Source organism: Paeniglutamicibacter sp. ZC-3, assembly GCF_025847175.2.
Taxonomy (GTDB): Bacteria; Actinomycetota; Actinomycetes; order Actinomycetales; family Micrococcaceae; genus Paeniglutamicibacter; species Paeniglutamicibacter sulfureus.
On the sequence record NZ_JAOYTG010000006.1, the window covers coordinates 113395 to 171065 of the forward strand.

The window sequence follows — 57671 nt, forward strand, 5'->3', positions numbered from 1 at the left end:
TCGTCGATCTTGAACGAATGGTCAAACAATCTGCTGATCTCTATGTCAGGTATGCAGAAGGGTGGGACGGATCGCGAACGGGGAAGCAAAGACCACGAGAGCGGGATCGAGATGCTGGCCTTATCAGTCAATCCGCTATCCCCGGAACTTTGCTGGACAAGACCCCTGACGGATTGGTTGGCCCGCCAGCTTTGCCAATTCAAGCTCCTGTTTGGGGAGAACCCGAAGCGCAAGGGATGGATCGCACATGGCAACAACGCAGGACGGGGGCCGGACTGCGATCCGCTTTTCACCCAGGTCGAGTCAGCGGCCAAGCTTTCGGTGCCTTGCTGGAAAATGACCCGAAGAATAGGCGTCCCCAGTAGCTGGAGGGAAACACTCCAGTGACGCTGACACCACAAAAAACCGCAGAAGCAACCCAAGGAGCACACCATGGACTCGATATGGCTAGATCCTCGACCTGGCATTGCAACAGACCTCTTCGTACCCGACGGGCACTACGACGCGGTGGTGGCCGGGGCCGGCCTCACCGGTCTGGTTAGCTCGCTGCTTCTTAGCAGGGCCGGATTGCGCGTGGCAGTGATCGAGTCCCGATTCGTGGGCGCCGGGACCTCCGGGCACACCACGGCGAAGCTGAGTCTGCTTCAAGGCACCACGATGCAGGAAATCCGCAAGAATTTCCCTGCGGAAGTCGCACATGCCTATATGGAAGGGAACAAGGAGGGACAGTCCTGGCTATTGCGGTATCTTGACGAGGTCGGGGTACCGCACCAATCCCGTGATGCCTTCACCTATGCAGTCGATGCCTCGGGCCGCGAACAACTCGAAAAGGAGGCGCAGGCCAGCAGTGAAGCCGGACTGCAAATCGACACCCTGGAGGATCCGGATATCGGGCTGCCGTACGCGATTGCCGGAGCCCTCGTCCTGCGCGACCAGGCCCAGTTCGACCCCGTGGACGTGTTGACGGCCCTATGCAACGACGTCCGCGCCCGCGGAGTCAAGGTCTTTGAGGACACCCGTCTCACCGGCGCGGGCAATTCCGCACCCCTGGAGATCACCACCAATCAAGGATTGCTGTTCGCCGACACGCTGATCATCGCCACCGGCACCCCTGTCTTGGACAGGGGTGGATTCTTCGCCAAACTGGAACCTTCCCGGTCTTACCTGGCTGCCTACACCGGTGCCCCCGACGGCCGGGGCTTTCCGCAAGGCATGTATCTCTCGGTCGGGAAACCAGGTCGTTCCCTGCGCACTGCCACACGCCACGGAAAGCCCGTATTGCTGGTGGGAGGCAATGGCCACCCGGTCGGCGCAGGGTCCCCACGCGCAGCTGCCCGGGACCTGGACCTGTGGGCCAGGGAGCACTTCGCGGTGGCCGAACGCACGCACGCTTGGTCCGCACAGGACTACCGTTCAGTCAATGCCGTGCCGTTCGTCGGTCCGATGCCGCGCGGTGGCGGCCGGATCCACGTCGCCACCGGATATAACAAGTGGGGCATGACCAACGCCGTCGCAGCCGCATTGAGGCTCTCAACCGAAATCCTGGGCGAGGAGACCCCCTGGGGCGCGGTGCTGGCCCATCGCACCTCCGGTGCCGCTGCATTGGCCGAAACCGGCAAATTCAATGCGGGTGTTGCCAAGGGACTGGTGACGGGTTGGGCGCACGCGCTGACCGAGTCCAATTCCCGCGTCGCCGAAAAAGCCCCCGACGCCGACGAGGCAACCGCGCCGGGACGAACAGATGGCAGGGTGGTCCATGACGGCGTCCACCCCGTCGCCGAATCAATCGTGGATGGGCGTACCTGTCGGGTCTCGGCCGTCTGCACCCATTTGGGCGGGATCCTCACCTGGAACGACGAGGAACGTTCTTGGGACTGCCCGCTGCATGGCTCCCGCTTCACTCCCTCGGGCATCTTGATCGAGGGCCCTGCGACCAGCGACCTGAAGCCCGCGGACGACCGGACATAGAAGGAGGGAATGGATGCGCATTCTCTGGTCACCGAATGCCCCGGGTGCTTGACTGGGAACATGAGAGCAATCTGGACCGGATCCATCGCGTTCGGGCTGGTCAATGTGCCGGTCAAGGCCTATGGCGCCACGGAGGACCACGACGTCCAACTCCATCAGGTGCACGACGCCGATGGCGGCCGAATTCGCTATCAGCGCCGCTGCGAGGTCTGCGGCAAGAAGATCGACTACGAGCACATCGACAAGGCCTATGACGACGGTGAGCGGACGGTGGTGCTCAGCGGCTCGGACATGGAAGCCCTTCCAGCGGAGAAGAGCCGGGAGATCGAGGTGGTTCAGTTTGTGCCCAGCGATCAAATTGATCCCATCATGCTCGAACGCAGCTACTACCTCGCCCCCGATTCGAAATCGCCCAAGGCCTACTCGCTGCTGCGCCGCACCCTTGAAGAAACCGAACTGACCGCGGTGGTGAAGTTTGCGCTGCGGCAGAAGACCCGATTGGGTGCCATGCGCGTGCGCGGGGACGTTTTGGTGCTCCAGGGGCTGCTCTGGGGGGACGAGGTCCGCGAGGCTGACTTCCCGGAGGCCCGGAAGGACAGCAAGATCAGTCCGCAGGAGCTGAAGATGTCGGCGGCCCTCGTCCAGCAATTCAGCGCCGATTTCACTCCCGAGGAATTCGAGGACGACTATCAGGCCCAGTTGCGTACGCTGATCGAGGAGAAGCTCAAGCAAGGCGATTCCCTTGACACCGAAAAGACCTTCGGCGCGAAGGACACCGATACGCAGGAGACCGAGTCCGGGGACGTCATTGACTTGATGGAGGCGCTCAAGCGCAGCATTGCCCGGAAGGGCCAGCCCAAGGACAAGGACGAGGGCGGCACGGAGGGGCAAAGCGCTACCGGCAAGAAGGCAACGGGCACAAAAAAGACGCCGGCGAAGAAGAAGGCACCTGCGAAAAAGAAGACCACGACAACCAAGACCGCCGATGCCCCCGCTGCAAAAAGCAAGTCCCGCAAGGGCGCGTAAATGCACGATGGCCTTGAACGCGTGGCGCCCGGTACCGCGGGCATTCGCAGGCAGGTTGCCGGGCGCGGCTTCAGTTACCTGTCGGCCAACGGGCGGCGGATCCGCTCGGAGCGGCTGCTCGAGCGGATCCGGCAACTGGCGATTCCTCCGGCCTGGACGGAGGTCTGGATCGCTTCCTCCCCCAAGGCCCACATCCAGGCAACAGGGGTGGACGCAGCGGGACGCACGCAGTACCTCTACCATGCCCGCTGGCGCGAGGTGCGCGATGACGAAAAATTCATCCGTTCCCTGGCCTTCGCCCAGCGACTCCCGGTTCTCCGCCGCATTGTGACCCGTGACCTCAAGCAGACCCAAGACCCCAGACGACGGGCGCTGGCAGCTGCCGTACGGCTCATGGACCGAGCCGGACTTCGGATCGGCGGCGTTGCCTATGCCCAGGAGAACGGTTCTTTCGGCGCGACCACGCTGCTCAAGCGACACGTTGAAACCGAGAGGCACACCGTACACCTGCATTTCTCCGGCAAATCATCCGGAACCTGGGACGTGACGATCAGCGATCCCCTACTGGCCGACTATTTTTCCTCGCTGCCGCGCACACCCGGCTCGGGGCCGGCGATCTGCCACGCCGTGGCAAACGGTCGCCGGAAGCAATGGACGGCAGTATCGGATACCGAGGTTAACGCTTATCTGGGCGACGTTGCCGGTCATGGGTTCACCGCCAAGGACTTTCGCACATGGCAGGGCACCGTAGTGGCGGCCGTGTCCTTGGGCCGTGCCCAGCGGGCGGGGGCCACGTCGCCCGCAGCCGTCACCGCCGCCATCCAGGAAGCCGCCGACTGGTTGCACAACACCCCCGCCGTCGCCCGGGACTCCTACGTGAACCCTCGGGTGATTGCGCTTTTTGAACGTGGCGTGGTTGCCAATCCCGGTCACCGGCCGGATCGTGCGGTGCTGGACCTCTTGCTCGATGGGCGTGAAGGACACCGTGGGTGAGCCCTGTACCGCTCCAGGTGGTCACCGCTAAACACGAACGCCCGAATCCTTTACGTCATCAGCTATTGCTTTCGCCGTCCTTGGATGAGGTGTGTGCTCAGTCGGCCCTCCCCGGGGCGTGTGACGAACATGGACGCGTGGATGTCGAAATGCTTGTGCTCCGCGACACCTCACCTACATAATCAAAAGGTCTTCAACTGGCGGATTCTTCCGCCAGCCACACGGCGCTTCTCCAGTCCCCGGGAACCCGTTGTCTTTCAGCGAAACTCGAGGATCGGGTTCATGAAGTCCCCCCAATTGCTTGCGGAACCGCAACGTCACGGTTCCTTGCCCGTGCCGGCGGCCGCCATGCGCGTCCCTACGTCGCCAGCCCCGCCAAAAAATGGTTCGGCAGTCATCTGTGAAAGCTGCCAAAGCGATCACTACCTCGTCTTCGAAAAAGTCGTCCCCCTTCCGCATCGGAGTTCCGAACCGGCAAGTTGGGAGATTGAATGCTGGTGCGGCCGGTGCGAGGAATTCCTGGCGGTGCGGACCACCCAACCGCCGCTAACGCCGCATTCCATCCTTAATGCGGCGACGGGACGGGAAGACGGGCGCATCTGACTCCCATTCATTGATCCACCAGCTGGCCAATGCTTGACTTGGGATGAGCGGAAAGAGGCTGGCATGACACCATCGGATGCCGAAGGACGGACTGTCCCTTCGAAACGAGTGCCGAAGCAAGCCGCCCATGATGTGCCGGAAGCATCGACCAGCACGCTGTCCGCGTTCCAGTTGTCCAGCCTGCCTGACGAACGAATTGACCGAAGATAAGAGGCCGCATTGAAGCGGCCAGTGAAAGGAAAGTGCCGTGCATGAGTTGGACCTGATCCGAGCAGCCAGCGAAGACGTGGCGGCCGCTCGGCTCTTGCTGAGACAACGCCAGGAAACCTTGGACGCCATCACGCGCGCGGCGCTTGAACACGGTGTCCCCGCCGCGGAAATCGCCGCAGCCCGAAAAGAGTCCGGCGACATTCCCCACGTCGCGGGACTACCGAGGAAAGTGGCCACGAAAGGCTGAGAGCAACGCGTTCTCGCCTCGCCCTCCGCCCTCCGGGCTTTCATTTTCCGGTCGGGGCCAATGCCCCTCCCGTGAGCCGAGCGAACGCCTCGCGATTGTCAGGCCCTGTCGGTTGCCTGCGCGTGCCCCGCCTCGCGGGCGCAATGGGCACAACAGTAAATACCGGTCTCACTTTCCACGCCGTGGCCCAGGATCCTGCATCCGCAGTGGGCGCATGCAGGTGCCATCATGTGGATGGCACATTCAAAACTGTCGAACGTCCGGGTCTCCCCTCTCCGGGTAAGCGTGAAGGTCTTGTCATAGTCATTGCCGCACATATCGCACGTAGCCATGGTTGCTCCTTTTGCATGGTCTTCTTCGGGGGGTAAACCAATTTTTTTCCGTTCCGGAAGGATGAGGCGAGACAGGTCCCCTACCTTGCATGTCCCGCTCGAAACCTCCTTCCCGGTCCCCCAGGGCATCCCCGGCGGAAGCCGGGAAGTGTCATGCTTCATCGTCCAAGCGCATCCTTTCCGTCTCCGGCGCGCGTTTCACGGTGCCGTGTGCCGGGAACTGGTTTTCGGGGGCATCTCCCGGTGGGTTGCGTTGCCATCGGGCAAGCCATCGAAAGCTTCGAACCCGTTCCTGCCCATGCCGATGAGTACGGCGGCGATGATGACCCAGAACGCTGCCAGAAGAAGTCCTGCGTATCCCCAGCCGATCCAGGTTGCCAGGCCTGCCAGGGCGGCCAATGCCAGGAAGAGGAACGCGAACTGTCCGGCCAGGAGGGCCCCGGCATAGAGCCTCACCCCCTTGCGCACCGTCCGGTAGAGGATCCGGATCTCGCCCTTGACCAGCCCGATCTGCTGGTGGACGATGACATCAAATTTTTCGGTGAATCCCCTGAACCGGTCCTCCAGCGCATGGCGCTGCATCCGGTCCGACCCATGGGTGCGGGGCGAATCCAAGGTGCCTTCGGGCTGGACGTCCGCTGGTTGCCTGCTCATGGTCGGCTGAATCCCGGCCCCGGGCCGTGCAGTCCCGAAGGCTTTCCTCCAACATCGGGCTCGCCTTCGGTGCGCCGAGGCTCGATGCCGCCAATGTTCGCACCTTTCGCCGGCTGCATCGCGGAGTCATTCCATGGACGCTCTACGGACAACGGGTTCCTGCCTGTCCGCCCGTCGTTTGCCTCCCGTACGGACACACCTTCGCTGGCGTTCCGGGTCAGACGGCCGGCAACCAGGCCGGCGCCCAGGGCAATTCCAAGCAATGCCGCCGGGTGTCGCTTCGCAAACCGCTTGGTCTCCTGAACAAGGTCGCCGGGGTCCCGACCGTCCAACCAATCAGCCGCGTTTGCGCTGTACACCGTTGCCCGTTCGACGACGTTCGCGGCCAGACCGTTGGCAGAACCGTCATGCAGCATCCACGCGAATTCGTCGCTGATTTCACGGAGCGTGGTGGCGACCCGGCGTTGCTGGAGGGAGGTCTGGTTCCGGATCTCGCCGCCGAGGGTGGAGATCAACCTGGCCCCCTCATCCCCAAGGGACCGCGCAACATGGTGCCCCGCGGACTCGCTCCCGGAGACGACCGGTCCCGGCGCGTAGTTACCGGCTTCCCCATCTACGGCCGGACCGGAGGGGCCCACTGCCGGAGGGGCGGGTCCGGTCGCCGTCCGCCTGGCGGTATCGGTCCACTGGTTCTTGATTGCCGGCTGCACGGTCGGCCGAACTGCTTGCCGGTCCATCGGGAACTCCGGTGGGTAGGGGGCACTGAAATCATTGACGTTCATGGTCTTCCTCCAATAGGTCCGCGCCTTGGAAGCGATGTCTGCCATGGAAACCCGGCCGCCCATGACCTTTCACAGCGCATGATTCTCCTCGCGCCCCGGTTCGGTTATCTCTGGACTCGATGCGAATTGGTGAATGGCCCGTCGTTGCGTGGCGACGCCGTTGGAGACAGCGGCCCCATGTGGGGTCCTCTACGTATCCCGGCGGCCATCGGCGCTGTCACGATGCGGTCTTCCGGAGCTCTGGGGCTCCCGGGAAAACCCTGTCAATAAGAGCAAAGCAATAGTTCCGCCTCGGCACAAGGGTTTTGACATCGGGGGCAGGGAATCGCTTCACTGGACGGCTTATGACCTGTCGGCGAGGGAAACACTGCGCGTCCCGGAGTCGCCCCCAATGATGCGCAGTCCGGCCGGGAGATGGGGGTACTTGCTAGTGGCCCGAGCGACGATCCCGGGTGAGCCGCCAGGTGCCGATGCCGATGTTCGACAGTGCGTCAACTCCCCAGAGCGCGGCAATGAGCGCCACGGCCCAGAATGGCAGCCAGGGTTGCTGCCAGTCGGTGAGCAGCACCAGTGCCATGGCAACCACCGCCTCGAACACGCCCCACAGGACCTGCGTGCGGGGTCGCCAGGAAAGAATGTTGAAGAACTTGCGGATGCCCTTGGCCTCGCGCGCGTCGGCGCCCATGGCCTTGGCAACGGTTGGGCCCAGTCCGCGGGGCTCGACCAGGCGCGCAGATTCCGGCACCGTGCCATCCTCGACGTAGTCGGCCAGGGCGCGGGGCCGGCCAAAGATCTCCAGCACGGCGCGCAACTTCTCGACCGACCCGCTGCCGCCAAGTGCCTCGTTGAGCTGGGTGATCACGTCCTCGCCGATGCCGTATTCGGAGAGACGGGCAATGGATTCCAGGTCCGGCGCGAGCCATTCGCGGGTGAGGAAGCCGGAAACCTCGGCCGCCTTGGTGCCCGGAACGGGGTCGAGCACCGGCTCGGCAGCGACCGACCAGCCGTGGCCGAAGCCCGGGTAGCCGTGGAGCTTTCGGCTCTGGCCCTCGAACCAGAAGACCATGGAAAAGCGCGGGCCAAGGCGCGAGAGCATGATGGCGGGGAACGTCGACTTCGACAACATGATCTCGGGCATGTAGCCCTGGTGCACCGCCACGTCGCCGTGTTCGGTGGAGAAGTGCTGCCAGGCCGTCTTGGTGGCACCGGCAAAGAACGCCACCTCGGATTCCTTGAACGTGCCCAACAGCACCGATCGCCCTCCGGTCGGGTGCTCGAGCGCGTCGTCGGCGATAGGTTCCCCGGTCTCGGCATCCACACCGTCAAAGTCGGCGTAAAGCGCTCCGGTGCCACGTTTCAGGGCGATGGCGAATCCCTCGATCTGCTGGCCGAAGGAGATCTCCCCCGCTTCATCGGCCATGACGATGAAACCGTCGGGGTTCACCGCCACGACCATCTCGACCACCGAGAGCTTGCCCCAGGAGACGGGTTCGGCCAGCAGGGAAATGCTTTGCCGGGCGCGCAGGGTCTCCTTCAGGCGTCGGTGGGCCTGGACGCCGGAGGGTTCATCGAAGATGAACGCCATGGAGGCGATCAGCCACGCTGGCGCGACGCCTCCATCCGGCTCCCCGGGGCTACTTGCCAAGGAACTTCTCAAACCCCTTCGGCAGGTTCAATTCGGAGGGGTCAAAGTCCTTGGGCCCGGCACCGAAGGCCGCACCCGAGGGAGTCTTGGCCTTGTTGGCCTCCGCCGCCGCCAGCTGCGCGGCCTTGGCCGGATTCCCGAACTTCTGCTTCTTCTTGGCCGAGCCCTTGGAACCCTTCTTGGCGCCTGGACGCCCGCCGGGCATGCCCGGGATGGCCCCGCCGGAGGCCAGCTTCTTCATCATCTTCTGGGCCTCGCCGAAGCGCTCGAGCATCGAGTTGACCTCGGAGACGTGCACGCCCGAGCCCTTGGCAATACGTGCGCGGCGCGAGCCGTTGATGATCTTCGGTGCCACGCGCTCGTGCGGGGTCATGGAGCGGACGATGGCCTCGATCCGGTCGATCTGCGACTCGTCGAACTGCTCGAGCTGCTGGCGGGAGATCTGCGATCCGGGCATCATGCCCAGGATCTTCTTCATCGACCCCATCTTGCGGATCTGGGCCATCTGGGCCAGGAAGTCATCGAGCGTGAAGTCCTCGCGGTCGGCGAACTTCTTCGCCATCCGCTCGGCCTCGCCCTTGTCCCAGTTCTGCTCGGCCTGCTCGATCAGGGTGAGGATGTCGCCCATGTCCAGGATGCGGGACGCCATGCGGTCCGGGTGGAAGATCTCGAAGTCGTCGAGGTTCTCGCCGGTGGAGGCGTACATGACGGGCTTGCCGGTGACCGAGGCCACCGAGAGGGCGGCACCGCCGCGGGCGTCGCCGTCGAGCTTGGTGAGCACCACGCCGGTGACTCCGACGCCGTCGTTGAAAGCCTGCGCGGTGTTGACAGCGTCCTGGCCGATCATCGCGTCAATGACGAAGAGGACCTCGTCCGGATTGACGGCGGCGCGGATGTCAGCTGCCTGCTGCATCATTTCGGCATCGATGCCCAGGCGTCCGGCGGTGTCGACGATGACCACGTCGTGCAGCTTGGTGCGGGCCTCGGCAACGCCGTCGCGCGCCACTGCCACCGGGTCGCCGGTGGCGGACTCGAACTCGGAGGAGACGCCCGGGTGCGGTGCGTAGACCGGCACCCCGGCGCGTTCGCCGTTGACCTGCAGCTGCTTGACGGCATTGGGTCGCTGGAGGTCACACGCCACCAGCAGCGGGGTGTGGCCCTGGGCCTTGAGGTGCTTGGCCAGCTTGCCGGCCAAGGTGGTCTTGCCCGCACCCTGCAGGCCGGCGAGCATGATGACCGTGGGGGCGACCTTGGCCAGGTTCAGCCGGCGGGTCTCCCCGCCCAGGATGTCGACGAGTTCCTCGTTGACGATCTTGACGATCTGCTGGCCCGGGTTCAGCGAGGCCGAAACCTCTTCGCCCAGGGCACGTTCCTTGACATGGGCCACGAAGGCACGGACCACCGTGACGGCGACGTCGGCGTCCAGCAGGGCACGGCGGATCTCACGAACGGTGCCGTCGATATCGGCCTCGGTCAGCCGTCCCTTGCCGCGGAGGTTCTTGAAGGTGGATGTCAGGCGGTCGGAGAGTGAATTGAACACGTGCCGTGCACTTCTTTCGTTGTGGGCGTTAGGCGCGGTCTAACCCGCTGGACTCAACATCCAAGATTACCAATAACATGGGGCTCTTTCTTCAACACATGGCAGTCTTGGAGATGTGAACCCTGATTCAAGCTCCCAGACCGGTACCCACGTAACCACATTATTGATCCTCGGCGCCTCCGGCGACCTCACCGGAAGGCTGTTGCTTCCGGGTCTGGCCCGGCTGGTTGGCTCGGGCCGAGCCCGCGGGCTGAAGCTTGCAGGAGCCGGCGGCCCGGGCTATTCACAGGAGAAATGGCAACAGCGCGTCAACGAGGTCTGCGCGGCGGCGAAGAAACAGGCCACGGCCCCGGGCGGCACCGAACTCGACAAGATTGCCGCCGACACCCGCTTCGCCGAACTCGACGTCACAAAACCCGGCGAGCTGGCCGCCCTGGTCGATTCCCTTGAGGGGCCGGTGGCACTGTACTTCGCGCTTCCCCCCGCGGTGAGCCAGAAGGCCTGCGAGGTCCTGGAACCGGGGGAACTTCCCGAGTCCACGCTGTTGGTCATGGAAAAGCCGTTTGGCTCCAACCAGAAATCCGCGCAGGAACTGAACCGGACGCTGATCCGCCTGGTCCCGGAGGAAAACATCCACCGGGTCGACCACTTCCTGGGCAAGGGCACGGTGTTCAACATCCTGGGCCTGCGCTTCGCCAACCGGCTGCTCGAACCCCTGTTCACCGGTGAGCACGTGGAGAAGATGGAAATCTTCTACGACGAGGAGCTGGCACTGGAAGGCCGGGCCGGGTACTACGACGGCGCCGGGGCGCTGCGTGACATGATCCAGTCGCACCTTTTGCAGATCCTTGGCCTGCTGACCATGAACGCCCCGGCGACGCTGAAGGAACGCGACGTGCGCGACCACCTCGGCTCAGTGCTGCGCGCCACAGCCCTGGCCGGCAACCCCGCCCAAAACACGCGCCGCGCCCGCTACACCGCCGGCACCTCGAAGGGCCGGCCGGTGCCCGACTACGCCAGCGAGGAAGGCGTGGAACCGGCATTGAAGACCGAGACGCTGGCGGAGGTCACGCTGAACATCAACAACTCGCGCTGGGCCGGGGTTCCGTTCATCCTGCGCGCCGGCAAGGCCCTGGGAACCGCGCGCAAGGAAGCCATCATCACCTTCCGCCCGGTCTCCCACCTGCCCACCGGATTCAAGGGCACCGACGAACCCACGAAACTGCGGATCGGATTCGGCCCCGACACGCTGTCCCTGGACCTGGACGTCAACGGCCCCGGCGACCTCTACACCCTGGACCGCGTCACCCTGGCCGCTGAACTCAATTCCCCGGACCTCCTCCCCTACGGTGAAGTCCTCCTCGGCGTGCTCTCCGGCGACCCGACCCTGTCTGTGCGCGGAGACACAGCGGAGGAATGCTGGCGCATTGTCGATCCGATCCTCACCGCGTGGGCCGACGATGCGGTGCCCTTGGCTGAATACGCCGCGGGCGGAAACGGCCCGGCCGACTGGGACACCAATTGCACCAAGCCCGTCAATGGCACGCCCGCAAAGGCCAAGGCCAGGCACTAGCAACGCGATCCCCGCGGGCGACGCTTGGCGCGCCCGTGTGTGCCCCGGGCACGCCGAGGGAATACGGTAGGACGAGGACATTTTTAATCGTTGGACCGTGAGATGGATCCGGCGTCCGTATTCTTCGCGCCCGACACCGGCACGACAGCCCCGACACAAAGGCTAGATTTTGAACGGCAATGCAACGTTTCGGCACCATAATTCGGCCCTCTTGGCCGTCACCAGCGTGCAGGCCCCGGTGGTCATGACCTCCGGGGAATTCGACGAACGTCTGGCCCCCAGCCTCAAGCGCCTGCGCTTGTCGAAAAAGCTGTTGGAACGTGTTGCCGGAGTGATGGAGCGCCGTTGGTGGTCGGAGGGGACCAGCTTCGATGATGCCGCGGTCGAGGCCGGAGGCAAGGCCCTGGCCGAGGCCGGCATCGAGCCGGGCGAGATCGGCCTGCTGATCAACACCTCGGTCACCCGCCGCAACCTGGAACCCTCGGTGGCCTCCAAGATCCACCACGACCTGGGACTGCCGTCCTCGGCCATGAACTTCGACGTGGCCAACGCCTGCCTGGGCTTCGTCAACGGCATGACCTTGGCCGCGAACATGATCGACTCCGGGCAGATCAAGTACGCCCTGGTGGTCGCGGGAGAGGATGCCCAGCCGACCCAGGAAACCACGTTCCGCCGGCTCAATGCAGAGGACTCCACCCGCGAGGACTACTTGCGGGAATTCGCGACCCTCACCCTTGGTTCGGGCGCCGCCGCCGCGGTCATCGGCCCGGCCGACGCGCACCCCGGCGCGCACCGCATCGTTGGCGGGGTGTCCCGTGCGGGAACCGAACACCACAAACTGTGCGTCGGAGGCCCGTCGGGCATGTACACCGACACCAAGGGGCTGCTGGACAACGGCCTGGAACTGGTGGTCGATGCCTGGGACGAGGCCCACCAAGCCGGCTGGAACTGGAAAACCATGGATCGCTACGTCACCCACCAGGTATCCAATTCCTACACCAATGCCATCATCAAGGCCGTCGGCCTGGTCCGCGACCGGGTGCCCATCACGTTCCCCAAGTGGGGCAATGTCGGGCCGGCGTCGCTGCCCATGACCCTCTCCCAGGAAGCCAAGACACTGAAACCCGGTGACCGGGTGCTGTGCATGGGGGTTGGTTCCGGGCTGAATACCGCCATGCTGGAGCTTGCCTGGTGACCGAGCTCTTCCCCGGTGTCGATTCCCGGTACTCCCGCCGCGTCATGGTGCCCTCCACCTCGGACGTGGATGCACCGGGCACCAGCCACCAATGGCACCTGCTGGACAACGCCTCCGAGCTGGCCGACAAGGGCATTACTCCGGTCGGCACGCTATTGTGCGTGCACGGCAATCCCACTTGGTCCTACCTGTGGCGCGGCCTGCTGCAGCACGTGTCCACCCGCGACCTGCCCTGGCGCGTGGTGGCGGTTGACCAGCTGGACATGGGCTTCTCCGTGCGCACCGGCGTGTTCCGCCGGCTAGCCGACCGGGTCAACGACCTCGGCGACCTGTCCAACGCCTTGAAGCTGACCGGGGAGGTGACCACGGTCGGCCACGACTGGGGCGGACTCATTTCCCTGGGCTGGGCCCTGGCACACCCGGACCAACTGGCCAACGTGGTGCTCACCAACACCGCAGTGCACCCGGCCGGCTACGAACTGCCCGCTGCGCTGCGCCTGGCCTCCCACCCCGCCGTCCACGGCTGGGGCACCAAAACCACCGACGCCTTCCTGCGCACCACCCACTCGCTGGCGCAACCGGCCCTGGAACCGGACGTCCGCCAGGCCTTCATGGCCCCCTACGCCAATGCGGGGCGGAGGACCGGAGTGGCGAACTTCGTTGCCGACATCCCCTTCACCAAGGACCACCCCAGCCGCACCACCCTCGACGCCATCGCCGATGGCCTGCGCACGCTGGAGGTTCCCGCCTTGCTGCTCTGGGGACCCAAGGACCCGGTATTCTCCGACCGCTACCTGCGTGACCTGATGGACCGGCTCCCCCACGCCGCGGTGCACCGCTTCGAGGGCGCGGGCCACCTGCTTCCCGAGGACCGCGACATCGCCACCCCGGTCTTTGACTGGCTGGCCCGGGCAACCACCGCGCACACCGCCGGGCGCGCCGGGGCCCTGGCCGCATACCGGCCCATGTTGGCCGAACTCGATGGGCGCACGCAGGACACCGGCACCGCGGTGGTTGACATCAACCCGGCCGGCTCGCTGTCATGGGCGGAACTGGGCAACCGGGTCAACGCGCTGGCCCGCGGCCTGGCGCACATCGGGGTCAAGCCCGGTGACCGGGTCAATCTTCTGGTGCCCCCGGGCATCGAACTGACCTCCCTGATCTATGCCTGCCTGCGTTTGGGCGCGGTGATCGTGGTGGCCGATGCGGGCCTGGGCGCCAAGGGGCTGGGCCGCGCCATCCGCGGGGCCGGCCCCGGCTACCTCATTGGAATCGACCGCGCACTGACCGGGGCGAGGTTCCTGGGCTGGCCCGGAACCCGGATCGCCGCCGGGGACATGCCCGCCGCCAAGCGCACCCTGCTCGGCGTGGCACACACCGTGCCCGAACTGCTTCAGGCGGGCACGACCACCGCCGCCCAACGCCGGGAATTCACCCCGGCGGACCCCGATGCCGATGCGGCGGTGCTCTTCACCTCGGGATCCACCGGCCCCGCCAAGGGCGTGGTGTACACCCACCGCCAGTTGGCGGCCATGCGGGACACCCTGCGCGACACCTATGACCTGAAAGCCGGTTCGGCACTCGTGGCGGGCTTCGCCCCGTTCGCGTTGCTCGGCCCCGCCCTGGGCGCCACCTCGGTGACCCCCGACATGGATGTCACCGCCCCGCGCACGCTCACCGCCACGGCACTGGCAGATGCGGCTGCCGCCGTGGACGCCACCACGGTCTTCGCCTCCCCCGCTGCCCTGGCCAACGTCCTGGAAACCCGGGAAGGCCTCGATGACGCCCAACGCCGGACCCTGGCAGGCATCTCGCTGCTGCTCTCGGCCGGCGCCCCGATCCCCGAGCCACTGCTGGCAAAGGTCCAGGACCTCGTGCCCGGTGCCCGGGTGCACACCCCGTACGGGATGACCGAAGCCCTGCCGGTGACCGACATCGACCTCGAGGGCATCCGGGCTGCCGGTGCCGGCAACGGGGTCTGCGTCGGCACCCCCGTCGCCGGGGCCCGGGTCGCCATCGCCCCGCTGGACGCCAACGGGCGAGTCGGCGACCAGCCGCAGACCGCTGCCGACCTCACCGGGGAAATCCTGGTGCGCGCCCCGCACGTGAAGGACCGCTACGACAGGCTCTGGATCACCGAACAAGTCAGCAGCTCCATCCCGGGTTGGCACCGCACCGGGGACGTGGGACATCTCGATACGGCCGGACGGCTCTGGGTGGAAGGCAGGCTCGGCCACGTGCTGGACACCGCCTCCGGACCGCGGACCCCGGTCGCCGGTGAACAGGCAGCCGAATCGGTCCGGGGCGCCGGACGCGCAGCACTGGTCGGCGTGGGGCCCGCGGGCACCCAGGCCCCCGTCATCGTCATGGAGACGGTGCCGCCGGTGCGCCGCGCGGCACCCGCCCCCGAGGCACTGGCCACAGCCGTGCGCACCGCAGTCGCAGGCACCGGGACCGAGGTGTCCGCGGTGCTGGTGGTCCCGGCGCTGCCCACCGACATTCGGCACAATTCCAAGATCGATCGGGCCGCGCTGGCCTCCTGGGCCACCGACACCCTGGCTGGCGGACGGATCCGCAACCCGTGAGCAACCAGGGGAAGCCGGACCCCGGCCGCCGCGTGCTGGTCACCGGTGCCAGCGGGCTGCTTGGCGGCGCGGTGGCTTCGCTGCTGCGCGCCAAGGGGCACCGGGTGCGCACCTTCCAGCGGCGGGCCAGCGCCGGAGCCACCGACGAGGTGCTGGGCTCGCTGACCGATCCTGCCGCGGTGCGCCGGGCCGTTGACGGCATGGACGCCGTCATCCACCTGGCGGCGAAGGTCTCCTTCACCGGGTCCTGGCACGATTTCACGGCAACCAACATCACCGGGACCAAGACCCTGCTGGAAGCAGCCCGCAGCGCGGGGGCGGCGGACTTCGTGTTCGTCTCCTCCCCCTCGGTCGCCCACTTCGGCGAGCCGCTGGCGGGCGCCGGTGCAGGGATGGCGGACCCGGACCGTGCCCGCGGAAACTATGCCCGTTCCAAGGCGGCGGCAGAGCTCAGCGCACTGGCACTGGATGCGGCCGACTTCCGTGTCACAGCCATCAGGCCGCACGTGGTCTGGGGACCCGGCGACACCCAATTGGTGGAGCGCGTCATCGAACGCGCCAGGTCGGGAAGGCTGCCGCTGCTCGATGGCGGCGCCGCGTTGATCGACACCACCTACATCGACAACGCCGCCGATGCCATCGTGCGCGGGCTTGAACGCATGGAACACGCCCACGGCCGGGCCCTGGTCATCACCAACGGAGAACCGCGCCCGGTGGGCGAATTGATCTCCGGGATCTGCCGCGCCGGCGGCGTGCCCGCACCGCGCCTGAGCGTCCCGGGCTGGCTGGCCCGCGGCGCGGGCTCGCTCATCGAGCGCGGCTGGCTGGCCGCAGGGTCCCGCAACCTGGTGCACGACGAGCCGCCCATGACCAGGTTCCTGGCAGAGCAGCTCTCGACTGCGCATTGGTTCGACCAGCGCGAAACCCGCGAGGTGCTGGATTGGGCACCCCGGGTGGGAATCGACGAGGGCCTGAAGCGCCTCGCCGCGCACTATGGCGGCACCGCCCCCGGGCAGTAGCCAACACGGACCGTCGGGTACTTCAGTTCCGTGGACCGGCGCCCGTCGCCGAGTCCCTGCGTGCCGGCCTCGGGGCATCGGGGGCCGATGCGTTCAGCAGCATCGCGCTGCCGATCCCCCAGGCCGCACCGGCCACCAGGGCGCCGATCGACGTGGGCAGGTGCATCGGCGAGCCGACGCCGGAGGCGCTGTCGAGCTGCCCCAGGGTGCCAGCCAGCATCATTCCGGTGGCAACCACGGCACCGCCGGTGCACACGCCCAGGAGCAGCGGTCCCGCTTCCTGCTTGCCCCGGCTGGGCGGATTCAGTCCCAGCGTCGCCAGCCCGCACAGCACAACAATCGCCGCAACCCCGCCCAACACGGTCTGCGGCAAGCTCCCGGTGGCGTCGGCGGTTCCACCCAGGTTCCAGTGGCTACCTAGTACCTCGGGGAGCCGGCTACCCAACAGCATCAGGCTTCCCACGTGAACAGCCACCAGCACCACGCCAGTTCCCCAGGCCAGTTTCAGCAGCAGCTTCCTGGAATGCAATTTCACGTCGTTGACTCCGATTCGTTCTTTCCGCGGTCGGCCCGATGGCATGTCGAATATCTCATTTGTCCAACACACTACCCTTTTAGGATTCCCGGGTGTGGAACGGGCGATTGTCCTCAGGTCGGCGAAGGCAGCGCTGAGACGGGTTCACGCGCCTGATGCGTCGGCACCCTTGGTGGCGACACAATCCCGGACAACGGCGCGGTTTTGAAGGAAGCCCGAAGGCTCGCGGGTTAGGGTAGCCCCATCACCATTCCGCCCCGAAGGCACCAACGAAGGAGCGCTTTTCCATGCGACATGATTCCGGGACCGACTTCTCAGACTGGCTTCAAGGCCGGCCCGCAGATGCCCGGCACTCAAGCCGACCGGTTCTCATGGTCACGTGGTCAATCCAGGAGGGCTTTGGCGGGATGACGGCCATGTGCCTCAAACGTGCGGGTTTGTTCCACGAACGCGGGATTCCCAGCGCCGTGGTGACCTTCGATGCAAATCCCGACCTTGCGACGATTCGCACAAAGTTGCTGGAAAGCGGCAGGCTCCACCCGGATGTCCCGCTGCTGAATCTCCATGACTTCTATGCCGAGCACTCTCCGGCGCGTCCTCAGGGGCAGGCGCCTCGCCGGGCCCGGGGTTCGGAATGGGTGGAGAGTGCCAGAACCCTCCGTTCACGTGACGGTTCGCTCTTTTACGTGGATTACCGGTTACCGGGCCATGAAGCGGCAGCCGTACGTGAATACCACCGCAGCGACGGCACGATCTACCTGATTGATTCAACGCTGCCCGGGGACGGCGATGCAGCAGCTGACTCTCGCACGTTGGAACTCGTCGCCCCCGATGGCAATGTCATCGCCACCCTCGACAACCCCGGCAAGCTCTACCGCCGTTTCCTCACGGATTTGGTCGACTTGGCACATGCCGATGTCGTGGTGGACAGCAAATACTCGGCCGGGTTCCTCTGGTCGTGGAAGCACCCGGAAGCAGTGAAGGTGGTGAATTTCCACAGCACCCACGTGGCTGCCGGCCAGGACCCGATGACGGGAAAGCTTTCCACGGCCCACCAGAAGATCATCCAGAACCGCGACGCCTGGGACGGAATCACCTTCCTGACCGAGTCCCAGCGGACCGCTTTCGTGCAGCGCTTCGGGGAAACGTCGAACACCTTCGTGATCAGCAATCCGGTGGACGGCCCGCGGACGCTGCCGGCATTTGAAGACCGCAAGCCCCACTCCGTGATCCATGTCGGTCGATTCACCAAGGGCAAGAACATCGGCGAGTTATTGGAAATCGTCAAGAAGGTCGCCACGGCAGGGACCCCGATCCACCTGGATCTGGTGGGTGACGGGGATCAGCGTCCCGTGCTGGAGGCCAAGGTGCACCAGCTCGGTGTCGAGGATCTCGTCACATTCCACGGCCACGTCAATGACGTCGGCCAACGACTTCACCATGCCCGCGTCCTGTTGCTTTGCAGCAAATTCGAGGGCCAGTCCTTGGCTATCCTCGAGGCACAGGCGCACGGTTGCGTGCCGGTGGCCTACGATGTTGATTTCGGCCCCAGGGACGTGATCGAGAACCGACGCAATGGATTCCTGGTTCCCTTTGGAGAGCAAGAGACGGCGGCCCAGGCAGTGACCAGCCTGTTGGCGGATGACTCGCTATGTGAAGCGATGTCCACCCAGGGATTCAATGACTCGGTACATTTCCGAAGCGACGTGATTTTCGAGAAGTGGATGGAAGCCCTCGACACGGCCAGGGCCAACAGGGCCGGCCGTGACGCCTTGACCGCTGCCAACGTGCGGATTGCGGGCATCAAATTCCATCCGGACGGCGACATGGACCTTGAGGTCTATGTCGAGATCGGGGAGGCAAATCTCAGCGGACTCTGCCTGCAAAGCAAACAGCGCGGCATTCCGGACGGGGACGGAGTTGAGATTCAACCCCACCATGGCGACGACAGCGTCTTCCACTTCCGGTTGCCCGCCGACCTTCGGGCACAACAACCCGCCGGAGATGCCTTGGACCTGAATCTAGTTCTTGGCATCGGTTCAATGACCCGAACAATTCGGTTGGGCGCGAGCCCCTCGATGCAGACGACGCCTTACTTCACCGTCTACGGCAACCTCAGCCTCAAGTAGACTGCCCGCCATCCGCCATGTTGAGTCCTTCGAGAACACGAATGCCGTATTCGCTCAGCACATTGCCGCCGTCTAGGGTCCGTTAAGGGCACGATCATGCATTGCACATTTAGGCGTGACAGGGTTTTTGACAGAAGAATTGCAATCATCGCCCGGGTACCGGGCAAGAGCGTCGCTTGGCGCACGAGCACGAAAATCACGAAAGTAGTTGATGTTAGTGAAAGCCTGGCTAGGCCAACAACTCAAAGCCGCAATTAGCTCCACACACGGAGTCAAGACGCGTCGGTGGCTGGGGCTGGGCAGCGCTCCGGTCGCCAACCACGAACTCGACCAAATACCTGTGGCCGCCGATGTGGTGGTTTATTTCAGCGACGTCGTGAACAAGGCCTACCAACTCGAACAGTGGCTGCCCACCTTGGAAAAACTCCACGAAACCCATCGCGTGGTCTTGGTGTTTCGCAAGGTTCCCACGTTGCGGCACTTTCGCAAGCTGACCGGATTGCCGAAAATTTTCGTCCGGCGTCTTGACGATTTGGTCAACTTCTACGAATTCAACAACTTTAAACTTTGCTTGTACGTCAACAACGGTGTGGCGAATTTCCAGTCCTTGAGCGCAGCCAGGCCGGTACATGTCCATATCAACCATGGCGAAAGCGACAAGCTCTCCATGGTCTCCAACCAAGCCAAGGCCTACGACAAGATCTTTGTTGCCGGTCCCGCCGCCATCGAGAGACACCGGACAGTCCTTCTGGACTTCGATCTGGACCGGCTGACCAGCATCGGCAGGCCCCAACTGGATACCCATTTCGTAGCCGAGCTACCAGCGTTCCATGGCCGCACCATCATGTACGCGCCTACATGGGAGGGCGAAAACGACGCAAACAACTACACCTCCATGGATGTCTTCGGTGAGGCCATCATCGAGACGCTGGTCGCGTTGCCGAATACGCGGGTCATCTACAAGCCGCATCCACGAATCACCACTTCCTCGAACCCGGCGATCGCCGGCGCACACGCGCGAATCAGGGAGATCCTCGAAGAGCAGATTGCTGCCGGCGGCCAGCACCTGATAACGGAGAAAGAGAACATCCTGGCTCTCTTCAATGACGTTGACGGATTGATTACGGACGTATCGAGTGTGGGCCTTGACTACCTGTACCTGCACCCGGAAAAGCCGCTGATTCTTACAGACCGGCGAGACGACCTCGAAAAGCTCAACCGCGAAGTACCTGTCAGCCGTGCCTGCCCCGTCATCAGCGAAACAACCCGGGAAGAGATCCTGCCCGGTCTGGAGTCGTTGCTCGAATCCTCCGGTGCCGAACAACGGCTCCAGATGCGGAGCTACTATTTCGGCGATCGGGAGCGAGGATCCTCGACAATTTCGTTCATCGAAGCCATCGGCAAGCTCATCAATGACCGCGCAGTGGCGATGCGTGGCTACGAGTTCCATGGACAACCCGTAGACTCCGGGGAAGTCGGCTAAGCGAAACAAGCTCCGGAATATCCGCCAGCCGCGCGGAGGCGCTTGACCGGCGCATCAATGACGCATCGGAGAAAGGGCGAGAATGGCCATCACGACGGCTCGGAGATCCCTGCATCGCAGGCTGGCCAAGTTGACTTCAAGGATCAGCGTCAGGCTCGGCCAGCTGCGGATCCGGGGGTCCGACTCCGGGCCCAGCCCCAGTGCGCACACTGCGCGAGTCGCGGTCATCGTCCCCGTGTTCAATTCGATGCCGTACCTGAGGGAGCTGTTGGAGTCCTTGGCGGCGCAAGACTTGGCACCGGATATGTTTGAGGTGATCGCCGTGGACGACGGTTCCACTGACGGCGGCGGCAAGCTGTTGGATTCCTATGTGACACGGCTGCCCAATATGCGTGTCATCCACCAGCGCAACAGCGGCTGGCCAGGAAAACCACGCAACGTCGGGATCGACGCAGGCCGGTCCGACTACGTATTCTTCTGCGACTCCGACGACATGTTGGGTCCGGAAGCGCTGCGCAGGATGGTTGATTTCGCCGATGCCCACCAGGTTGATGTGTTGGCACCCAAGTTGGTCGGCATCGGCGGGCGCAACGTCGCGAACAGTCTTTTTACTTCCACACTCATCGATGCGCCTCTGCGAACGATCCTTGGCACCCTCTCCCCGCAGAAAATGATCCGGCGCAGCCTCCTTGAGGAGCACGGAATTCGGTTCCCCGAAGGCAAGATCAGACTCGAAGACGGCATGATGCTCACTCGGTGCTACTTGGCCTCCAGCCGCAATTCAATCCTCGCCGACTATGACTACTACTTCATCCGCACCCGATTGAACGGCAGCAACATCAGTAGCGGACGGGCCAACCCCGAACGCTATACCTCGTCGGTGTCGAAAATTGCCAGGATCATCAAGGAAATGCACCCTGATCCCTCATTCGCGGATCAATTGGTGCTGGATCTCTACCGGCGCAAGGCGCTTCGCTTCTACGACCCCGTGCGCTACCCGGCCATGTCGCCCCGGCGGCGGAAGCGCTGGGTCAAGGCACATGCACCATTCATCCGGGACAATATTCCCGAAACCCTCGAAACGGATTTGGGATTCCCCTTCCTGCAGCGATCCCGCCTGGTTCGAAGTCAAGATGCGGCCGGGTTGCTGCGGCTCGCCGCGACCGAACAACAATTGAATGCGAATTGCCGGGCAGCCCCGTCTGACCCGGACCCGCTTGGACTTCGATTTAGGCTGGCGCCCGATGCGGACTTCGAATCTGTCACTTTGGTGATCAAGGGCCGGGGAACCGAAATCATCCATTCCCATCTCCTCCGGCACGATGGCCATGAATACGTCCTGGACGATCCGGTCCATAAGCTTGAAAGCCTGGAGCACTTCGTGGCGGACCTTTTTGTGCGATTGGAAATCGACGGGCTTCAGGGTCCTGTGCGTCGCGTTGCCGCGCCGGACACCGGCCTGCCCCTTGAACTGGGTGGCACTCGCTTATACGCAACGGTCAACGGAAATCTCAGCATCGATCGGCGCCGCTGACCTCAGGCGCCGACTTCCGAATCTCCGCCGAACCATTGGGCCCCATACCGGCGTTCTCTGGGCGGGTCGTCGCTTGATGGCGCCGGGGCAAGTCTGCCTTCGTTCGTTCCACTCCCATGAGGAACGAACAGAACCGTCCGCAACGGGCCGCCCTGGGATACAGGTGGCGACAAGGAGTGCTCCCGCGCAGTCCTCATATCCAGCGGGGGTGGCATCGCTTGAGTCAGAGGTCACCCGGCGAAAGACGACCCATGCGGCGAGCTTCCCACGGGGAAAGTGCCGGGCTTTGTAGACTGACCACCAAGCAGCCTGCCCCCAACCCCAAGGACCACCCATGCCGGAATTCCGGTTGCCACTGTCTCGTTTGTTCACACTAACTCTCGCGGCATCGCTGGTCGCACCCCTTGCGCTGGCCGGCACGGCCGCCGCGGCACCCGTTGTCGACACTACACTCGGAGCTGCCACCAGCGATTCTGTGCAACAGCCACCCCCGGGCTCCGGTGCCGCCGCCCTATTGGACTCGGCCCTCAAGCCTGCCACGAAAACCCCCGCTCTCACGGAAGTCGATACCGGCGCGGCCACCATCGCCGCCAAGGAAATCCGTACCGAGCTCAAGTCCGGCGGCAAGCTCACGGCAACTGAACGCATCGAGTTGTCCGATCAGGCGCTCACGGCCGTGGGAATCGAGGCGCTGGATGCCCAGCTCGGACAGGGCCAGCGACGCATCGAGGAATCCGGAGACGCCAAGGCCCCGACGCTGGAGGAACTTGAGTTCCTGGCAAGCGCGACCCAGGAGCTGGCCGAATTGTCCCCCGAACCGTCGAAGGACGACGCAGCAGTGCCCGTCCCGTCCGAGGAGACGAGCCCCCCGGCCACTGGAACGGCACCCGAGGCCGGAAGTTCCTTCAACGTCGATGGCGCCGCACGGGCCACCAACGCCACCGCAGCATTTGAGGCTACATTGGCCGGAATCGCCGTCCCCACCTCGCTGGCGGATCTGCGCACCTGGCGTCCCCCGGGTGTACTTGGCGTTGATGTGTCCCATTGGCAGGGCGATGTCGACTGGTCCTATGCCTGGGGCCAGGGTGCCCGTTTCGCCTATATCAAGGCCACGCAGTCCGGTGCTTCCGGCTTATTCACAGACCCCAATTTTTCGCAGAACTACGCGGGTTCATACGAGCAGGGGATCATCCGCGGTGCGTACCACTTCGCCGTACCCTCGTATTCCTCCGGAGCCAGTCAGGCCAAGGAATTCCTAGCTAACGGCGGGGGTTGGTCCGCGGACGGCAAGACGCTTCCACCGCTGCTGGACATCGAATGGAACCCGTACGAGGGCAACGACTGCTATGACATGACGCCCAGTCAGATGACCACCTGGATCAAGGACTTCGGCAACACCGTAAAGGCTGCCACCGGGCGCCTGCCGATGATCTACACCGCACGGTCTTGGTGGGATGACTGCACGGGCGACTCCACCGCCTTCAAGGGGTGGCCGCTGCACGTCACGATCTACCCCACCGCCGAGATCCCGAAGAACCCGCGGGAGTTGCCCGAGGGTTGGACGACGTTCAACATCTGGCAGTACGCCTCCAACGCCGACTTAATCGGCTCGGACCAGAACGTGGACGCGAATGTATGGAATGGTGACCTGACCTCGCTCCGTGACTTCGCGCGCAACACGCGCTCCACCCCGTACCGGATGATCACCGACTATCTGGGCTACATGATTCCCGACTATATGGGCAACGCCGATGTGTGGGCCACCCGTCTGGCTCCGGTCCGGCTCTCCGGGGCCAACCGGTACGAGACCCCCGTGGCCATTTCAAAGCGCACTTTCCCATCCACCGCAGCGACAGTTGTCGTCGCCTCGGGCGAGAACTTCCCCGATGCCCTGGCCGGCTCCCCGCTGGCCACCTTGAAGAACGCGCCACTGTTGCTGACGCGGAAGGATGTGCTGCCGGCGGCCGTGGCCACCGAGCTGCAGCGACTTCGCCCCAAGAACATCCTGGTGCTCGGAGGCCCGATCGCCGTGAGTGATGCAACCGTCGCGAAGCTCAAGGCCTATGCGCCGGTCACCAGGGTCTATGGCAGCAACCGCTATGACACGAGCGCGAAGATCTCCGGGAACTGGAGCTCCGCCTCGACCGCTTTCGTGGTCACCGGTCAGGGATTTGAGGATGCCCTGTCCATGGCAGCCGTCGCGGCCGGGCGCAAGTCCCCCATGCTGCTCACCCGGCAATCCTTCATCCCGACGAGCACCCTGAACGAGCTCAAGCGCCTGAATCCGAGCCGGGTGTACCTGGCCGGAGGCCCCGTTGCCATCTCCGCCGCCGCAGAGTCGCAACTACGCAAGGCGGTGCCAAATGCAACGGTGGTGCGCTATGGGGGCAGCAACCGCTATGACACCAGCGCGATGATCGCCAAGGCATTCTGGTCCGGCGGCTCGCAGCGCCAGTTCATCGCCACCGGCTCGGACTTCCCCGACGGGCTGACCGGGGCCGTTGCAGCAGGTTACAACGGGGCGCCGTTGCTGTTGGCGCGGAAGTCGTGCCTGCCCGCCTCGGTGTCCGACGCCCTGGTATCCATGAAGGGCTGGACCAATATCCTGCTCGGCGGACCGGTGGCGCTTGACTCAACGGTCGCCTACCGGACAAACGGCCAGCCCAACGTCTGCTGATAGCCAACGGGAACCACGCACCGCTTCCTCCGGCCGAAAGCCACATGCGGTCTTGGATGTCGATCGGCTCGAGGTTCTGATCCCGCCCGACATCCGCAAAAAGCCCCAACCACGTGTGGTTGGGGCTTTTCGGTGGGCATCGATCCCGCTGATGGATTTTTTAGACGGCTGCCATGCCGCGTTCTCCGGTACGGACCCGGATCACTTCCTCGACGTTCGTGACCCAGATCTTCCCGTCTCCGGCGCTGCCGGTGTTTGCGGTGGAGATCAGGACGTCCAGGATGTCGTCACAGGTGCTCTCCTCCACCAGGACTTCAAGGCGCACCTTGGGCAACAGGTCGACCGTGTATTCGGCTCCGCGATAGACCTGGGTGTGTCCGCGCTGCCGGCCGTAGCCGCTGGCTTGGCTGATGGTCATGCCCTGGACTCCGTAGTTTTCCAGTGCTTGACGGATCTCGTCGGTCTTTTCGGGTCGGATGATGGCTGTCACGAGTTTCATGCGCTGACCTCTTCCTTGGCTCGGGCCGCATCCTTTTCGGCTGCGGAGGACTTCAGGTGTGCCGAGGTGGCCGGGTGGGGAACGAAGGTTCCACCGGTGCCCAGGCCGCCGAACTCATAGCCGGTTTCGGCGTGCTGCATCAGGTCGATGCCGGCGATTTCCTCTTCGGTGCTGATGCGGAAGCCCATGATCCTGTGGATGGCCAGGCCGATGATGGTTGTCATGACGGCGGTGAAGACCATGACCACGACACAGGCAACGACTTGGGCCCAGAGCTGAGCGAATCCGCCGCCGTAGAACAGGCCGCCGCCGATCCCGTCGACGGGAAGTGCGATGAAGCCCAGGGCTAGGGTGCCGATGATCCCGGATACCAGGTGCACGCCGACGACGTCCAGGGAGTCGTCGTAGCCCCAGCGGTACTTCAAGCCGACTGCCAGGGCGGAGGCTACTCCGGCGATGAGACCCAGGCCAATGGCCGCAACGGGGCTGATGTTGGCGCATGCCGGGGTGATGGCCACCAGGCCTGCAACGATGCCCGATGCTGCACCCAGGGAGGTGCTGTGTCCGTCGCGGAAGCGTTCAACCAGGATCCAGCCCAGCAGGGCGGCGGAGGGCGCGGCGAGGGTGTTGACCCAAATCAAGCCGGCCTCTTCGGCGGTGCTTGCTGCGCCGCCGTTGAATCCGAACCAGCCGAACCAGAGCAGCGCGGCACCGAGCATGACGAAGGGGATGTTGTGCGGGCGCTGGCTCGGGTCCTTCCCGAAGCCGCGGCGCTTGCCGAGGATGAGCGCGAGGATCAGGCCTGCGACACCGGCGTTGATGTGGACTACGGTGCCACCCGCGAAGTCAATGGCCTCACCGACCACGGAGCCAATGGCTCCCTCGGCTCCCAGGATTCCGCCACCCCAGATCCAGAAGGCGATGGGAGCGTAGACGAGGGTCACCCAGACCGGGACGAAGACCAACCAAGCGCTGAATTTGGCTCGGTCCGCCACGGCCCCGGAAATCAGGGCGACGGTGATGATCGCAAAGGTCGCTCCGTAACCGGCGGCGATGAAGCCATCGGTGCCGAGCATTGATCCCATCCCGAAACCGTCTGCCGGGTTTCCAAACAAGCCGCCCACGTTTGCTCCGCCACCTGCCATGGAGTTGCCCCAGAGTACCCACACCACGGTCACGAGGGCGATGGCAGAGAAGCTCATCATCATCATGTTCAGCACGCTTTTGGCCCGGGTCATTCCACCGTAGAAGAATGCCAGTGCCGGGGTCATCAGCAGGACGAGTGCGGCGCACACCATCATCCATACCTGAGTCGTTGTTAGCTCCATGTCTAACGCCTCCCTGAATCGCTTGCGAGTCTTTCTCGCCTGATTCAAGAATTCCCTGCCGGTGTTACGTCCGGCACGGCCAGGCGTTTCGTGGTGGTTACCGATTCCCCCGGGAGGTAAAAGGCCAGTGTCGCACTCATTTCGGCGATGTTTCCGAAACCTTGTCCGCATGGCAAAGGCGGCCACGGAAGAAAAATCCGTGGCCGCCTTTGAGGCAGTTAGCTGGTCAAGAACCCCGCTGCCGGGTCAGTCAAGCAGTGCGTCGACGAATGCCGCAGCATCGAATGGCGCCAAGTCGTCGGGGCCCTCGCCCAGGCCGACCAACTTCACCGGGACACCGAGCTGGCGCTGGATGGCAACAACGATGCCGCCCTTGGCGGTGCCATCCAGCTTCGTCAGGACGATGCCGGTGACATTGACAACCTCGGAGAAGACCTTGGCCTGGTTCAGGCCGTTCTGGCCGGTGGTGGCGTCGAGAACCAGGAGAACTTCGTCGACGGTGGCCTTCTTCTCGATCACGCGCTTGATCTTCCCAAGTTCGTCCATCAGGCCGACCTTGTTCTGCAGGCGGCCCGCGGTGTCGATCATGACGATGTCGACTTCCTGCTCGATGCCGGCCTTCACTGCCTCGAAGGCGACGGAAGCCGGGTCGGCGCCATCGACATCGGACTTGACCGTGGGGACACCTACGCGGTCTCCCCAGGTTGCAAGCTGTTCGGCGGCGGCGGCACGGAAGGTGTCGGCGGCACCAAGGATGACGTCCTTGTTCTCGGCAACCAGCACGCGTGCCATCTTGCCGATCGTGGTGGTCTTGCCAACGCCGTTGACGCCAACGACCATGATCACATTTGGACGGTCAGCATGGCGAACCGGGATGAAGCTGCGGTCCATGCTCGGGTCGACCAGCTTGATGAGTTCTTCACGCAACATGTCGTGGACGCGCTGGGGATCCCGGCTTCCTTCCACCTTGACGCGCTCGCGCAGGGCATCAACCAATTCGAGGGTGGGTTCGGTCCCCAAGTCGGCCAGGAGCAGGGTCTCTTCGATTTCGTCCCAGACGTCTTCGTCAATCTTGTCCTGGCTCAACAGGGCCAGCAGGCCCTTGCCCAGGACGTTGTTTGACTTGGACAGGCGAGCCCGGAGGCGTGCCAGCCGTCCCTGGACGGGCTCGGGTACATCGACGGGGACGACGACCTTGCCGACGGTTTCGTCGACAACATCCGTTGTCGGGGCTTCCGCGGCTTCAGTCGGGGCCACCACTTCGGGGGCTTCGGTGGACGGCGCGTCCGTGGTGAGCGTGGGCGCTGGGTCGTTGGCGTCTCGCGGACCGGTGTACGTTCCCTTGGGCGCCTTGCGGCCCCGGACAAGGAAGAAGGCAGCACCGATACCGATGACGGCAACCACTGCAACGAGGACAATCATCAAGTTAAGTTGTTCTGACACCGTCCAAGCTTCTCACAGACTAAACTTGTCTTACTTATGTCTAAGAATGCCTCGACCCCCAACTTCCCGGAAAAGCCGGTTAATGCCGGTTCCGAAAAGTTGCCGTCGGTTCCCCGTGAAATCCGCGTGCTTGTCGCGGCCGCCTTTGTCGTCGCCCTCGGATTCGGCCTCATTGCACCGATCCTGCCCCAATTCGCAACGAGCTTTAATGTCGGCGTTGCCGCAGCCAGCGTCATTGTCAGCATTTTTGCCTTTGCCCGATTGATCTTTGCCCCAGTCAGCGGAAAGTTGACCGATTGGCTCGGCGAACCGACCGTGTACGTCACCGGTGTCCTCATCGTTGCCGCCTCGACCATTCTCTGTGGCTTTGCCCAGTCCTACACCCAGCTGCTCATTTTCCGCGGGCTGGGTGGACTGGGCTCGACCATGTTCACGGTCTCGGCGATGGCGTTGATTGCCCGCATGTCGCCGCCGCAAATACGCGGACGCATCGCCGGGCTGTATTCTGGCTCGTTCCTGCTCGGCAACGTGGCAGGTCCGGTGCTCGGTTCCCTTGCCGCCGGCATGGGGTTCCGGATTCCCTTCTTCATCTACGGCGGGGCGCTAGTGGTGGCGGCCTCCATCGTCTATTTCTCTCTGTCCCACTCGCGCCGCGCTACCGTGAAGACGGCTGCGGAAAAGGCGGCTCCGGCTGTGGACCGTATACCCCTTTCCGAGGCCTGGGGTGCGGCGTCCTTCAAGGCCGCTTTGGTTTCCGGCTTCACCAATGGCTGGATGGCCTTCGGCGTGCGGATGTCCTTGATTCCGCTCTTTGCCGTTGCGGCCTTCGCCTCGCAGGGCACTCTGCTCGCCGGCCTGGCGCTGGCGATCTTCGCCGTGGGCAACGGTGCGGCCCTCACTGTGGCGGGTCGGCTCACCGACACCTACGGCCGTCGCCTGCCGATCCTGGTCGGGCTGACCGTTGCCTCGCTGGCCACTGCCGCGATCGGCTGGGTCGACACCATTCCCCTCTTCATCGCCTTGTCGGTCATCGGAGGCCTCGGGACCGGATTGATGGGTCCGGCCCAGCAGGCAGCGATCGCCGACGTGGTCGGCCAAGGCCGCAACGGCGGAAAGGTCATGGCCACCTTCCAGATGGCAACCGACTTCGGCTCCATCATCGGTCCGATCCTGGCCGGTTTGATCGCCGACCGGGCAGGCTTCGGGTGGGCATTCACCGTCAGTGGCGCCCTGGGTCTGATGGGGGTCATCGCGTGGTTGCCGGTGAAGGAAAAGCGTCCGGCTGCTGCCACCGATTCCTCGAGGTCGACAAGCGAGCCCGGCCCTTTCCGGGATGGGCTCGACGACAGGCAATAGCGCTGCCAGCCCACATCGGAAGGGAAGCTCCCCGAACCCCAGGGGGCGACGAGCAGCGGGAACGCTGCCTTAGGCGCTTTGTGCATCCTCGCGTTCGATGCGCTGACTGATCACCATGGAAACGCCGTCTCCACGCATGGTGACGCCGTAGAGCGCGTCTGCCACTTCCATGGTGCGCTTTTGGTGCGTGATCACGATGAGTTGGCTGGATTCGCGCAGCTCCTCGAAGATGGTGATCAGGCGACCCAGGTTGGTGTCGTCCAGCGCGGCTTCCACTTCATCCATGACGTAAAAAGGTGACGGACGAGCCTTGAAGATCGCCACCAACAGTGCGACGGCCGTCAACGACCGCTCGCCACCGGAGAGCAAGGAAAGCCGCTTGATCTTCTTCCCGGCGGGACGGGCTTCGACTTCAATGCCAGTGGTCAGCATGTTCTCCGGATCCGTGAGGACCAAGCGCCCTTCACCCCCGGGGAACAATCTCCCAAAGACCCGCTCGAACTGTGCCGCGGTGTCGTTGTAGGCCTCCGTGAAGGCACGCTCCACGCGCTCGTCGACGTCCTTGATGATATCGAGCAGGTCCTTGCGGCTCTTCCGCAGGTCCTCCAGTTGCGAGGTCAGGAACTTGTGCCTCTCCTCAAGCGCAGCGAACTCTTCCAACGCCAGCGGATTAACCCTGCCCAACGCAGCAAGATCCCGTTCGGCCCTTTTCAGCCTTTTTTCCTGCTCGATCCGGTCAAACGGGATTCCTTCGGGTATGGCGTTGCCCTCGTCATCTACTTCAGCGCGCAAGGCAGCCCATTTGTCGTCCTCGGCAGCGGGCTGCGGAACCGGCAGGTGCGGACCGAAGTTCTCAATGAGGTGCTCGCTGGTCAATCCGAGTTCCTCGATGGACCGGTTTTCCAGCGTCTCGATGCGCATGCGCTGTTCCGCCCGTGCCATCTCGTCGCGGTGGACCGAATTCGTCAGCTCCGCCAACTCATGGCCCAGCTTGTCGACGCGTCCGCGCACGAGGGAAAGTTCGGCTTCCAGTTCCTCGCGCCGGGCCTGGAATTCTTCCCGCTCCCTGTCGGCCAGCTCGATCGATATGTCCATGAACGAAACGACGCGTTCGACCTTGGCCGAGACCTCGCGGGCAGCGGCGGCCTGCCTGCGGCGGATCTCGGCCCGGCGTTGCGCCTCGGCACGTGCCCGGCGTTCGGTTTCCGCCGCGCGTTTCAGGGACTCGACCCGACCGCGCAGCCCGTTGGCACGCTCCTCCGCGCTGCGCAGGGCCAGACGGGCATCCAGTTCCTTTTGCCGCGCTCTTGAGGCGGCAGCCGCCAGTTCATCGCGCTGGTCGGTCTCGGGTTCATCGTCCTGCGGCGACTCCTGGGCCATGTCCAGGCGCTCGATGAGTTCGGCGAGCCTCTCCTGCTCGACTTCCAGCTTTTCCTGGGCAACGGCAATCTGCTGTTCGAGGCGCTCGCGATCGTCCTGGCCCTGCCGGAGCAGGGATCCCAGGTGCTCCATCCGCTGGGCTACGGCAGAGATCCTCGCATCTGAATCGTGCAAACGGCTCAATGCCGTGTCTGCGGCCTCCTCGGCGGCCATGAGCCCGGCGGTGAGGTCAGCTGCCTCCAGGCGCAAGGAGCCAAGGCGTTCCTCAATCAGAGCCAGTTCGGCTTCGGTTTCGGCGATGGCCGCATTCTGTTCTATCAGCGAAGGGGCGGCAGTGGTGCCGCCACTGGCAGAACCCGCAGTGAGAATGTCTCCGGCCAGTGTCACTGCCCGGGTACCTGCATCCTGTGACAACAAATGCTTCGCCTCGGCAAGGTCCGTGGCGACCACCGTGGTTCCCAACAGGTGTGCCAACGTGCCTCGCAATGCTTCGGGTGCACTGATGACGTCCAATACATGCTTCCCCGAAGACGCAGGCGATGTGCCGTGGGCAGAGGCGTCGAGATTTCCACTGACCAGATGGACACGTCCTCCCTCTGATGCGCGCAGCCCGCCCAGGATCTCCAGGGCGTGGTCCAGTTCCTGGACGGCAATGGCTTCGGCAATCGGGCCCAAGGCGGCCGCAACGGCAATCTCATAGCCCGTCTCGACTTCCAGGTGTTCCGACAGCCGACCCAGCAGGCCTTCATGTCCGCCGGCCAGGATGTCTTCCGAGGCATCCTTGCGGACGGCACCTTCGCGCAGTGCCTCAAGCCTTCCGCGCAGGGAACCCAATTGCGTGGCAAGTTCTTGTTCAGTCCGGCGTTGGGTATCCATCTGGGCTACCAGCGCCTCGTGGCGGTCGGCAGCATGTTCGTAGGCCGTATCGAGGTCTTCCTCTCCGTCCTGGACGGATGCCGCCTGTTGCTCGAGGGCGGCAAACTCGTTGACGGTACCCTCGCGACGCGCTGACCAGCCCTGAAGCGAATCGCGCAACCTGCCCAATTCACCTTCTGCCGCTTCGACCTTGCTGCGGGAGGCGCCCACTTGCCCGGCGAGCCGCGCAAGCCCTTCCCTACGGTCCGCTGCCACCCGCAATTCGCTGGTCAGGCGCTGTTGTTCGGCATGTGCTGCTTCCTCGGCCTGCGATTTGGCCTCGAGGGCTTCCTCCAGCAGGTCCTGGCGCATCTCGAGGTTTTCCTCGAGTGCCTCCAGCTCTTCGCGCAGTCGCTCGGCCTGTGCTTCGAGCCGGTCTGGATCACGGCTCGGGTCGACTTCAATGCCGTCGGTTCCGAGCAGGCGGGAGCGTTCCGCTGACAGGGCACCCAGGGACCTGAAGCGTTCCCGCGTGGAGGTCAAGCCAAACCAGAGGTCCCGCGCCTTATTGAGGGCGGGGGTGGCGTGGGCGGCCGCGACTTCAAGCTTGGTGAGCTCAGCCCGGGCTTCTTCGAGCCGGGCCTGGACCACTTGCCGGGCTGCCCGCTGTGACTCTTCGTCGGCGATGTCCTTTTCCAGTGTGCCGCGTAAGGTCACCAGGTCATCGGCCAGGAGCCTGGACTTGGCATCACGCACGTCGAACTGGACGCTCTGGGCGCGACGGGCGATCTTGGCCTGTTTGCCAAGGGGTGTGAGCTGGCGGCGGATCTCGCTGGTGAGGTCTTCGAGCCGGTTCAGGTTGCCCTGCATGGCGTCAAGTTTCCGTACGGTCTTTTCCTTGCGCCGACGGTGCTTGAGCACACCGGCGGCTTCCTCGATGAAGCCCCTGCGGTCCTCGGGCGTGGCATGCAGGATTCGGTCAAGCTGTCCTTGGCCGACGATCACGTGCATTTCCCGTCCCAGGCCGGAGTCCGAGAGGAGTTCCTGGATATCCAGTAGCCTGCAGGAATTGCCGTTGATGGCGTATTCGGAGCCGCCCGCCCTGAACAGGGTCCTGGAAATGGTGACTTCGGCGTATTCAATGGGCAGCGCACCGTCGCTGTTGTCGATCGTCAGGGAGACGTGGGCGCGGCCCAGCGGCGCGCGGCCGGAGGTGCCGGCGAAGATGACATCCTCCATCTTGCCGCCACGCAGGGTCTTGGCGCCCTGCTCCCCCATGACCCAGGCAAGTGCATCGACAACGTTTGACTTGCCCGAACCATTGGGGCCGACCACGGCGGTGACACCCGGTTCGAATTCAAAGGTCGTTGCCGAGGCAAACGACTTGAATCCGCGAACGGTCAGTGTTTTCAAATGCACGTGGGAGCGTCCTGGCTAATTGGTGGCTAAAGTGGTCGGAGGGCTGCCTTCCATACTATCGAGTCAGGTTGGCTCAAGAGCGTAGGTCAAGCCCGGCATACAGGTATTTTCATCAAGAATGCTAGGAGAAGACCCTTTGAAGAGTCTTTCGGCCATTGATTCATGGCCTTCGACACAGGCGGCTTCGGCAGTGGTTGCCGCTGACGGCGCAGTCCTGGGATCACACGGCGATGTTGGGCACCGCTTTGCACTTGCCTCGGTCACCAAGTTGCTCAGTGCCTACGCATTTCTGGTCGCGGTGGAGGAGGGAGCTTTTGAGCTCGACACGCCTGCCGGCCCCGAAGGCTCCACCGTCAAGCATCTCCTGGCCCACAGCTCCGGTTACGATTTTGCCGAACGCAAGGTGCGCTTTGCCCCTGGTGACCGGCGCCTGTATTCGAATGCCGGCTTTGAAGTCTTGGCCGAGACGTTGGAAAAAGCCACCGACATGAGATTCACCGACTACCTTCGCGAAGCCGTCCTGCAACCGCTCGGCATGGACTCCACGTCCCTGGACGGCAGCGCCGCAGCGGACGGCGTCTCGACCCTGGGCGATCTCATGACCTTCGCGGCCGAATTGCAGGACCCGACACTGTTGGACGTGCAAACCCACTCCCAGGCAACCCACGTAGTTTTCCCGGAGCTTCCCGGGATCCTCCCGGGCTACGGACGGCAAAAGAACAACACCTGGGGACTGGGCTTTGAAATCCGGTCGGAGAAGTCCCCGCACTGGACCGGCACGCTGAACTCGCCGGAAACCTACGGACACTTTGGTCAGGCTGGAACGTTCCTTTGGGTCGACCCGGTACTGGGTGCGGCCTGTGTGACTTTGACCGACAAACCCTTTGGCCCATGGGCGGTCGAGGCATGGACGCCGTTCAACGACGAAGTAGTCAGAGAAGTCATGGGCAGCTGAAGGGTCGACAGTCGAACGGCTCCCCCGGCGACTTAACGGGCGGTTTCGTGAATGCGATGAAGCGTATCCACGAAACCGCCAGCTGAGGACTCACCAGTGTTTTCGGTCTATTTCCGGAGGTCCAAGCTCAGGCTGCCGTGGACCGTGGCGTAAACGCGGATGCCCGGCAGTGGCGGCGGGAGGGCGACTCCTGCCGGACAAGTTGTCCGTGCCGGGGCTCCTTCCTGACCGGCGGCATCGCGGGCGACCGTCCAGACATCGATGATCTCTTTCCCAAAAGCCTTCAAGTCGTCAGCGCTGATCGAAACGGTGTGCAGGTTCCTACCGGAATCCACTGCCGACCCATCAACCTCTACGTCGAACGTTTTTTGCTTGGTCCCTGTACGGTTTTTCAGCACCAGGTCGGCACTGCTCAACGGCGCTAGGCTGGAGAGCCGGAAACTAACACCATCGCCACTGGCTCTTGCTTCAACGGTCTCCATCGGACCATTGACGGACTCTCGCTTTTTGACGGTTGCCAAGATCGCGTCGAGGTCTTGCTGGTGGATAAGCGCTGTCAGTTCCCTGTCCGCGTCGTCGAGTTTCTGCTGTGACTCCGCCGGAAGAAAACGATCGATGAAAGCCGCATGGGATACGACCCACTGCTTTTGCACGCGGGGAGCCATCGCGAGGAACCTGGCAGGCTCATAGAACCGCAGTCCCTTTCGCTTGAACAGGTCGAGCACGAGCAAGTCCGCGAGGTCCCTATCCTGGACGCCATCAAGCAAATTCTTCGAAATCTCGGTGAGTGAACGAACGTAGCCTGCGGGTTCGATCGGTGCACTACTGATATTCGTTCCGACTGTCCGGGTCCGAATGAAGTAGTAGTCATAGTCGGCAAGAATTGAAGTCTTGCGAGCCTTGAGATAGCAGGCAGACATGACGATTCCGTCTTCCAAACGAACTTTCTCTTCATGAAACCTGATGTTGTTCTCCAGCAACAGCGACCGTCGAACGAGTTTTTGGGGCGACAGGGAGCGCAAGATTGTGCGTAGGGGTACGTCTTCGACGGTCTTCGTGAACAGCGAAGCCTGCACTCGTCGCCCACCTACACCAATCATTTTGGGAACGACAACATCCGAGGAATGTGCCCGGGCAAAGTCCACCATTCGACGCAATGCTTCCGGTCCAAGGTGGTCATCCGCATCGCAGAAAAAGACGAATTCGGATCGACTGGCCTCGATGCCCACGTTTCGTGGCTTGCCTGGCCAGCCGCTGTTCTCCTGGTGTATTACTCGGAAGTTCGCATTCCTGGCTGCATACACGTCAAGAATCTCGCCGCTGAAGTCGGTGGATCCATCGTCCACGGCGATCACGTCAAAGTCGGTTGAAGCCAAGTCTTGCGCTTCGAGGGAGTTCAGGAGTTCCGTCAGATACGGCATCGCGTTGTAAACCGGGATGATGACCGACACCGAGCGCGGGGAGGACGCGCCGTTATCGAAATCCCCTGGCTTCTGGGCAGCAGAAAATGACATAGGTGACGAACTCTCCGAAACTGGACCGACTCCCGCCAGCAAACCATCCGTGCTTTTCTTTTTACCTATTCCCAATTTTGACCGCAGTCCCATCGGGACCCCCTTAGTTTTCAATAAGTCCCAAACATTGCCCGCCTCACAGATGAACACTGCAAAGGGAAAGTTCATAGCAAATATATTTTTCGTCTACGTGACGTTACCATCGCGTCAGCACCGATCATTCAAGCCCTGAATTCCGGCCGGTCCAAACAGCCGGGCATCAGGCGGTAACTCGCCGTCCAGACGTCGCTACACAGCGACCAACTGGCTGCCCGAAGGCGGCGAGGACGTCGGCTACACGCGCTTGAGTGACAAGCTGCCATGCTGGGTCCGGTAGATGCGCCACCCAGCTACGGTCGCCGTATCCAGGTCACCAAATTCAACGCGTTTTCGCGCTGCGTTTCCGTTCGTGGTGGCAAAGACGTCCAAGATTGTTCCCGGCGCGCTATCAGCCAGGGGCAATACCCATACTCCAGCCTGGATGGCGGCGGCGGAGACAACTTTGTTTGAATCCCGCGGCACTAGTATCAGCCCCAGATCGTCGGGCATCGCCCCATTTGGGAGGAATTCGAGGTCCCTGGTTCCTGCGGGCCGAACTTGCGAGACGATGGGGCCAATCGTCTTACCCACGATTCGGTTGGGACGGGGATCAGTGTTGAGGATCTCCATCCATCGCGTGACGAAATTTTCCTTGGTGAATCGCATCAAGGTTTTCCTGCACTCCAAGGCCATGTCGTTGCGCTTGCCGGGATTCTTCATCAAAGCGAGCACCTGTTCCGCCATCGCCCGATTTTCGCCGAAAGGCATAAGAAAGCCATTCCGATCATCATCGATGACATCCCGCGGACCGTAATTGGCGTCATAGGCGGCAACCGGCACCCCGTGGGCCATGCTTTCGAGAAGTATCAGGGGGAACCCTTCAGAAGCGGAAGTCAACAGCGTCACGAGCGCCGTGGCATAGATTTCCGATGGATTGTTCGTAAAAGGCATGAATTTGACACTGTCTTTGATGTCCAATTCATCGATTAGCTCCGCCAAGGTGTCTTCCTCGGCATCCTTGTAGCCAAAACCGAAGACCTCAAGGCGAGCCCGGGGTTCCGCGGCAGCAATATGGGCAAAGACCCGCATCGCCTCGTCGAGACGTTTCTTTGGGTGGATCCTGGCGACGAGGACGATACGGTAGGGGTCAATTTCGGTCGCGCGGTTGGATTCCTCAGGCGCAACCTGACCAATGACCTGCATGATTTCTTCATGCCCGAATTCCTCCGCCATGTCCTTTTTCTGGGCGTCCGTCAGCAACACCAGCCGGTCCCACGCATCAAGGTTTCGCCCAGCCCGCGCCCAGTTGGGGCTGGTTCCAGAGCCGGATGCATACGGCGGTTGCAGATGGTTGCTATGGGCAGTCATGATCTTGAGAAGGTTGGCGTGGCGAATCCCCCCGACAATGTCATCCACATTTTCCCTCGGCAAATTCGGGAGATTCTCCCGGAACTCCGAGACAATGGCCGGCGCCGCATCCTTTTCAAGTTTCCGCTCGAAAGCAAATTTGTAGAGTTCTCCCATGGTCGCGAATGAACGCGGGTTTTCACCATGGAGGAAGGAGGCGCCCCATTTGGGATCACCGGGTGTCTGCCAAATTGTCAGAAAGCACGTGGAGTCGTGACCGAAGAATCGTTGAACGGTGGGAGTGTGACTGCCCTGCTGGTACGTCAGGCGGCGTGCAAGGCAACCGAGCTCGTCCATCTCGTCACGCCGAAATCGGAACCTGGCCTCGTCAAAGTACTCGACAACTTCTATCCGGCCACCCGTGTCAAAACGCACGTATTTTTCGTAGATGCCGTCGCGGAAATACCTGTATTCCCGACCCGACCTGCCCGTGGGGAACACGGTGATGCCGGGCCCCTCATCGAGGATGTAGGGGGTGCGTTTATCCGATGTGGACGCGTCCAATGTATACAGGATGCTGTAAGCGGTCACTGCAGGATGCAAATGCCCTTCACGTTTGAGATCCTCGACATCCAACTGGAGCCGGGGTTGTCCTGCCAAAACCGCAATCCTGACTTCCGGAATTGTTCCTTGGGCAGAGAGGGCGTTGGCGCGTTCACGAACCGCCTTGACGAGGCCTCCACGTTTGAGCGCAAGGGTGTTTACCAAGAAGTGCGGCGTACGAGTCATGTGATCAATCCTACCCAACGCCAACTGAGCATTCTCCTAGTCAGCCGGGTCCGCCAGTGGGACTCGTGTGTAGCCAGTGCGAACGCGGTCGCAGCCTCTCGCGGATCCAGACCAAGCAGGGGGAAATCTGGAATGGCATCCACGGGGTTAAAGGGGGTTTCAGCGGGGCTTACGCTGGCACCTGGGACAACTGTAGGAGGAGCGTCCCATGAAGGGATCACGCCTGATCACCGACAGCACGCCCTCTTCGGCACAACGCTGGCAGTCCCGGCCTTCGCGGCCATAGGCGTTCAGTGACCTGTCAAAGTAGCCGGAAGCGCCGTTGACATTGACATAAAGCGCATCGAAACTCGTTCCGCCGGCATCCAGCGCACGACCCATGACGTCCACGAGTGCCGTGTGGAGGCGTACGACGTCGGGACGGCGGATCGTGGCGGTGGAGCGCAGACCGTGCAGCTTGGCGGTCCAAAGTGCTTCGTCCGCGTAGATGTTCCCGACACCGGAAATGACCTGCTGGTCGAGGATTGCACGCTTGATTTGCGTATTCTTCTTGCGCAGGGCTTGGTAGAGGGCCTCGGGGGTCGAAGCGGGATCAAGGACATCTCGGGCTATGTGGGCCGCGGCCTCTGGAATCCACGGCGCCTCGGAACCTTGGCCTCCGGGAAATTGGTCACCGGTGGGCACAAGGGGCGAGAGAAACATGCCGCCAAAGATTCTTTGGTCAATGAACCGCAGTTGGTTTGGCTTGTTGGCCTCTGGCGACAGTTCAAGGCGCACCTTCAGGTGCTTCTCATCCGGCGCGGCGGGCTCCTCCACCAACAGCTGTCCGCTCATGCCCAGGTGGGCCACCAACGCGCTGGGCCTTGGCAATCCGTCGAGCAGCAGCCACAGGAATTTTCCGCGACGCACGGCCGCGCCAATGCTGGTTCTGGTTAGGCTCGCGGTGAAATCAGCAGGCCCTCCGAGATGTCGGCGAACGGATCGTGGATCTACGACCTGGACCGATTCGACGGTCCGGCCAACGACCCAGTCCTCCAGACCTCGCCGAACAACCTCGACTTCCGGAAGTTCAGGCATTGCTTAGTTGGCCTTGGCCGAGTCGTTCTGCGGAGCGACCAATTTCCAGGTCACTGCCGCTGATTCCTGCTCGGCTTCCTTCTTGGAAGGACCGGTTCCCTGTCCGTACGGAGTGCCGCCAATATGGAGCACGGCGATGTAGGTACGTGCGTGGTCGGGGCCGGAGCCGGTGACACGGTACTCGATGGCACCGAGCTTCTTGGCTGCGGCGATTTCCTGGATAGCGGTTTTCCAGTCGGTCCCGGCGCCCAGCACGTCCACGTCCTGCAACAACGGCAGGATCAGACGCATGACCATTTGCCTGGCCACTTCAATCCCGTGGTTCAGGAAGGTCGCACCGATGAGGGATTCCATTGTGTCGGCAAGAATGGATGACTTGTCCTTGCCATTGGTCAGGATTTCACCTTGACCCAAAAGAATGAATTCCCCTACGCCAAGGGAACGGGCGATGCCGGCCAGGGCACGGGTACTGACAACGGCGGAACGTCGCTTGGCCAGGTCGCCTTCGGGCAGGTCCGGGTAATTCTTGTAGAGGTGGTCGGTGACGGCATAGCCGAGCACGGAGTCTCCCAGGAATTCCAGACGTTCATTGGTGGGGATGCCACCATGCTCGTAGGCGTAGGAACGGTGTGTGAGGGCAAGACGAAGCGTCTCGGGGTCAATAGTGACCCCGAGACGCTTCAAAAGCTCTTCTGTTGAAGGCATCAGACAGACTTACGCGTCTGCGACCTTGCGACCCTTGTATTCAAGGAACAGCTCGGTGCCTGCGGAATCCGTAACAACCTTTGCCTGGTGCGGCAGGCTGTAGGTGACGCGGCCATTTTCCATGGTCTTCACCAGGGTAGGCGCGGTTGCCTTCCACTGGGCGCGACGGGCGCGAGTGTTTGAGCGGGACATCTTCCTCTTCGGGACAGCCACGGCTACTTCTCTTCTCTCTCGACTGAATGTGTACTCTGTGTCGCGTCCTCTGCGACGATGTCGGTCAGCCCGGCAAGCGCTGCCCAACGAGGATCCAAGACCTCATGGTGATGCTCAGGATCCTCATTCAGGCTTTTTCCACATTCGGAGCAAAGCCCTGCACAGTCTTCCCGGCATACCGGTTGGAACGGCAGTGCGGTCACCACTGCATTCCGGAGCACCGGTTCGAGATCAATACGATCATCTACAACCTGGTACTGGTCGAGCTCCTCTTCTTCGGTGAACTCGTGTAAGCCCTCGTAGTAGAAAAGTTCTTGAATGTCGGCATCGAAGTCGTACGCCATGGCTTCCAAGCACCGTCCGCATTCACCGCTGATTTCAACAGTGGCGGTTCCGGAGACCAGAATGCCCTCGTGCACGGCTTCGAATCGCAGATCCAGATCAACTTCCGATCCTTCACGGACTCCGATGAGTGCCACACCGATTTCAGCTGGTGCGGCGACCACCTCATCAAGGGTCGTCATGTTTCCGGGGCTTCGCCCAAGATCCTTGGTTAAGAAAACCAGGGGCGAACTGCGATCGATGTCGTGTGACGACGAACGATCTGAACGCTTTTCGCTAATGATGACTCCTGTAGAACATAGACCGACATTACATCCTAGCGCGGTTTGCGACGGGAGCCAAAACCATTGAGGAACGCGCGTTGCGTCACAGGCTGGCCCGTGCCGAATATTTCATCGACAACCCTGCCGGCAGATTCTCCGTCGTCATGGGGAGCAAACCTGAAGATGAATTCGTCGCTGGGACCGGTCTGCCCCAGTTCTCCGTCCAGTGCACTCCCGAGTGCCGCCCACAGCTGGTCCTCATCGGTGACGATCGGCCCCGGGAGTTCCTTTTCGTAGTCCATGTAGAAGCCGCGCAGGTTGTCGCGGTAATTCTCAAGGTCGTACGCGAAGAAGAGGATTGGCCTGCGCAGGAGGGCGAAATCAAAGAAGACCGAGGAGTAGTCGGTTATCAGGACATCGCTGGCAAGGTAAAGGTCCTGGATCTCGGGGTAGGCCGAAGCGTTGATGACCCTCCCCCGGAGCTCCTCGGGAATCCGCAGCCCTGAACTGACCAAGACGTGCATGCGCAGCAGCAGCACAGTGTCTTCCCCAAACCGCTCGTTGAACGCCTCGAGGTCGAAAGGAAGCTCAAAGGTAAACCGGCCCTTGCCGTTGCTGGCATCATCCCTGAACGTTGGCGCGTAAAGGACGACCTTGTGGCCTTCGGGGATGCCCAGGGTGGCCTTGATCTCTTGCGCCCTCACGGTTGACTCGGGCCGCAGCAAGGGGTCGTTTCGCGGGTAGCCAAGTTCCAGGATCGGTCCCTTGTAGGCGAAGGCACTTCTCATCGCCTCCGTTGCGTATGGACTTGGCGACAGAAGGTGGGTCCACTGGCCAATGGCACGGGTCACACGGTCCAGATATCCTTCATCTCGGCCGTGGATGTCTTCAATGTCATTGAGCATGCGCTTCAACGGTGTTCCGTGCCAGGTCTGGAGGTAGACGCCATTTTTGCGCCGGGTCATGTAGAACGGCAGGTTCTGGTTCACCACCCAGAACTTCGCGCGCGCTAAATACCAGAAGTAGGCCGGCGAAAGCCGCTTGACGGCGGTGGTGTTCGGGTCTGTGAACTTGTGCGGACCATCGTAGATCCATACCTTCTTGCGTGAATCCCCGCGCCGCAGCAATTCCTCATAGATGTAACGCGGCGAATCCGCATACTGTTTCCCGAGGCCGGATTCGAAAACGACCAACTCCCGGTCCATGGGCAGACGACTCGCAACTGCCTGCATGCGCTTCATGAGCGGGAAGTAGCGGCCACTGTGGCGGAACCGATTCAGGGCACGTTCCGGCAACTCATTCTGACCCAACTTTTTAAGGTCGATCTTGGGCTGGCGCATGTCCCGGATTGCCTGGAAGACGCGTGACGAGTGTGAGCGGTCGCGAGCCACGATGAACCTGGAGGCACGGTCGCGGTACGTGGATTCAATTTTCATGCCTCGCTTCACCGTCGCATCGAGTGAAGCGATCAATGATTCGCGGGTAAAGGCTATTCGTCCTGGCAGTTCGCGGTCCAGGTCGAGATGGGAGCCAGGTTTTCCCAGGAAGCGATCACGGTCGAACTGGAAATAGTGGACGGGTTTGTCCAAGAAGCTGAAGTCAAAGCCGACGCTTGAATAATCGGTGATCATGGCAGCGCTCTGCTTCATCAGGAATTGGACGTCAACCTCGCCCTGTCCGACGACCCGCACCGGTACACCGGCAAAGTACGAACGGAGATGCTGCATGTTTGGGTGCAGGCAAAAAATCAGATCCAGTTGGTTGTCGCCAACCAGCTTGGCCAGCGCCGGATCATGAAGGAAGTCGTTCCATTGCTGGAAGTAGTCGGAGTCGACAAATCCTTCGTCGTTTTGGAGCCAGTCGCGCCAGGTTGGAATGATGAGGACTTGCCGTGGTTCCACCGGAACATCGTCGTCAAACAAGGCGTCGAATCGGGGCAGGCCTGTCACAACCACTTCGCCGGGATCGTAGCCGAAGTCCTTGACGATATAGGACTTTTCACGGTCGGATGAAACGCAGAAGAGGTCCGTCTCAAATCCAGCGGATTTCTTCCCGTAGTTCGGGACCATCCACTTGGTTCCCATGACGCCGTGCTGGAGGAAGACCTTCCCGGCACGGGACTTGGCAAGGAATGCCGGATGTCTGGTCGGATAGAGGTAATCGGGGTGATGCGAGCCGATGATCCTTTCGGCAGCAAGCGCCAACTCGAAGTGCTCCTTCGACTGGTACCCGACAACGTTCCCGAGTGGACGCACGTTCTCGTATTCCGGTGACGCAAGATCCACGACGTAATAGGCGTCGACCTCGGGATGGTTTTGACGGACGTACCGGAAGAAGTGGAAGCCATTGTCCTGGGCCTTGTACGGCAGTTCCCCAATCAGCCAGATTGGTTTCCGGCCACGTCTTCCCAGACGGTGTTTGGAGGGATTGAAGTCCCTGAGGGCCTTGAAGGAATCCTCGTCGACAACCTCAAGCAGCAGGGACGTGGCCTTGCGCTTGAAGGTGTAGTAGGGATTAATGATCAACGTCTTGCCGTTGCGGGTAATGTCTCCCGCCCGCGTGGTGGCCCGAATGGCGTACGGGGTCCTGGCCACGCGCACTCGCTTCGACTCCGCAACACCTTCGAATTCGACGTCGAGGTAGAGGTCGAAATTGTCCGTGGTCGCGATTTCGTCCCAGTCGACGCCCCAAAAATCGATTTCGGCATCCCAGGCGTATCGGCCGAATCCATAGCGCTGACGGGTCTGTTCCTGCAGCAGCTTCAGATCCACCTTGCCGCTGAATTCCTGGCCGCTTCGTCGCCCGAGGACCAGGAGGCGTGCGGAAGCCAGCCGTGAACTCTTGCTATAGGCAATCCCGGAGAGCCGCAGGTTGCCCGCAACAACCGAAATTGCGTCGGTACGCAGCGTGAGGCTGTGTTGGATCTCGCGGTTCAGTGCAATGGCCAGCTCGCCGCGCTTGTTGATGTAGGGGCGTGCGAACCCGGCGGCCGATTCATGATCCGCGAGTGCTTCCAGGTCCGTACGTCCGGCTCGCCCGACGACGCGATGGAAACGAAGCGGAGCCCCAACGTCGACAGAGCCCGATGCCACCGCATCATTGAGCTCGGCGCGAGTCAGCGTCCCTTCGGTGGCAGCGAGCTCGATGGCGGCAACTCCTAGCGGGAGTTCGCCAACTTCACCCGCATATTCCATACAGACACGCACGGTGCCCTCCAGCGCGTCTGTCGCGTCGTCGGATCCCCCCACGACGGCCGGCGCAACCGCGTTCCACTGCTCGCCCAGCAGGGCGAGGTCGATGACACCGGTCGAAGCATGGGCGTCGGCATCGAGCTGGTCCACGGAGTCAAGCGCGATGCTTGCGATGACGTTCTTTCCATGCAGGACGCTCAATGCCAACGGCGCGTGGCCTGTCACTGCACGGATCCGTAGGAATCGTCCGTCTTGGCCGACGTGGAGGGAGGCCGCTCCCGTGAGCGTCCGGGTCTTCCTGTTGGCATCCCTGCGGTGCAGTCTTTTGCCGTACAGGTCCTGGACCATGCCCGCCACGTTCGTGGGTTTTTGCTTCACAAAGCAACCTTTCAATCAGGAAAATTCTCTGGGGTGGGAGCTCGCGCTGGTCTCCGACCGGCGATTTGTCAGCGGCGGCCAAGAACCGGCAGTGCGCCCTGTGCGTCATGGTGCGGGCATGGACCCGGACAGTCTTCAACCATGGGGAACCGCCGGCGGCATGTGGTTTTCGGAGGTTTCAAAGGAGGATGGCCAAGGGAACACATGCCGCAGGAAGTCCTGGACGGTAAAGGTGCGATCCACGCGTTCGTGCCGGCGGGTACTGACTTCGTTCAGGCAAAACATCTGCGGTCGCTTCTGCAGGAATAGACGCGACAATTTGAGGTGGACCTGCTCCGAGGAAAGATCAATGTAGCGGTAGTCGATCTCGCCGGGGAAAGCCACGCCCATGGCACAGCCGTAGTAGTGCGCCAGCGAGGAGGGTATCGAAAGATCGCTCTCGCTTCGAAACCTTGCCCTGGCGGTCCGTCGGGTCTCCTCGGGATGCTTCTGGGCGATCGTACTCAAAGTGGTCCTAAGTTGGGCGTGGGCCACATGTTTGAACTTGTGGGCCGCCGATTTCCCAAAAGTTGCTTGCAGGAGTCGATTGTTGTTCAGGGCAGCGACATTCACCGGGAGGTTCTGGGTCTCTTCGAGGTCGAAGCGCCCGTCGGATAGAGCGAACTTCGGGTATCCGGTCGGCGTGTAGAAAACGTGCTGCCCCAGCAAACGTCCAAAGAACACGTCGTCATTGACGTAGAGGAAACGCTCGGCCAGGTCCGGGATCCTGTGAAGCTGGGATTCGATGGCGTGGGAATTAAAGGTCGGGAGCATGTCACGGTCCTCGAAGATCTCCTCGTGGTCAATCAACGAGATCTTCGGATGGGCCTCGTTGAGCCATCCCGGTCGCTGCCCCGCAGTCACCACGTAGATGTGGTTGATCCAGGGAAGGAACGCCTCGGCCGAGCGCAGGGAGTATCTCAGTTCGTCATGGGAGGTGTACCGCGCCGGATCGTCTGCGGTTGGCAGAAGATGGCCGGTAATCTTCGCCTGGGTTTCACTCCGCCGCCGTTGCCAGGCTTCGTCGGCCCCGTCAACCCACGTGTAGACGAGATCGATGGGTTCGGAAACTTCCAGGACGCTGCTCAGGGCAGGAGCCTTGCCACCAGGTACCACCAGCAGTCGTACACCGATCGCTTCGACCAAGTCACCGCGGCGACCCGTCTGGGACTTTGTCGCGCAGCTCCAGCCGAACATTGCCCCCGGGTCCAACGCATCCTCGGCCATTGGCACGAGCGAAAAGCCTCGGGCCCTCAACTCGGAACATAGTTTCGGTGCTTCACGAGAGTCTACGTAGACCAACGCCAGGTCCCCTTGCCATTGCACACGGTATGCGGAACCCGGGGAGGAGCTTTCGAACGCTTCGGCCTGCAACCGCCGTAGGTCGGCAATCGAAGAAGCCGAAGCAGGTGTCTTGTTGTCCATGATCTCGACGGCGCGGCGCCAATAGCCGGGGGGAATCATGGCACCGACACGGCCTTTCCAACCGGATTCAAGACTCATATGTACATCCTTCGAGGTATCACGTTCAACGCCCACTGGTAGGTTTAGCGCCCAACCAGTCTATTCATTTTCCTTGGCTGGTTCCGACATCCGCTCGTCCGCGCCCTGTCGGGCCCACATAGGATGGTTTCGTGACTACCTTCGATGCCCTGTTGCGGCAGTCCCAACTCATGTCCAAAAAAATCCACGCCATGGCGGTGGAAAAGAGCGTCCGCGGCACTTTGCGCGATTCCGAGCCTTCGCCCGCCGAGGCCGTTGATTTTGTGGTCTTCTTTGCTGACGGGCCTGGTCAAACCTACCAACTGGAACAATGGACGGCACCCTTCGAAGCCCTCCAGGATCGCGGATACGGTGTGTGCCTGGTGGTCATGAACGCGCTCAGCGCACGCCTTTTGGCCCAGCGGACACGACTTCCGATTTATCTATCGCGTTCAATGGAACGCATCGAGGCAGCGCTGGCCTCCTGGGGTACTTCCGGTATTTTCTATGTGAACAATTCCCAGGTCAATTTCACGATGTTGCGGATCAGTGGTCCGGCCCATGTGCACCTGAGCCACGGCGAAAGCGAAAAATCGTCGATGGTCTCCAACCAGCTCAAGGCCTACGACTATGCCTTCATTGCCGGCCAAGCCGCACAGTCCCGAATCATGGAGAGCATCCCCCGCCTTGATCCTTCCGCCTTGGTCCAGATCGGCAGGCCCCAGCTTGACATCGCCGTGCCGGGAGCCGCTGCACGACCTCCCGGTTCACGCACCAGGGTGCTATACGCACCGACGTGGGAGGGAGATGGCAAGAACATGGCCTACACGTCCGTGATCTCGGTTGGAGCCAAACTGGTCGAGGCATTGCTGGCCGATGATCGCTTCACCGTGGTGTTTCGTCCGCATCCCAAGACCGGTAGCTGGTCCGCGAAGGCACGACACGAACTCGCGCACATTCAAAGGGCCATCGGGACGGCCGCCACCAAGGAACCGCATGCCGGTCACCGCGTGGAGGTGTCGGGCGATTCATCACGCAGCATCGTCGACGCAGACGTTGTGCTTTGTGACATCTCGGCAATGGCAATGGATGCCATCGGATTGGACAGGCCGTTGCTGCTGCTCCACAGCGCCGACACCAGGATGATCCGCGAGCTGGCCCCGGAGCAATCGCTGTCCCTGGAACAGGCTGGAACGCTCTTGCAGGGACAAGCAGAAGATCTGCTCGAAACCATCGCGAACCTGGGCAAGTCCCGGCCATCCGGCCAACAGCGCTCGCTGCGGGCAAAGGTCTTTGGCGATCCCGCGTTGGGCAGTGCGACGGAGCGGTTCATCGCCGCTGCGATCGCGGTCACCGGTCCCGAGGGCCGGGGCTAGTTCCAGACAGGCCGCAATCGCGAAGGGGCATGCATTGATGGTGTCCGGATTGCCAAACAAAACACCAAGAACGCTGCCGGCAACGGACGGGACCCGACTGCGGCGCCAGGGCTAGGAAATCTCTTGCAGGGCCTTCTCCAAGTCCTTTTCCAGGAAGGGAGTCAGGGTCTCTGCGTAGGTTGCGGTGATGTGCGATGCGTCGAAGTACACGACGACACCGCCGATGACAGCCGGGCAAGTACCGTCCTGGCAAAAGTATCGCGTGGGATCGATGACTGCGACGTTGTCGTGCGTGCCCTCCGCCGCCACATCCGCCAGCGGATCCATCCACGTCCATTTGCCGGTACTCCCCGAACACTCTTTGTTGGCGTCTTTCGCCGTGGCCACGCAATCGGGAATGTTTGGCAGCGTGGCGCCGGGGAACGGAGTGTCGCGGATGACGACGATGGGGGTCTCGGACTCGGTCCATCGCTCCAGGTACTTCTCGTACCCGGCGCGCGCAGGGGCCTCGGTCGTTGCAAAGGAGTGGTCCACGACCGGGACAGACTGCCGTTCGGACGTGATGATGAGATCAAATTGGCCGTGAGCGGTCTGGTCAATGACCCAGTTGCCGTAGTCGAAACAGCCCTGGGACTTAATCTCCGCGTCAAACTTCAACTTGGCATCCGTGGGATTGCATCTGGATACAAGGAAGGTAGTGATGGTCCAGTCTTTTTCTGCAGCCATCTTTTCGAGTGCCGGAAGCCAATGCCCTGCATGCGAATTGCCGACCAGGGCGACCTTTTTCTTGCCGCTGCCATAAGTGCACGTGGGCTTCTTCTCATATGGTTCGCTGGACCAACATCCATCGGCATAGGCAGCGGATTTGTCGTCCTTCGCGAGGGCTGGAGACAGGATCAGCTCCTGGTCTGCCTCGTATTGGCAGGCGCCACTTTTGTCGGTTAGCGCCGACGCGCCGAAGCACGGAACAAATCCCTGGACGGCGGCCTGGAGCGAAACGGTGGCGACCTCCTGCCGCTTTTGGGCATCCACGGCGACACCGGAAGCCAACAACGCCACGGAAGCCGTTGCGACCACCAAGAATCGGACCGGGGTCACGAGCGGTGAGACATCGAGCGTCCTGCGGAATGCGTCTTCGACATATTTCTTGGTAATCATCGACAGCAGGATGGTCGCAGCGGCAGCTGCCGCCAGGTCCAATGCGCCCAGCTTGCCGGAAACAAACGGCAGCAGCACAATAATCGGCCAGTGCCAGAGATAGATCGAGTACGAGTGATCCCCGAGGAAGAGGAAGGGCCGTGAACCGAGCAATGGGGTTGGCGAGAAACGTGAGGTGGCTGCAACCCAGATCACCAATGCCGTCCCCACGACCGGCAGTGCCGCCTGGTAGCCGGGGAAAGGCGTGGCCGAATCGTAGGCGACTCCGGCGCTGATGATCCCGGCAATGCCGGCCCATGCGAGCACGGCACCGGCGGGCGAGGAACTGAAACGCGACTTGGGCGCGGGGACCAGTGCCACCACGGCACCCAAGGCAAGCTCCCATGCCCTAGTAAAGGTGGAGAAGTATGCAACTGCCGGTTCGACGGAGGTGAGGTAAATGGAGTAGGCGCAGGAAAGTGCGACGATCAGTGACACGCCGACAAGCACAAATCGCTTTGCCAGCAGTCTCTTCTTGACGGCAAACGACCAAAGTGCAGCGATTACCAGGGGCCACAAGAGGTAAAACTGTTCCTCGACCGCCAGCGACCAATAATGTTGGACGGCAGTCGGAGCGTTGTCCTCGGCCAGGTAGTCCACACTGGTGGCCAGTAGGAACCAGTTCTGCGAGTAGAACGCAGACGCGATGGCCTGGAACGTATTGTCCCGCCAAAACGATTCCGGTGTCAGTACCCGTACCGCAATGACGGTGGTGAACAGGACCAGCATTGAGGCCGGAATGAGTCGTTTGATCCGACGGAGCCAGAAGGTGCCAAATTCCTTGGCTTTGCGGGGTGGATGCTTTATCAGGTGCGAGGTAATCAGGTAGCCGGAAATCACGAAGAATACATCGACGCCGACGAAGCCACCGGTGATACTCTGCGGCAGAAGGTGGTAGATGACGACGAGTCCAACGGCAATGGCGCGCAGGCCTTGAATATCGGGCCTGAATTGTGTTCGCGTAGTCGTGTTGCTCATGGTCTCTCGTTGGCTGATTCTGGATGCATTCGTGTGCTGCGCGGCACCGGCCTGGCGAATCGGTCGACACGACCAACTCACCACATGGCAAGCCGCCGCGAGGTGCGGTCCCGATGCCAGAAGCATAATGCTCGTCTGGACCGGTTACCACATGACCGACGACCCTGGAGAGGGGAATCGGGCCGCCGCTCATTGGATTGCCGGCAACGGGCTTCAGGGAACCAAGCGGGCGGACGCAGGAAACGTTTTGTGCTCTGGTCGGTGCGGGAGCTGAGGTTTAGCTCAGTTCCTTGACGATCTGACTCAAGCTGTCGAGGGTGTCCTTTAGCTTGGCGACATGGCGTTCGTCGAAGGCGCTCAGCACCCGCTTCAATTCCGTGGTGGAGATGCCCGAGGTGCGGGGAAGATATACGACCTCGACTTTGTCGCCCAAGTCGTCGAACTTGCCCTTCCAATCCTCTCCGATGCCGAAGACATCGACATCGTACTTGGCAATGTCCAAACGCTTCTGCTCCCAGTTGTCTTCCGGGATGGCCTCGTCGACGTACTGGATTGCCCTGACGATCTCGATCCGCTGATCGAAGGGAACGATCGGCTTCTTGCCCTTGATGGCATTGAATTCATCGGTGGATACTCCGACGATCAATCGGTCGCCTTTTTCCTTAAGACGCTTGAGGATGTTCAGATGTCCGATGTGGAAAAGATCAAACGTGCCATAGGTCAGGACTGTTTTTGCCATGTTCAACTCCATTTACTGCTTGGTTGCGTGCAAGGACGCAGTGATCGAAAGTCTTAGATTATGGGTGGTCGGCCCGCCAGGAGCATCCGTAGATGGGTCGACCATTTGAGTTTGGGCCGGGGTGTTGAATACCAAGGAATCTCTCGCCACCCGGCAAGCCAACCGCTGAAATATTGCCGCACCGCATCGGGATCCTTGCGCAGGCGGGTTGCTTCCACCAAGGCCCAACTGGACACGTACATCCAACTAAAGGGCCAGCGCAGGTTCCGTTTGGCGAGCCATACCCGGTTTCGCGCATTCAGTCGGTAAAACTCTTCATGACGTCGTTGATCGACAACCGGGTGGCCGATCCTCATATCACCGGCGTACCAGACGTGATGCCCGGTGTCCCAAACACGCCAGGCAAGTTCAATTCCCTCGTGTGCGTACCAGAAACCGCCGGCCCAGCCGCCGGTCTCGTCAAAGATGTGTCGGGGCATCAGCAGGCAGGTTTCGCCCACATGAAAAACGCGGCTGGATTCGACGGCCGTGCGTTTGTTGAGGCGCGGGATCCACCGGGTGGGGTCGTCATCGCGTGTCGGGTCGGTGATCCGCGGCTGGAGGAGACCCATCCGGGGGTGGCTGTCGAACCTGGATATCGCCTCTTCGAGGAAGTCTGTGTCCAGGAACCAGGAATCATCGTCCAGGAAGCAGAGGAACTCCCCCTTGACCAACGGGACCCCGGCATTGCGTCCGGCCGGGATACCGAGGTTGTGTTCAAGAAAATGGCCACGCACGCTGGCCGGAAGCCCGACAGGATCCCAACCGTTGCCCACCACGACCACGTCAAGTTCGACTTCTCGTTGGGCCAAGAGACTCGTCAAGGCACGGTTCAGTTCCTCAGGTCGGTTGCCCATGGTCAGCACGACGACGCCGACCGTCGGAAGGTTCCCCTCTGGAATGCTCAAGGGATCACCGCAACCGGGATGAAGCCATGGTGGAAACAAAGTGCCCGATATTCACCAGGACAACTGCCGGCAACAAGATCCAAAGCATCCATTTCTCGGCAATGCCGGGGATGCCAACGATGGCAGAGACAATCGACAGGACCAGGATAACGAGGCTAAGTTCCACTGCATGAAGCATCTTGTGAAAGGGCAGGAAGCGGGCTGCGGAACGCAGTTTCCCGACAAAGCTGGTCTGCGAGACCGCACGAGCCTCAGCCGTATCCGGGAGCTTTCCCAGTCCGGCCATCCCACGGGCGGCATGCACCATGAGGCTCTGGGAACGGTTCAATACAAGGAGAACCGACAGCACTGCAGAGATGAAAAGTGTCGGCCACGCCTGGGCGGCATCGGCCCCCTGGGTCTGGAGCTCAAGGAACACGCGATAGCCCAAGGCGATGGGAATCAAGGCCTCGGTGGTGTGGTGTCCCACCATGTCAATGAAGATCCCGCGTGGCGACTGGGTGCCGCGCCAGCGTGCCACTTCCCCGTCGCTGCAATCGAAGTAGAGCTGGACCTGTGACAGGACAACCGCCAATAGCGGGCCCCACACACCAGGGATCAGCAGGGCTGCCGACATGAGCCAGCCCGCAAGGATCATGAGTCCGGTGACGCCGTTGGCGCTAATGCGCGTGCGCACCAGCACCGCGGTCAGGTAGATCGAGATGTGCCGCAGGTAGAGTTCCGCGGTCCAGTGTTCGGCGTTTCGCCGTGCCCGGACCTCCGGGGGCTGGCATACCGCACGCAGCTGTTCGAGCGTCGGGTTGCTCGGCCGAATGGTTTCATTCATGATTGTACCCTCCCCCTGTCCAGGGTTCCCTGGGCACCGCGTACACGGCCCTTGACAAAGCCAACGGCCCACGGGAAGTGGATGGATGGAAAAACACCGAGCATCAAAAGCTTCTCCTTGAAGGTCGTGGTGCGCTTGCCGGTCAATGTCGCAAAGACGACAAGTCCGGCATACCCCACCGGAGCGAGCTTCAACAGGTTCAAGGCGATCCGCACGGCGCCTGGCGCCTCGGAAGTCAGCCAGGGATCGATCACCCAGGCAATTGCGCCCAGGCTAGATCCGACCAGCATCAGCGGCGGCAGATCGTGGCGCATCGACTTGCCATCGGGATATCGCCGAGACAATTCGCCGCGCCAGACTCCCGAAGCATAGGACTGTGCAGAGAGAGCCTTGTAGGTATCTCGGGGGTAGTACGCGGTCTCGAGTTCCGGGTCGAACCACACCTTGTAGCCGGCCTGGCGGATTCGCAGGCAGAGTTCCCAGTCCTGGGCGCGGTGCAGCGACTCGTCGTAGTAGCCGACCTCGTCAAAGACCTGGCGGCGAAATATGCCCAAGTAGGCAGACTCGGCAGGGCCTTCCGGCGCACCGCTGTGGTAGGCGGCGCCACCCAGGCCCCAAGGGGAATGGTAGGCAGCGGCAATGGCACGCTGGAGGGGGTTCTTCCCGCGGGCATCCATGAGTCCACCGACATCGTGTGCATCGACGCGGAACATGGTCTCCACGCCGCGGGCGGTGTAGGTGGGCGCCAATTCGCTGTGGGCATCCACACGAACCACGATCGGATATTGCGAGGCCCTAATGGCAAGGTTCAGCCCGATCGGCGTGCGTCCCTGGGGATTGTGGACCAGCTTGACCCTGTCGTCCTCCATGGCAAGCTCGGCCGCAACTTCGTCGGTGGCGTCGGTGCTCGGCCCAAGGGCCAAGACAATTTCCTTGTCCCCGGCGTAGTCCTGGCCAAGGACACTGGCCACTGCGTCACGGAGATATCCGGCCTCGTTGAGCACGGGCATGACATAGGAAACACCCAGGGTCTGCGCAGCAGTCACTTCTTTTTGGCCTTGTACGCATCGACAACCGTCTTCGCGTCCCCGTCCATCATCAGGACGCCCTTCTCAATCCAGATCACCCGGTTGCAGGTTTCCAGGATTGATCCCATCGAGTGGGAGACGTGAAAGATGGTGCCGGCGTTTTCACGGATCTCGCGGATTTTTGCCTCACTGCGCTTGCGGAACCGCGCATCGCCGACGGCCAAGGCTTCGTCGACAATCAGGATGTCATGTTGCTTCGAAGCGGCGATGGCAAATTTAAGGCGCGCAGCCATGCCGGAGCTGTAGGTACGCATCGGAAGGTCGATGAACTCCTCCAACTCAGCGAACTTGGTGATGTCTTCCCGCATGGCGTTGATTTCCTGGCGGTTGTATCCAAGTGCCAGGCCGCCAAGCATAATGTTCTTTTCACCCGAAAGGTCCGGAATCAGCGCGGCTCCGACACCCAGCATATTCGGGCGGGACGACGCGAAGACGGAACCCGCCGCAGGGCTGGTCAGGCCCGTGATCGTGCGCATCAGCGTCGACTTACCAGAACCATTCGAACCGATCACGCCAATCGACTCGTTCTCATAGGCGACGAACGAGACGCCCTTGACTGCGTGTACTTCCCGAATGCCGCGCGTCGAGGTCTGCAGCAGCCGCTTGGCCCCAGCTGCACCAACCGACTTGCCACTGGAATACACCTGGTACTTGACGTGGAGATTATCCACGATCACCACAGGCGTCCGCGTCTCGTCCAGCTTGACCGACGTGTTTGCCGATCTGCTGTCAGGTTCAATTTCGAAGACCGGCTGAGGTTGAAACTTGCCGTGATTTCGCGGATTGATCAGATCATCAAAATTAGTCAACTCGACCATAACGCTCCTCCGCAGCCCAGAAATAGATGGTGCCGCCAATCAGGGCAGCAAGGGCCCAGACAGATAAAACAACCCAGTAGAACGACGGGTATTCCACGCCGTTCATGATCGAACCGCGGGCAATCTGCAACGCCTGGTAGATCGGGTGAAAGTCGAACATGAGGACCAGTACGGGAAAGGCGTTCAGAATACGGTCAACACCAAACAAGACGCCGGAGGTGTAAAACAGGATTCTGGTGATCAACGGCAGAATCTGAGTAAAGTCCCGAATGTGAACCGTCAATCGGGCGCACACCAAGGCCATGCCCGTATTGAACATCGTGAAAAGCACCAGCAACGGAAGCACCATGAGCCAGCTCCACTTTGGCGTGGTGCCAAGGATCATGCAGTAAACGAACATGACTCCGAGCATCGGCACCAACGTGAGGAACTGCTGCACCACGGCAGCGATGGGGAGGGTGATGCGCGGGAATGCCAAGGATTGAACCAAAGCGGCGCTTCCGGTGATGGATTTAGCGCCAGAGTTCACCGACCCCGTGAAGAACTCGAAAAGGAACACACCGATGACGACGAATACCGGGAAGTCCTGAGGCTTGTTTCCACCCTGCAGGATTCCGAAGATGAAACCGTACATCAGGGCATTCATGGTCGGCTTGATAACAACCCACAGCATGCCCAGGCGGTTTCGTTGGTTGGTCGCTTGCAGCCGGCTTCTGGCCAGTTCAAACGCAAAATCGCGCCTGGCCCACGCCTGTTTCAGATAGCTCACCAGGTCCGGACGAGCACCGACCCTGTGCAGGCCGTACTGCGCCGCATATTCGGCAGCTGTCATAATTCTCGTTACCTCGTTGATCACGGTTTACTCGCCTGCTGTCGCTGACGAACCTTATGAAGTCTAGTAGATACGCATCCCCATGAGCGGTTTGCATCCGGCGACAGGGCGATGTGTGATCTATGTATCAGTTGCTACTGGTCCAAATTTGCACTGTCCAGGTAGGTCTTAAGATCGTCCGTGCGAAGTGACTGACCGATATCGAGGATGGCCTGTTCGTCCCGCAGAACGATGGATTGCCCGTCCGGCGAGGTGCCAAGCCCTGCGGTCGGCAATGTGAACATCTCTATGTTCGATGGGCGGAGGTCCTTCAGCTGCAACCCAATGCCAGCGGCGGTGGCCGCATCCAGTCCATCGTCAAGCGCGAGGTATGGCGAAACCTTGTCAATAACCTCGAAGATCGTTGCCGGGTTGGTCAAAGTGTCCTTGGACAGCATCTCGTTCATAACAGCTTTGATGAACTTCTGCTGGTTGCGTACTCGCTGATAATCGCCGTCAACAAACGGCTTGCGTTCACGAACGAACCGCAACGCCCGATCTCCTTCGAGTTCGAGGTTGCCGACGGGAAACTCATACTTCTTGCTATCGGTCGACGTGAACTCGATGTCGTTTTTTACTGTGACACCGCCAAGTGCCGTCGTCAGCTCCTTGAATCCGTCGAAGTCCACCATGGCCACGTGGTCGATCTTGGTATCAAACATCCCTTCAACGGTTTGGACGACCAATGGCACACCGCCCAGCGACATGGCGGCATTGACCTTCTGCGTGCCATGGCCGGGAATATCCGTGTAGAGGTCTCGCATGATCGACATCACGTAGACGCCTTTCCGGTCCTCCGGGATGTGCATCATCATTATCGAGTCTGAACGCTGGTCGGTTCCGCCGGCCTGAAGCAGGTTGGTCGTCTCCGTGTCGTCCGCCCCATGATCGACACCTAGCAACAGGAAGTTCAAGGATCCATCATCGGGGTTCTTGACCGGACGAACCTGTTCCTCAGGAAAGGCTTGGCCAATTTCCCGGGTCTTCGTATTGAACGTCTGGGCGAGATTGGCAACGTATGTACTGGCGACAATCGCTGCCACAAGAACCAGCGCTATCGTGCCCAGTAGCACAACGAGGCTCTTTCGCTTCTTGGGCCGAGCTAGGCGACGAGGTATGTATTCGCCTGGGAATTTCTTTACTTTAGTCAATCAACGTCTCCATAAGACCAGAACGAGAAGTCTCGGACGACTCGAGGCAATGTTACGGTCGACAACTTTCGCACAAACTAAAGCAAGGCTAATCAGTCACCCTGTGAAGACGCTGAATCAGCCTTGCCATATAAAAATCCTAGCGCGTTGAAACGAAGTCCTTAAGCCACGGCAGGAGGTCCGGACCGAGGTCCGCGCGTTCGCAAGCCAAAGATATAACGGCTTGGATGTAACTTAGCTTGTCACCGGTGTCGTAGCGCCGCCCACGGAAAACAACGGCGTGGACGCCGCTGCCCGGGCCATCGGCCGCAGCCAACGTTTCAAGGGCATCGGTCAACTGGATTTCATCGCCGCGACCGGGCTTGGTTTCTTCGAGTACGTCGAAGACCCTCGGGTGCAGGACGTAACGGCCAATAACTGCCAAGTTCGAAGGTGCATCTTCGACGGCAGGTTTTTCCACCAGCCCGTTGACCTTGACGTAGTTTTCGCCGTCAACGGTAGAGACATCGGCGCAGCCATACGCACTGATCTGCTCCGGTTCAACTTCCATCAAGGCAATGACCGAGCCACCGGTCTTTTCCTGGACGTCGATCATGATCGAAAGCAATTCATCCCGCTCATCGATCAGGTCGTCACCGAGCAAAACGGCGAATGCCTCGTTGCCAACGTGCTGCTTCGCGCAAAGGACGGCGTGTCCGAGGCCCTTGGGATCGCGCTGGCGAATGTAGTGGATTTCGCCAAGATCTGTGGCTTCCTGGACCCGACGCAGTTTTTCGCTGTCTCCCTTGGCTTCGAGAGTGGCTTCCATGGACGGCACGCGGTCAAAGTGGTCTTCCAGCGCACGCTTGCTGCGGCCCGTGATCATCAAGACATCCGTAAGCCCGGCCTTCGATGCCTCGGCCACTACGTATTGGATGGCGGGCTGGTCGACAACCGGCAGCATTTCCTTGGGCATCGCCTTTGTCGCTGGCAGGAATCGGGTTCCCAGACCAGCGGCAGGGATAACGGCTTTAATTACGCGCCTACTTTGAGTCATGTTTTGACTTTACGTCATGGAATGCACAAATCCCGAACCCGATTACTGCTCCTGCGAGGCGTTTCTTAATCTTTTGAGTACGGTTCGCGGCAGGTAGTCAGCCACATCTCCACCGAGGGACTGGACTTCCTTTAGCAGGGAAGAAGAAAGGTGCGTATAGCGGTTATCCGCCGCGAGGAACACGGTTTCAACCCCTGTGAGATGGCGGTTCATCACAGCCATCGGGGTTTCGTACTGGTAGTCGACCGTGGAACGCAGACCCTTAACGATGGCGTCTGCGCCATGCAGTTTGCAGAAATCGGCCAACAGGCCGACGCCCATGGGTTCGACGCTGACGCCTCGTAGTCCCCCAATGGTTTCCCTGACCATTTCCAGTCGTTCGTCCGGCTCAAATCTATATTTTTTGGCGTAGTTCGTTGACACAGCCACAATGACTTCGTCAAAGAGGTTGCTGGCACGGGCAATGATCTCGACATGACCATTATGGATGGGGTCAAAGGACCCGGGGCAGACGGCTCGACGCATACTCTGCAATCTATCAAGTGAGCTTCAGGTCGACCTCTTCGTTCGCCTTGATGACTCATCGTGTCTTTTTCGTTTCGTTGGCCATCGAATCACCGACTCACGGGATAATGGACCATGTCTTCAATTGATGTTCCATGGCAGCGCATGGCTGCCGGTGCCAATTTACTGTCCGCCAATGGTGATCTCGGCGTCACCATCTTCGAGGAAATCACCACACTTGCCGTGAAGCACCGGGCGATCAACCTTGGGCAGGGCTTCCCGGACACCGACGGCCCGAAATTCTTCAAGGACGTGGCCGCCCAGGGAATCTCCGGCGACCTCAATCAGTATGCGCCTGGCGCGGGAATCCTTCCGTTGCGAAGGGGCATCGCGGATCACCAGAAGCGTTTCTATGGCCTGGACGTAAATCCGGAGAATGAAGTGGTTGTGACCACCGGTGCCACCGAGGCCATCGCCGCGGCCATCCTCGCGTTCATCGGAACCGGGGACGAAGTCATCACCTTCGAACCCTTCTATGACTCCTACGGGGCAAACATCGCGTTGGCCGGCGGCATCCACCGCACCGTGGCCTTGAATGCGCCGGATTTCCAGCCGGATGTCAACGAACTACGTGCAGCGTTCAATGAGCGTACGCGCATGGTCGTGCTCAACAACCCGCACAACCCGACGGGCAGCGTCTTCGGCAAGGATGTCCTGGCGGAAATCGTTTCGCTGGCGGCCAAGCACGATTGCATCA

Annotated in this window: 44 protein-coding genes (1 of these 44 running past the window's edge); 17 read left to right on the forward strand and 27 right to left on the reverse strand. The window is 61.8% G+C overall.

Annotated features, from left to right (window positions below; all coding sequences use genetic code 11):
- Positions 1 to 51: 51 nt before the first annotated feature.
- The 5 genes from OIU93_RS08985 (at position 52) to OIU93_RS09005 (ending at position 5047) form a co-directional block, all read left to right on the forward strand.
- Entirely contained in the window at positions 52 to 387 is a 336-nt protein-coding gene (locus OIU93_RS08985) for a DUF6098 family protein (RefSeq protein WP_372342898.1), read from the forward strand.
- Between the two features lie 45 nt (positions 388 to 432).
- Positions 433 to 1968 carry an FAD-dependent oxidoreductase gene (locus OIU93_RS08990; protein WP_264269745.1) on the forward strand — a complete coding sequence of 512 codons (1536 nt, stop codon included), beginning with the start codon at positions 433 to 435 and terminating at the stop codon, positions 1966 to 1968.
- A 60-nt stretch (positions 1969 to 2028) separates the two neighbouring features.
- Complete coding sequence (locus OIU93_RS08995) at positions 2029 to 2994, forward strand: Ku protein (protein WP_264269746.1); 966 nt, start codon at positions 2029 to 2031, stop codon at positions 2992 to 2994.
- Entirely contained in the window at positions 2995 to 3987 is a 993-nt protein-coding gene (locus OIU93_RS09000) for a DNA topoisomerase IB (protein WP_264269747.1), read from the forward strand.
- A gap of 850 nt (positions 3988 to 4837) precedes the next feature.
- Complete coding sequence (locus tag OIU93_RS09005; RefSeq protein WP_264269748.1) at positions 4838 to 5047, forward strand: hypothetical protein; 210 nt, start codon at positions 4838 to 4840, stop codon at positions 5045 to 5047.
- A gap of 530 nt (positions 5048 to 5577) precedes the next feature.
- Here the strand turns inward: OIU93_RS09005 and OIU93_RS09010 are convergent.
- The 4 genes from OIU93_RS09010 to ffh all read right to left on the reverse strand — a co-directional run bounded on the left by OIU93_RS09010 (position 5578) and on the right by ffh (position 10000).
- The gene (locus OIU93_RS09010; RefSeq protein WP_264269750.1) at positions 5578 to 6033 is read right to left on the reverse strand and encodes a phage holin family protein; all 456 of its coding nucleotides are present in this window, start codon (positions 6031 to 6033) and stop codon (positions 5578 to 5580) included.
- Positions 6030 to 6548 (reverse strand): hypothetical protein, encoded by a 519-nt coding sequence (locus OIU93_RS09015; RefSeq protein WP_264269751.1) that lies wholly within the window; start codon positions 6546 to 6548, stop codon positions 6030 to 6032. The genes OIU93_RS09010 and OIU93_RS09015 overlap by 4 nt, the downstream gene beginning before the upstream one ends.
- A 694-nt stretch (positions 6549 to 7242) precedes the next feature.
- A complete protein-coding gene (locus OIU93_RS09020) occupies positions 7243 to 8460 on the reverse strand; it encodes a hypothetical protein (protein WP_264269752.1) in 1218 nt (405 codons plus the stop codon).
- The gene (gene ffh, locus OIU93_RS09025; RefSeq protein ID WP_264269753.1) at positions 8450 to 10000 is read right to left on the reverse strand and encodes a signal recognition particle protein; all 1551 of its coding nucleotides are present in this window, start codon (positions 9998 to 10000) and stop codon (positions 8450 to 8452) included. Before ffh ends, OIU93_RS09020 begins: the two co-directional genes overlap by 11 nt.
- 115 nt (positions 10001 to 10115) lie before the next feature.
- Here ffh and OIU93_RS09030 point away from each other — a divergent pair, with 115 nt between their 5' ends.
- The 4 genes from OIU93_RS09030 to OIU93_RS09045 all read left to right on the forward strand — a co-directional run bounded on the left by OIU93_RS09030 (position 10116) and on the right by OIU93_RS09045 (position 16372).
- On the forward strand, positions 10116 to 11573 hold the full coding sequence (locus OIU93_RS09030; RefSeq protein WP_264269754.1) for a glucose-6-phosphate dehydrogenase: 1458 nt from the start codon (positions 10116 to 10118) through the stop codon (positions 11571 to 11573).
- A gap of 169 nt (positions 11574 to 11742) precedes the next feature.
- Positions 11743 to 12768 carry a 3-oxoacyl-ACP synthase III gene (locus OIU93_RS09035; protein WP_264269755.1) on the forward strand — a complete coding sequence of 342 codons (1026 nt, stop codon included), beginning with the start codon at positions 11743 to 11745 and terminating at the stop codon, positions 12766 to 12768.
- A complete protein-coding gene (locus OIU93_RS09040) occupies positions 12765 to 15353 on the forward strand; it encodes an alpha/beta fold hydrolase (protein ID WP_372342896.1) in 2589 nt (862 codons plus the stop codon). Before OIU93_RS09035 ends, OIU93_RS09040 begins: the two co-directional genes overlap by 4 nt.
- On the forward strand, positions 15350 to 16372 hold the full coding sequence (locus OIU93_RS09045) for an NAD(P)-dependent oxidoreductase (RefSeq protein WP_264269756.1): 1023 nt from the start codon (positions 15350 to 15352) through the stop codon (positions 16370 to 16372). The genes OIU93_RS09040 and OIU93_RS09045 overlap by 4 nt, the downstream gene beginning before the upstream one ends.
- 22 nt (positions 16373 to 16394) lie before the next feature.
- Here OIU93_RS09045 and OIU93_RS09050 read toward each other — a convergent pair whose 3' ends face one another.
- Positions 16395 to 16907 (reverse strand): hypothetical protein, encoded by a 513-nt coding sequence (locus OIU93_RS09050; protein ID WP_264269757.1) that lies wholly within the window; start codon positions 16905 to 16907, stop codon positions 16395 to 16397.
- 287 nt (positions 16908 to 17194) lie between these two features.
- On the opposite strand from OIU93_RS09050, the gene OIU93_RS09055 reads away from it, so the two are divergent.
- From OIU93_RS09055 to OIU93_RS09070, 4 genes are all read left to right on the forward strand, one after another.
- Complete coding sequence (locus tag OIU93_RS09055; protein ID WP_264269758.1) at positions 17195 to 19036, forward strand: glycosyltransferase; 1842 nt, start codon at positions 17195 to 17197, stop codon at positions 19034 to 19036.
- Between the two features lie 211 nt (positions 19037 to 19247).
- Positions 19248 to 20519, forward strand: coding sequence for a CDP-glycerol glycerophosphotransferase family protein (locus OIU93_RS09060; RefSeq protein ID WP_264269759.1), 1272 nt, complete (start codon positions 19248 to 19250; stop codon positions 20517 to 20519).
- Between the two features lie 82 nt (positions 20520 to 20601).
- A complete protein-coding gene (locus OIU93_RS09065) occupies positions 20602 to 22053 on the forward strand; it encodes a glycosyltransferase family A protein (protein WP_264269760.1) in 1452 nt (483 codons plus the stop codon).
- 364 nt (positions 22054 to 22417) lie between these two features.
- On the forward strand, positions 22418 to 24730 hold the full coding sequence (locus tag OIU93_RS09070; protein WP_264269761.1) for a cell wall-binding repeat-containing protein: 2313 nt from the start codon (positions 22418 to 22420) through the stop codon (positions 24728 to 24730).
- 160 nt (positions 24731 to 24890) lie between these two features.
- Here the strand turns inward: OIU93_RS09070 and OIU93_RS09075 are convergent, their stop codons facing one another.
- The 3 genes from OIU93_RS09075 to ftsY form a co-directional block, all read right to left on the reverse strand.
- Positions 24891 to 25229: a P-II family nitrogen regulator gene (locus tag OIU93_RS09075; protein WP_264269762.1), complete on the reverse strand. Its 339-nt coding sequence runs from the start codon at positions 25227 to 25229 to the stop codon at positions 24891 to 24893.
- A complete protein-coding gene (locus OIU93_RS09080) occupies positions 25226 to 26557 on the reverse strand; it encodes an ammonium transporter (protein ID WP_264269763.1) in 1332 nt (443 codons plus the stop codon). Before OIU93_RS09080 ends, OIU93_RS09075 begins: the two co-directional genes overlap by 4 nt.
- A gap of 246 nt (positions 26558 to 26803) precedes the next feature.
- Entirely contained in the window at positions 26804 to 28000 is a 1197-nt protein-coding gene (ftsY, locus tag OIU93_RS09085) for a signal recognition particle-docking protein FtsY (RefSeq protein ID WP_264269764.1), read from the reverse strand.
- Between the two features lie 36 nt (positions 28001 to 28036).
- Between ftsY and OIU93_RS09090 the strand changes: the two genes are divergently transcribed.
- A complete protein-coding gene (locus OIU93_RS09090) occupies positions 28037 to 29356 on the forward strand; it encodes an MFS transporter (RefSeq protein ID WP_264269765.1) in 1320 nt (439 codons plus the stop codon).
- A gap of 69 nt (positions 29357 to 29425) precedes the next feature.
- Here the strand turns inward: OIU93_RS09090 and smc are convergent, their stop codons facing one another.
- Positions 29426 to 33010 carry a chromosome segregation protein SMC gene (smc, locus tag OIU93_RS09095; RefSeq protein WP_264269766.1) on the reverse strand — a complete coding sequence of 1195 codons (3585 nt, stop codon included), beginning with the start codon at positions 33008 to 33010 and terminating at the stop codon, positions 29426 to 29428.
- Positions 33011 to 33146: 136 nt separating this feature from the next.
- Here smc and OIU93_RS09100 point away from each other — a divergent pair, with 136 nt between their 5' ends.
- A complete protein-coding gene (locus OIU93_RS09100) occupies positions 33147 to 33965 on the forward strand; it encodes a serine hydrolase (RefSeq protein WP_264269767.1) in 819 nt (272 codons plus the stop codon).
- Positions 33966 to 34072: 107 nt separating this feature from the next.
- Here the strand turns inward: OIU93_RS09100 and OIU93_RS09105 are convergent, their stop codons facing one another.
- The 8 genes from OIU93_RS09105 to OIU93_RS09140 form a co-directional block, all read right to left on the reverse strand.
- Positions 34073 to 35647, reverse strand: a complete 1575-nt coding sequence (locus OIU93_RS09105; protein WP_264269768.1) for a glycosyltransferase family 2 protein — start codon at positions 35645 to 35647, stop codon at positions 34073 to 34075.
- Between the two features lie 165 nt (positions 35648 to 35812).
- A complete protein-coding gene (locus OIU93_RS09110; RefSeq protein WP_264269769.1) occupies positions 35813 to 37693 on the reverse strand; it encodes a glycosyltransferase in 1881 nt (626 codons plus the stop codon).
- Positions 37694 to 37852: 159 nt separating this feature from the next.
- Positions 37853 to 38770, reverse strand: a complete 918-nt coding sequence (mutM, locus tag OIU93_RS09115) for a bifunctional DNA-formamidopyrimidine glycosylase/DNA-(apurinic or apyrimidinic site) lyase (RefSeq protein ID WP_264269770.1) — start codon at positions 38768 to 38770, stop codon at positions 37853 to 37855.
- Between the two features lie 3 nt (positions 38771 to 38773).
- A complete protein-coding gene (gene rnc / locus OIU93_RS09120) occupies positions 38774 to 39475 on the reverse strand; it encodes a ribonuclease III (RefSeq protein WP_264269771.1) in 702 nt (233 codons plus the stop codon).
- A 9-nt stretch (positions 39476 to 39484) separates the two neighbouring features.
- Positions 39485 to 39688, reverse strand: coding sequence for a 50S ribosomal protein L32 (gene rpmF, locus OIU93_RS09125; protein ID WP_007273166.1), 204 nt, complete (start codon positions 39686 to 39688; stop codon positions 39485 to 39487).
- Between the two features lie 2 nt (positions 39689 to 39690).
- On the reverse strand, positions 39691 to 40254 hold the full coding sequence (locus tag OIU93_RS09130; RefSeq protein WP_217390510.1) for a DUF177 domain-containing protein: 564 nt from the start codon (positions 40252 to 40254) through the stop codon (positions 39691 to 39693).
- Positions 40255 to 40346: 92 nt separating this feature from the next.
- Positions 40347 to 43862 (reverse strand): CDP-glycerol glycerophosphotransferase family protein, encoded by a 3516-nt coding sequence (locus OIU93_RS09135; RefSeq protein ID WP_264269772.1) that lies wholly within the window; start codon positions 43860 to 43862, stop codon positions 40347 to 40349.
- A 135-nt stretch (positions 43863 to 43997) separates the two neighbouring features.
- Positions 43998 to 45404: a stealth conserved region 3 domain-containing protein gene (locus OIU93_RS09140; protein ID WP_264269773.1), complete on the reverse strand. Its 1407-nt coding sequence runs from the start codon at positions 45402 to 45404 to the stop codon at positions 43998 to 44000.
- Positions 45405 to 45535: 131 nt separating this feature from the next.
- On the opposite strand from OIU93_RS09140, the gene OIU93_RS09145 reads away from it, so the two are divergent.
- A complete protein-coding gene (locus OIU93_RS09145) occupies positions 45536 to 46759 on the forward strand; it encodes a CDP-glycerol glycerophosphotransferase family protein (protein ID WP_264269774.1) in 1224 nt (407 codons plus the stop codon).
- A gap of 111 nt (positions 46760 to 46870) precedes the next feature.
- Here OIU93_RS09145 and OIU93_RS09150 read toward each other — a convergent pair whose 3' ends face one another.
- From OIU93_RS09150 to coaD, 10 genes are all read right to left on the reverse strand, one after another.
- The gene (locus OIU93_RS09150) at positions 46871 to 48934 is read right to left on the reverse strand and encodes an acyltransferase family protein (protein WP_264269775.1); all 2064 of its coding nucleotides are present in this window, start codon (positions 48932 to 48934) and stop codon (positions 46871 to 46873) included.
- Between the two features lie 277 nt (positions 48935 to 49211).
- On the reverse strand, positions 49212 to 49673 hold the full coding sequence (locus OIU93_RS09155; protein ID WP_264269776.1) for an adenylyltransferase/cytidyltransferase family protein: 462 nt from the start codon (positions 49671 to 49673) through the stop codon (positions 49212 to 49214).
- Positions 49674 to 49726: 53 nt separating this feature from the next.
- Positions 49727 to 50569, reverse strand: a complete 843-nt coding sequence (locus OIU93_RS09160; RefSeq protein ID WP_372342899.1) for a glycosyltransferase family 2 protein — start codon at positions 50567 to 50569, stop codon at positions 49727 to 49729.
- A gap of 55 nt (positions 50570 to 50624) precedes the next feature.
- Positions 50625 to 51446, reverse strand: a complete 822-nt coding sequence (locus tag OIU93_RS09165; protein ID WP_264269777.1) for a CDP-alcohol phosphatidyltransferase family protein — start codon at positions 51444 to 51446, stop codon at positions 50625 to 50627.
- Positions 51443 to 52492 (reverse strand): glycosyltransferase family 2 protein, encoded by a 1050-nt coding sequence (locus OIU93_RS09170; protein ID WP_264269778.1) that lies wholly within the window; start codon positions 52490 to 52492, stop codon positions 51443 to 51445. The genes OIU93_RS09165 and OIU93_RS09170 overlap by 4 nt, the downstream gene beginning before the upstream one ends.
- On the reverse strand, positions 52489 to 53352 hold the full coding sequence (locus OIU93_RS09175; RefSeq protein ID WP_264269779.1) for an ABC transporter ATP-binding protein: 864 nt from the start codon (positions 53350 to 53352) through the stop codon (positions 52489 to 52491). The genes OIU93_RS09170 and OIU93_RS09175 overlap by 4 nt, the downstream gene beginning before the upstream one ends.
- A complete protein-coding gene (locus OIU93_RS09180) occupies positions 53336 to 54208 on the reverse strand; it encodes an ABC transporter permease (protein WP_264269780.1) in 873 nt (290 codons plus the stop codon). Before OIU93_RS09180 ends, OIU93_RS09175 begins: the two co-directional genes overlap by 17 nt.
- A gap of 110 nt (positions 54209 to 54318) precedes the next feature.
- Positions 54319 to 55374 (reverse strand): LCP family protein, encoded by a 1056-nt coding sequence (locus OIU93_RS09185; protein ID WP_264269781.1) that lies wholly within the window; start codon positions 55372 to 55374, stop codon positions 54319 to 54321.
- A gap of 139 nt (positions 55375 to 55513) precedes the next feature.
- Positions 55514 to 56410, reverse strand: a complete 897-nt coding sequence (gene galU, locus OIU93_RS09190; protein WP_264269782.1) for a UTP--glucose-1-phosphate uridylyltransferase GalU — start codon at positions 56408 to 56410, stop codon at positions 55514 to 55516.
- Positions 56411 to 56452: 42 nt separating this feature from the next.
- Positions 56453 to 56935 (reverse strand): pantetheine-phosphate adenylyltransferase, encoded by a 483-nt coding sequence (coaD, locus tag OIU93_RS09195; RefSeq protein ID WP_264269783.1) that lies wholly within the window; start codon positions 56933 to 56935, stop codon positions 56453 to 56455.
- 114 nt (positions 56936 to 57049) lie between these two features.
- Between coaD and OIU93_RS09200 the strand changes: the two genes are divergently transcribed.
- Positions 57050 to 57671, forward strand: partial view of an aminotransferase class I/II-fold pyridoxal phosphate-dependent enzyme gene (locus OIU93_RS09200; RefSeq protein WP_264269784.1) — the 5' portion only. It continues 590 nt past the right edge of the window; the window shows 622 of its 1212 coding nt (coding positions 1-622); its start codon is at positions 57050 to 57052; its stop codon lies beyond the right edge, outside the window.

Excerpts from the sequence above, each read along its gene's own strand:
- OIU93_RS08985 (WP_372342898.1), top strand. The coding sequence starts at position 52 with ATGCAGAAGGGTGGGACGGATCGCGAACGGGGAAGCAAAGACCACGAG.
- OIU93_RS08990 (WP_264269745.1), top strand. The coding sequence starts at position 433 with ATGGACTCGATATGGCTAGATCCTCGACCTGGCATTGCAACAGACCTC.
- OIU93_RS08995 (WP_264269746.1), top strand. The coding sequence starts at position 2,029 with ATGAGAGCAATCTGGACCGGATCCATCGCGTTCGGGCTGGTCAATGTG.
- OIU93_RS09000 (WP_264269747.1), top strand. The coding sequence starts at position 2,995 with ATGCACGATGGCCTTGAACGCGTGGCGCCCGGTACCGCGGGCATTCGC.
- OIU93_RS09010 (WP_264269750.1), bottom strand. The coding sequence starts at position 6,033 with ATGAGCAGGCAACCAGCGGACGTCCAGCCCGAAGGCACCTTGGATTCG.
- OIU93_RS09055 (WP_264269758.1), top strand. The coding sequence starts at position 17,195 with ATGCGACATGATTCCGGGACCGACTTCTCAGACTGGCTTCAAGGCCGG.
- OIU93_RS09060 (WP_264269759.1), top strand. The coding sequence starts at position 19,248 with ATGTTAGTGAAAGCCTGGCTAGGCCAACAACTCAAAGCCGCAATTAGC.
- OIU93_RS09065 (WP_264269760.1), top strand. The coding sequence starts at position 20,602 with ATGGCCATCACGACGGCTCGGAGATCCCTGCATCGCAGGCTGGCCAAG.
- OIU93_RS09075 (WP_264269762.1), bottom strand. The coding sequence starts at position 25,229 with ATGAAACTCGTGACAGCCATCATCCGACCCGAAAAGACCGACGAGATC.
- OIU93_RS09080 (WP_264269763.1), bottom strand. The coding sequence starts at position 26,557 with ATGGAGCTAACAACGACTCAGGTATGGATGATGGTGTGCGCCGCACTC.
- OIU93_RS09090 (WP_264269765.1), top strand. The coding sequence starts at position 28,037 with ATGTCTAAGAATGCCTCGACCCCCAACTTCCCGGAAAAGCCGGTTAAT.
- OIU93_RS09105 (WP_264269768.1), bottom strand. The coding sequence starts at position 35,647 with ATGAACTTTCCCTTTGCAGTGTTCATCTGTGAGGCGGGCAATGTTTGG.
- OIU93_RS09110 (WP_264269769.1), bottom strand. The coding sequence starts at position 37,693 with ATGACTCGTACGCCGCACTTCTTGGTAAACACCCTTGCGCTCAAACGT.
- mutM (WP_264269770.1), bottom strand. The coding sequence starts at position 38,770 with ATGCCTGAACTTCCGGAAGTCGAGGTTGTTCGGCGAGGTCTGGAGGAC.
- rnc (WP_264269771.1), bottom strand. The coding sequence starts at position 39,475 with ATGCCTTCAACAGAAGAGCTTTTGAAGCGTCTCGGGGTCACTATTGAC.
- OIU93_RS09140 (WP_264269773.1), bottom strand. The coding sequence starts at position 45,404 with ATGAGTCTTGAATCCGGTTGGAAAGGCCGTGTCGGTGCCATGATTCCC.
- OIU93_RS09150 (WP_264269775.1), bottom strand. The coding sequence starts at position 48,934 with ATGAGCAACACGACTACGCGAACACAATTCAGGCCCGATATTCAAGGC.
- OIU93_RS09155 (WP_264269776.1), bottom strand. The coding sequence starts at position 49,673 with ATGGCAAAAACAGTCCTGACCTATGGCACGTTTGATCTTTTCCACATC.
- OIU93_RS09160 (WP_372342899.1), bottom strand. The coding sequence starts at position 50,569 with ATGGGCAACCGACCTGAGGAACTGAACCGTGCCTTGACGAGTCTCTTG.
- OIU93_RS09165 (WP_264269777.1), bottom strand. The coding sequence starts at position 51,446 with ATGAATGAAACCATTCGGCCGAGCAACCCGACGCTCGAACAGCTGCGT.
- OIU93_RS09175 (WP_264269779.1), bottom strand. The coding sequence starts at position 53,352 with ATGGTCGAGTTGACTAATTTTGATGATCTGATCAATCCGCGAAATCAC.
- galU (WP_264269782.1), bottom strand. The coding sequence starts at position 56,410 with ATGACTCAAAGTAGGCGCGTAATTAAAGCCGTTATCCCTGCCGCTGGT.
- coaD (WP_264269783.1), bottom strand. The coding sequence starts at position 56,935 with ATGCGTCGAGCCGTCTGCCCCGGGTCCTTTGACCCCATCCATAATGGT.